Genomic DNA, 57,671 nt, shown 5'->3' with positions numbered 1-57,671 from the left:
TCGCGCAGCGCGACGGCGAGGTCTTCCAGGTACGTGCCCACGCCTTCCCGCCCGCCGGACTGCTCGGCATCGCCACGGCGGCCACCTGTTTCGGGGTTCTGCTCGGCAGGCTCAGGGGTAGAGGCCGGCCCGGAAGACGAACGAGACGAGTTGCGCTCGATCACGTGCGCCGACCTTCGTCATGGCCCGCACCGCATGCGTCTTCACGGTGAACGGCGACACGGACATCTGGGCCGCGATCTCGTCGTTGCCGAGACCGCTCGCGACGAGAACGACCACGTCCCGCTCCCTGGGTGTCAGAGCGTCGAAGCGTCGCAGCAGTTCCTGGTCGATCAACGGGGGCGGACTGTCGGTCATGTGACCGATGAGCGCGGCCGTCGCGGCGGCCGACAGCGCACCGCCACCGCCAACGACCTCGGTGATTCCGGCGACGAGTTCAGCGGGGCTCACGGTCTTGCTCAGGAAACCGTTGGCGCCCGCGCGAAGGGCGGCGAGAACGATGTCGTCCTGGTCAAAAGTGGTCAGCACGATCACCCGCATCTTTTCGGGTGGGTGCTCTTTGCGGATCCGGCGGGTGGCTTCGACACCGTCGATGCCGGGCATCCGGATGTCCATCAGGACCAGGTCGATGGGGTGGTCCCGGAGGAAGGGGACGACCTGGAGTCCATCGGAGAGATCACCCGCAACAACGAGACTTGGGTCGAGCCGCAGCATCGCTTTGATGCCGGCCCTTATCTCGTCCTGGTCGTCGACGATCAGAATCCGCGTCATCAGACGACGGCTCCCAGGGGGCTGAACTCCGCATGGACCCGGAATCGCCCGTCGTCACGGTCGATCGTCAGCCGCCCGCTGGAGGACTCGACGCGTTCGCGCATCCCCACGAGTCCGAGTCCGCTGCCCGAGCCGGAGCCGCGCAGTGAGTGACCGACGCGGTTCTCCACGGTGACGCAGATCCTGCCGTCGCGCTCGCGCACATCCACCGTTGCCGCCCCCTCTCCATGCCGGTAGGCATTCGTGAGTGCTTCCTGAACGATTCGGTAGACCGTCACGCCGACGCTGGGCTCCACGAAACCGGCGGGGATGTCGATGGAGGGATGGACGTCGAGGCCGATGCTCTCGAAAGAGGCGATAAGGCCTTCCAGGCCGCTGAGCGCCGGGGTCGGCCGGAGCGCCTCGTCGTCGGAGATGTCGTCTCCGAGGCGGAGGAGCGCCAGGATCCGTTGCGTTTCGACGACGACGGTGCGGGCGCTGGACCTGGCTGAGACGAGGGCCTGCCGGGAGGACTCGGCATCTTCGGGCAGCCCGATCTCCGCGGCACCGAGATGCAGGCTCAGCATCGCGACCTGGTGGCCGATGACGTCGTGGAGGTCCCGGGCGATGCGGAGTCGTTCCTCGGTCACCCGTCGGGTGGCTTCGATCTCGCGGGTGGCGATGGCGCTTTCGGCCCGTTCCTCCAGGGTGCGCCAGTGCTCTCGATGGATGCGCAGCGCCGCCCCGGTCGCACCTCCTGCTATGGCTGAGAAGAGTGCGGCAGCTCCCACGATCGCGCCGCCACGGAATCCTCCCAGCGTCATGAACGCCCCCAGGAAGAACGCCGCCACGATGCCGGTTCCGGCCAGCGGCTGCTTCCCCCTGAGGGTGACCGAGAACAGCACGAGCACCGCCGTCATCCACACCGACAGGGGGTCGTGGCCCACCGCTGTGACGGCGAAGGACGCCGCGCTCGTCACGACCAGTCCTGCCCACGGCCTCCACCATGAGAGGGCGACACCGCCACCGGCGAGGAGCACGGAGAGGGCCGTCGGCCAATCCGACCCTCGCAGGATCACTGCCACGATCTGGCCGGTGACCACCAGCGCGGCCACCGAATAGGCGACGAGGTGTAGCGCCTCGGGGCGGCGGACCCACAGGGGTGCCACGGGCCCGTCCTGATTGTTCTGCGCCTTGGCCATGGTCTGATTCTCGTCCACGTGTGCTGCGGCCGTGTACTTCGAATGATGTAGACGGCGAGCCCGGTCCGGGCGATGGGGACGGCAGAACTCATTCGATTCGAAGTGGATGGCAGAACTACTTCGTTCGAAGTACACGGCCCCTCCCGAGGCCGCTGAGACTGCTCATCGAGGCGACCGTCTCACACCATCACGATCACAAAACGGGACACCCGATGACTCAGACCACCGTGACTTCGAGCACGACCACGACCACGACGACGTCCTCCGGGCTCCGATCGCTCTACCTGATCCGAGTCGCCTTCTCCCTGATCTGGGTGGCACTCGTCGTCACGACCTCCGCCTCGCTCATGTCGACGGACAAGCCCACAGTGATCGCGGCCGTGCTGCTCGTCATCTACCCCCTGTGGGACGTCATCGCCACGCTCCTCGAGCGTCGCACGGCCGGCACCGGCTCCACGGACCGCTTCGGTACCACCAACATGGCTCTCGGCCTCGCCACCACCGCCGGGATGATCATCGCCGTCTTCTCCACCATTGGGACGGCCCTGCTCGTGTTCGGCATCTGGGCCCTCCTTTCCGGAGCGATCCAGCTCGTCGTGGCGATCCGGCGCCGACGCACCGTCGGTGCCCAGTGGCCCATGGTCATCAGCGGCGGACTGTCCGTCCTCGCCGGTGCCTCCTTCGCTGCCATGTCCGCCTCGGCGACGAGCAGCCTGTCCACCGTCGCCGGATACTCAGCCTTCGGTGCCTTCTGGTTCCTTGTCTCCGTCATCGCCCTGAGCATCCGCAGCCGACGTGAAAAGCGTTGACCACCGCCGTCGGAGCCACCGCCTCTCCCGGAGGCGCGGCGTCTTGCGCAAACTCGGCGTCGAGCAGATCGACCTGCTGATCCTGCACCGGCCCGCGCCGGACCGCTTCGAGAAGACCATGGCCGCGTACAAGGCTCTCAAGGCGCTGCTTGCCAACGGTGATCAGTGGTCGTACGCGATCAGGGATCGGGTGACCGGGGCGCTGGTCCTGCGGTTGTGCCAGATCGCCGCGGTCATCGCGAGGATGCGCTGGGCGACCCGGATGGCGACGCCCTCGAAGGTCCGGCCGCCGTGTTGTTCCAGGTCGAGCTGGCCTTTGAGGGTGTCGTTGACCGATTCGATGAGTTGGCGGACCTTCTTGAGCATGGGTTCGCCATAGCGGGCCTTCTCCCGCTTGCGGGACGGCCGCAGTAGCTCGATGCCTTGCCCGGTGAGGTCCTTCTCGAACGCCTTGCCCGCGAAGCCCTTGTCCGAGATGAGCAGGATGCCCTCGCGTTCGGCGACCAGGCCGGCGTCGGTCTCCAGCATCGAGGCCAGGACTTCGCGTTCGCCGATCTTCGGGTTGGCCAGCGCCCACACGATGGGCATTGCCAGTCGGGGTGCAGACCGGATAGAGGCGCAGGCCCCAGAAGAACCGCGAGTGGGAGGCGCAGTAGCCGTACCCGGCCCACCCGGCGAGGTCCGAACGTTGGACCGTCGGGCGGGACATCCCGCACGGCCGGTCGGCTCCACCGCCGCCGGGTTCTGAAACGACTCGAACCATCGCGCCACATCCACCACCCTAAGAGCGCGGCGAACCGGCACGGGTAACGCTCACGTTTTTTCACTTCGAACGTACGTCCGCACAGCGCGCGCGTACAACACCATTTCCCGGCGTGTCACGCCACCTGGCCGCTGTGCAACGCCGAGTACGCCCCTCCCCGGCGCAGGAGTTCGTCGTGGGTGCCGATCTCGCGGATGCGGCCGTCGTCCATGACGACGATGCGGTCCGCACCGCGGACGGTGGACAGGCGGTGTGCCACGACGAAGGTCGTACGGCCGTGCAGCAGGCGGGCCAGGGCCTGTTGGACCAGGGCCTCCGAGCGGGTGTCGAGTGCGGAGGTCGCCTCGTCGAGTACGAGGACCTTCGGGTCGCGGATCAACGCGCGGGCGATGGCGAGGCGTTGGCGCTGTCCGCCGGAGAGCCGGGCGCCTCGTTCGCCGACCAGGGTGTCGAAGCCCTGCGGCAGGCGGTCGACGAACTCCAGCGCGTTGGCGTCGCGCAAGGCCGCGCGGACCGTTGCCTCGTCGGCGTCGTCCATGCCGTAGGCGACGTTCTCGCGGATGGTGCCGTCGAACAGGATCGACTCCTGGGGGACGACCGACACGAAGCGGCGGTAGGTGCGCAGGTCGAGGGTGTTCATGTCGGTGCCGTCGAGGAGGAGTCGGCCCGATGTCGGGCGGATGAAGCCGATGACGAGGTTGAGGACGGTGGACTTGCCGGCCCCCGACGCGCCGACCAGGGCGATGGTCTCGCCGGGTGCGACGGAGAGGGTGAAGTCCTGTACCGCGGCTCGGTCGTTGTCCTCGTAGCTGTGGCCGACGTTCTGGAAGGTGACGGCTCCGCGCAGTGCGGTGAGTTCCGACTTGCCCTCGTTGTCCTCCAGTTCGGGCGCCTGCAGCACCTCGCCGACCGAACGGACCGATTCGAGGCCCTTGGTGATGACCGGGGCCAGGCCCGTCAGGGTGGTCGTCGAGTTGGTGAGGGTCGTCAGGAAGGCGCTGAGCATGACGACGTCGCCGGGGGTGACGCCCCAGACGCCGTAGTAGGAGACCAGGGCCGCGCCGGCGAGGACCAGTACGCCGACGACGTTGAGGGCCACCCAGGCCAGCGAGCCGAAGCGGCCGTTGAGCAGGTCCAGGCGCATACCGGAGGTCAGGAGGCGGCGCAGGGTGCCGTCCATGCGACGCAGCGCCTTGCCCTCCAGACCGTGGGCGCGGGTGACGGGGATGAGGCGGGTCATCTCGGTGACACGGGAGGAGAGGGTCTCCACCTCGTGACGGAAGTCCTCGTTGTGGGTGCGCAGCCGGGCCCTGAGGCGGGAGACGAGCAGGGCGGCGACCGGTACGACGACGAGGAAGACGGGGACGAACTCCGGTGTGCGCACGGCGATGATGACGAGGCCGCCGATGAGCACGGTGGCGGCGCCGAGTCCCTGCTCGGCGGTCTGCTGCACCATCTGCTCCACCGTCTCGACGTCGCGTACGACCTTGGCCTGGAGCACGCCCGCGCTGACCCGTGAGTGGTATCCGATGGACAGTTGCTGCATGCGGGTGCACAGCGCGGAGCGCAGGGTGGTGCCCATGCGGCGCACGCTGCCGTACAGGAGGCGGACGTACAGCACGTGCAGGGGGTAGTTGACCAGCAGGATGGCCAGGATGATGCCGGTGCTCAGCCAGAGTCTGCCGACCGGCTGGTGCTGGACGACGATGTCGATGATGGACGCGGTGATCAGCGGCAGCAGCCAGATGGGGCTGTGTTTGACGGTGAAGACGAGGACCGCGAGGGCCAGTTGGCGGCGGTCGGTGCGCAGCAGGTAGGCGAGCGTGCGGACGGGGTGCTCGTCGCGGTAGCGGTGGTCGAGCGGTTGTGGCGGTGACGCCATCGACGGTGGTCCTTCCCGGTGTCCCCAATGGTCTCTGCATCATAGGCAAGCGCTTTCTTCCCGCTCCGGCGCAGAACAGTCGAACCGCTTGCGCCTCGGGTGGGTGAGCGTGCGACGATCACCGCGGACGCTTCTCGGGAAAGGCGGCGACATGCGCATCGGACTGCTCGGAACCGGCCCTTGGGCTCAGATGGTCCACGCTCCCGCGATCGCCGGGCACAAGGAGCTGGACTTCGTGGGCGTCTGGGGGCGTCGCCCGGAGGCGGCCGCGGCCCTCGCCGAAGCGCACGGGACGCGCGCGTACGACGACGTGGACGCCCTGCTCGCGGATGTCGACGCGGTTGCCGTGGCCCTGCCCCCTTCCGTGCAGGCCGAGTTGGCGGTGCGCGCGGCCGAGGCGGGCTGTCATCTGCTCCTTGACAAGCCGATCGCGACGACCGTGGCCGAGGGGCGTGCCGTCGTGGAGGCGGCCGAGCGGGCCGGCGTCGCCTCCGTCGTGTTCTTCACCACGCGCTTCCAGACCGAGCCGGCGGCCTGGATCGCCGAACAGGCCGCCGTTCCGGGCTGGTTCACGGCTCGGGCGGAGTGGTTCGGGGCCGTGTTCACCAGCGACAGCCCGTTCGCGGCGTCACCCTGGCGGCAGGAGAAGGGGGGCCTGTGGGACGTGGGCCCGCACGCCCTGTCCGTACTGGTGCCGGTGCTCGGGGACGTCAAGCAGGTGGCGGCCGCCGCGCGCGGCCCGAAGGACACCGTGCACCTGGTCCTGGAACACGCCGGCGGCGGGTCGAGCACCCTGACGCTCACCCTGGGCGCCCCGCCCGCTGCCGCGGGGGCCACCGTCGAGCTGCGCGGCGAGGCCGGCGTACACCTGCTGCCCCGCAGCTCCGAAGGGGCGGAACCGGCCTATGTTCGAGCCGTCGACGCGCTGCTCTTCGCCGCGCGCACCGGCCGCCCGCACCCGTGCGACGCGGCGTTCGCGCTGCGGGTGACCGAGGTGCTCGCGGTGGCCGAGGCCCGGCTGGCCGGTGACGTGCAGGCTGTGACCGGCTAACCGTCCGCTTCGTCGTCGAAGGGCTCGTCGCTCCACCGGAACCAGGCCCGGTCCCCGTCGATGTGCAGCAGGAACTCGGCGACGGGGCCGTCCGGCGAGGCCAGTGAGACCTGGCGGCGGATCTCGTCGTAGACCGTCTCCCACTGCGCCCAGTGGCCCTCGTCGTCCCGTTCGGCGAGGGCCAGTTCACGGGCGAAGAGTTCCTCGACGGCGCCGAATCCGGGGCCGGGGGCGAAGTGCCCCGCGAGCCAGGGGAAGTCGGCTTCGTCGATCAGGATCTCCCCGACCGGCTCCGCCCCGCTGGACACCTTCCAGACCTCACCGTCGAACCCCACTCCGGCCCTCCGTCGGCTCTCGTCGTTCGCTGCGTCCAGCAGCATCCCATCCGGACCCGGTCACCGCCTCTCCTGCTCCCCCTCCGCGTCGATGTGGGGCAGGATCCGGTCCAGCCAGGACGGGGTCCACCAGGCGTGCCGCCCCAGCAACGTCATGACCGCCGGCACCAGCAGCAGTCGTACGACCGTGGCGTCGATGAGGACACTGACGGCCAAGCCGAGTCCCAGCATCTTGACCACGATGTTGTCGCTGACGATGAACGCGGCGAACACGCTCACCATGATCAGCGCGGCGCAGGTGATGACGCGTGCGGTGATCTCCAGGGCGTGGGCGACGGAGGCTTTCGCGTCGCCGGTGCGCAGCCAGGCCTCGTGGACGCGGGAGAGCAGGAAGATCTCGTAGTCCATGCTGAGTCCGAAGATGATCGCGAACATCATCATCGGTACATAGCTCTCGATCGGGACCTTGCCCTCGACACCGAGTGCGGGCCCGCCCCAGCCCCACTGGAAGACGGCGACGACGACGCCGTAGGAGGCCGCGATCGACAGGACGTTGAGGACGGCCGCCTTCACGGCGACGAGCAGGCCGCGGAAGACGGCCAGGATGATCAGGAAGGCCAGGGCGACGACGACGGCGATGATGAGGGGCAGCCGGCTCGCGACGATGTCGCGGAAGTCGATCTGCGCGGCGGTGGTTCCGGTGACGTAGCCGTCGGCGGCCGTGCCGGAGACCGCGTCGGGGAGGGTCCGGTCCACCAGGCGGTTGGTGAGGTCGGTGGTGTCCGCGCTCTGCGGGGACTGCTTCGAGTAGACGGTGGCGACCAGGACGTCGCCGTCCTTGGTGGGGGTCAGCGGGGTGACGGTGGACGCGCCGGCGACGGCGTTCAGGGTCTTCTGCGCCTGCGAGGCGAGGCCCGAGCGCTGGGAAGACGGTACGGCGGTCTGGTCGATGACGACGGTGAGGGGACCGTTGGACCCGGGGCCGAAGGCGTCCGTCATCAGGTCGTAGGCGCGCCGGTCCGTGAAGGAGGTGGGGTCGGCTCCGTCGCCGATGTGGCCGAGCTGGATGGAGAAGACCGGGATCGCGAGGACGACCACCGCCGTGACGCCCGCCGCGAGGAACTGCCACGGCCGGCGTTCGACGCGTTGCGCGTAGCGGTGCCACGTTCCCTGCACCGGCTCGCCCTGCGCGGTGTCGGTCTCGGCGACCGGGCGGCGCACCCGGTAGCGGTCGATGCGGGTGCCGATGAGGCCCAGCAAGGCCGGTACGAGGGTCAGCGCGCCGGCGACCGCCGAGACGACCGTCACCGCGGCCGCGATCCCGAGTTTGGCGATGAAGCTCACGCCGGAGACCGACAGGCCGGCCAGGGCGATGATCACCGTGCAGCCGGAGACGAGCACGGCCCGCCCGCTGGTCGCCGTGGCCTGTCCCGCGGCCCGCGCCGGATCCATGCCGTCCATCAGGTTCTGCCGGTGACGGGTGATCAGGAACAGGGCGTAGTCGATGCCGACGCCGAGGCCGATCATCGTGGCGAGGGTCGGGGACACCGTGGCGAAGGTGAACGCGGCCGCGAGCAGACCGAGGCAGGCCAGGCCGCCCACCACGCTGATCAGCGCGGTCAGCAGGGGGATGCCGGCCGCGATGACGCTGCCGAAGCCGACCAGGAGCACGACGATGGCGACGGCGAAGCCGATCAGCTCGCTCACCCGGTCGTCGGCCTCCGGCCGGGCCAGTTCGCCCAGCGGGCCGCCGTACTCGACGTCGGCGCCGGCCGCGCGCAGCGGCTGCACGGAGTGGTCCACGCCGTCCAGGTAGGCGTCCCCGAGTGTCGAGGGCTGCACGTCGAAGCGGACGGTGATGTAGGCCGTCTTGCCGTCGGTGGAGAGGGGGCCGACGTTCTGCTGCGACTGTCCGGACGACTGCTGCTGGGATCCGGAGGGGGCGCTGAGCGGGTTCTGGACGGACAGGACGTGCGGCAGCTTCTGGAGGTCGCCGACGGTCGTCGACATCTGCGAGTTCAGCGACGTCAGCGCCTTGTCCTTGTCGTGCAGGACGATCTGGCTGCTGTAGCCGCCGGCCGCCGGATCGTGCTTCTTCAGCACGTCCAGGCCCTCCTGGGACTGCGTGCCGGACAGCGAGAAGTCGTCCGAGTACTCGCCGCCGAAGGAATGGTTGAGGACCTGGAGGGCGGCCAGCGCCACCAGCCAGGCCACGATGACGACGACGAAATGCCGAGCGCACCACTCCCCCAGCCGCCGCAGCCTCCCCCTGGCTGCCCTGTCCTCGCCCCCGGTGCCTGCACGAGCGGGTGATGACACAGCGTTCACCGCCAGAAGAGACGTCAGATACCCCCATTGAACGACGCGCCGATCATCCCGTCATTTCGAGCCAGTGCGCGCTTCCGGATGCACGGTGGGCCAGGGCGTTGAATGGTGATAACGGGCCCGTTGTCAGCACCGGGACCGCAGCAGCAATCCCCGGACCCGAGGAGCGAGATCATGCCGACGTCACAGCCCGACGCGTCCCGGCCGTCCGAGGACCGCACCACCCCGGACAGCCTGCTCCACGCCCGCACCGGCACCGAGGTGTCCCCCGAGGACCTGGTCCTTGCGTCCGGCAAGGACATCACTCCGAAGAGCCTCGACTGGGCCAAGCGGAAGCTGGCGGCGGAGGGCCCCTCCGCCCTCGACAAGCTGCTGCCTTAAGGCCCGTCCAGGCAGAGGACCTGGACCCGCTGGACCAGGTTGTTGGCGAACCCGCCGCGGTTCCAGGGCTGGTCCAGCGGCTGGGTGCCGCCCTCGGCGTCGGTGGCCCGCGCGCTCAGCGCATGGTCGCCGAGTGTCGCCGTCCAGTCGAAGCGCCACCGGCGCCAGGCCCACCGGTGCCCGTCGTCGGGCTCCAGTTCGGCCTCCTGCCAGCTGTCGCCCCCGTCGGTGCTCACCTCGGCCCTCGTCACCGGTGCCCGCCCCGACCAGGCGCGGCCTTCCAGGGTCACCGGGCCCGGCCGCACCACGCGTGCCCGCGACATGAAGTCCGGGAAGCCGGGCGGGACCAGCAGGGCGCGGGGTGCGATCCGGGTGACCGGCTCGCCCTCGTCGCCGGGGTGCTGCCGCAGCCGGTACGCCACGGCCTGCTGGAAACCGGTGAACGGCTCGTCGGTGACGCTGACCTCGCGCAGCCACTTCACGTGCGCCATGCCGTACCAGCCGGGCACGACCAGCCGCAGGGGGTGTCCGTGCTGCGGTGGCAGCGGCGCCCCGTTCATGGCGTACGCCACCACGACCTCGGGCTCGGTCCCGGCGGCCACGTCCACGGGGAGAGCGCGCTGGTAGTCCTGCTCGACCCCGCGTTCCACTCCGTGGTCGGCGCCCGTGAAAACGACATCAGCGGCCCCCGCGTCGACTCCGGCCTCGGCGAGCAGCAGCCGCAGGGGTACGCCCGTCCACTCGGCGGTGCCGACCGCTTCGACGAGCCAGGGCTGGCTGACCGGCCGGGGTGTGAGCAGGGCCCGTCCATTGCCCGCGCACTCCAGGGTGACGCGGGTGGTGACCTGGGGAAACGCTCGCAGGTCGGCCAGGTCGAGGTGGAGGGGACGGCGGACCAGGCCGGTGATGTCGAGCTGCCAGGGGGCGCCTTCGGGGACGTAGGGGATGTCGTAGTGCGTCAGGACGTAGTGCAGGCCCGGTGGAGTGAGGTCGTGGCGGAGTGCTTCGAGCGGCAGACCGTGGTTGCGGGTGGCGAGCGCGAGTTCGTCCGGGCTGATGCCCTCCTCGGGGCCGGCCAGCCGGGCGGGTGCGCTCACGTCCTCGAGTCGACGACCCATGCATCGCATTATCGCCCTGTACGGCCACTCGCGCGCCCGTGGGGACAACTCCCGTTGATCATCCGGGAGTTCGCTCGCCCGCCCGCCACGTTTCCGCCGACTTCTCCCGGGTCGACCGTTACCGGTTCACCCTTTCGGTGGAGGCCGTCGAACTGACAGACTCGTGCAGGTGCGCGACTTCGACATGCTCGTCATCGGATCCGGCCCTGGCGGGCAGAAGGCCGCCATCGCCGCGGCCAAGCTCGGCCGCCGGGTCGCCGTCATCGACCGCCCCGACATGGTCGGCGGGGTCTCCATCCACACCGGCACCATCCCCTCCAAGACCCTGCGTGAGGCGGTGCTGTACCTCACCGGTCTCACCCAGCGCGATCTGTACGGCCAGAGCTACCGGCTCAAGGACGACATCACCGTCGCCGATCTGACCGCCCGCACCCAGCACGTGGTCGGCCGCGAAGTCGACGTCATCCGCAACCAGTTGTCCCGCAACCATGTGGCGCTGTTCGCCGGTACGGGACGCTTCGTCGACGACCACACCATCGCGTTGCGCGAAGTCAACGGCAACGAAAGGCTGTTGAGCGCCGACAACATCATCATCGCCACCGGCACCCGTCCCGCCCGGCCCGACACCGTCGAGTTCGACGGGCGGACCATCATGGACTCGGACAACGTGCTGAATCTGGAGCGGGTTCCGCGCTCCATGGTCATCGTGGGGGCCGGGGTGATCGGCATGGAGTACGCCTCCATGTTCGCCGCCCTCGGCAGCAAGATCACGGTGGTGGAGCGGCGGGCCGGGATGCTCGACATGTGCGATGTCGAGGTCATCGAGTCGCTCAAGTACCACCTGCGCGACCTTGCCGTCACCTTCCGCTTCGGTGAGACCGTCGCCGCGGTCGAGCGGCATTCCCGGGGCACCCTCACGCTGCTGGAGAGCGGCAAGAAGATCCCCGCCGACGCGGTGATGTACTCGGCGGGCCGGCAGGGCCTCACCGACGAACTCGACCTCGACAAGGCCGGGTTGACGGCGGATCCACGCGGCCGGATCACGGTCGACGAGCACTACCGCACCGAGGTGCCGCACATCTATGCCGTCGGCGACGTCATCGGGTTCCCCGCGCTGGCGGCGACCTCGATGGAGCAGGGCCGGTCGGCGGCGTACCACGCCTTCGAGGAACCCGTCGGACAGATGCACAACCTCCAGCCGATCGGCATCTACACCATCCCGGAGATCAGCTTCGTCGGGCGGACCGAGGACCAACTCACCGACGAGTGCGTGCCGTTCGAGGTGGGCATCTCCCGCTACCGGGAGCTGGCCCGGGGGCAGATCATCGGCGACTCGCACGGCATGCTCAAGCTGCTGGTCTCCCCCGAGGACCGCACGCTGCTCGGCGTGCACTGCTTCGGTACCGGGGCGACCGAGCTCATTCACATCGGGCAGTCCGTGATGGGGTGCGGCGGTACGGTCGACTACCTTGTCGACGCGGTGTTCAACTATCCGACGCTGGCCGAGTCCTACAAGGTGGCCGCGCTGGACGCCACCAACAAACTGCGTCAGATCGACCGGATCGGGGACTGATCGAAGACCCGGCTCAGCGGGGGTAGTTGGGCGCGGGCCCGCGCCCAACTACCCCCGCTGAGCGTCGCCTTCCTCGGCCACGGGCTCGGTGGTGCCCTGCGAGTCGCGGAGCAGCAGCCGGGCCGGGACCGCCGGCATCCACCAGTACTTGGCGAGAGATGGCGAGAAGAAGGCCACGGGGATCGAGCTCGCGACGACCAGGACCAGCAGGAGGCCGCGGCGGACCGCCTCCTTCAGCACTGCGGGAGTGGCGTGCGCAGCGGCCAGTTCGGGCCGCGCGACCAGGCGCAGGTGCATCCCGCACACGAGGGCGCCGGCCAGGGTGAGCGCCCCCGCGCAGATGGCGGTCGCCGTGGCCGTGTCGCCGTACTCGCTGATCAGCCGGGTTGGGAAGGGCAGGGCGGCGACGAGCGCCAGGAGCGGGAAGTACAGGTAGAGCAGCCAGCGGTCGATCGCGGCGATCGACCGGAACAGGGCGTGCTGCACCACCCAGAGCGAACCGATGACGGCGAAGCCGAGCAGATAGGCGCCGATGGCCGGCAGCGCCTCCCCGACAGCGTGGGCGACTTCGGAGTCGGGCAGCCCCTCCGGGATGGTGATCTCCAACGCGCCGAGGACGCCAGAGGTACCACGTGCGGCCGAGGCCCGGGGGTACGCCAGGTGATCAAGTTGTGCGCGTGCCCGGAGCCACCGGATTGCGCGAGCGACGACGCGAGGCGAACGCCGGGCCCGTGCGCTTCGCCTCCGAGTGAAGCCTGAGCGGAAGCTGCAATTCGCTTCCTTCAATGCTTACTTCACCTCTTGACGTAAGTGGTCCATACCTTTAGGTTCACGGGTCAGCCAAGCATCACGGGACCTCCATCACGTTCATGAAGTGAACGCAGCCTCGGTTTTTCACCCCCCACGAAAGGCCCCTGCGCCCATGCCCAGACCTCTGTCCGCAGCTGTCTCGCTCACCGCGCTCTCCCTGGCAACAGGCCTGCTCACGGCGCCCCCCGCACAGGCCGCCACCGGCACCGTCACGGGCCTCGCCGGCAAGTGCCTGGACGTCGCCGGCGCCAACTCCGCCGACGGCACGGCCGTTCAGCTCTACGACTGCAACGGCACCGCCGCCCAACAGTGGACCGTCGGCAGTGACGGAACCATCCGCGCCCTCGGCAAGTGCCTTGACATCACCGGCAATTCGACCGCCGACGGCGCCACCACGCAGTTGTGGACCTGTACCGGCGGCGCCAACCAGAAGTGGACGGTCTCCGCCGCCCGCGACATCGTCAACCCGCAGGCCAACAAGTGCCTGGACGTCACCGGAAACAGCTCCGCCAACGCCACGCGCATACAGATATGGACGTGCAGCGGTGGCGCCAACCAGAAGTGGACCGCGCCCGCCGCCGGCGACGGCACCACCCCCTCCGCGCCGATGGCCGTGGCGCCGTACCTCTACAACGGCTGGGGCAGCCCGCCGAACCCCACCACGGTCACCAACGCCACCGGCGTCAAGTACTTCACCCTCGCCTTCGTGCTCAGCAACGGCTACTGCAACCCGCAGTGGGACGGCGGCCGGGCGCTGACCGGCGGCGTCGACCAGCAGACGATCAACACCGTGCGGGCAGGCGGCGGTGACGTCGTCCCGTCCTTCGGCGGCTACAGCGGCAACAAGCTGGAGAGCTCCTGCTCCAGCGCGAGCGAACTCGCCGCCGCGTACCAGAAGGTCATCAACGCCTACGGGCTCAAGGCGATCGACATCGATCTGGAGGCCGACGCCTACAGCAGCGGCACCGTGCAGCAGCGGACCGTCGACGCGCTCAAGACCGTCAAGGCGAACAACCCCGGCCTGAAGGTGTACGTCACCATCGGCACCGGCCAGAGCGGTCCCGACACCAGCCTGATCAACCGGGCGGCGTCCTCCGGTCTGACCGTGGACGCCTGGACCATCATGCCGTTCGACTTCGGCGGCGCCGGCCAGAACATGGGCAACCTCACCGTGCAGGCGGCCGAGGGCCTCAAGACCGCGCTGAAGAACGCGTACGGCTACAGCGACGACCAGGCCTACCGGGACATGGGCATCTCGTCGATGAACGGCATCACCGACGTCAACGAGACCGTCACGGTGGGCGACTTCCGGACGATGCTCGCCTACGCCCAGCAACACCACCTGGCCCGGCTGACCTTCTGGTCCGTCAACCGCGACCGCCCGTGCACCGGCGGTCCCGCCGACAGCTGCTCCGGCGTCAGCCAGTCCGACTGGGACTACACCCGCGTCTTCGCCGGCTACACCGGCTGATCCGGCCCCCAACACCAGCCACCCCCACCACCGGCCGCCCCGTTCCGCGGTTCGGCCGAGCCGCTCGGCAAGGAGAACCTGTGCTCACCCTCTTGCGCCCCGTCCTCAAGCGACGCCGCAGATCCACCGCCGCGGCCCTGGTCACCGTGGCCGCCGCCTCCCTGCTCACGGCCGTACCCGCGCCGGCGAGCGCCGCGGCCGCCGCGCTGCCCACCGACTTCGCGACCGTCATGAACGCCGCGAGCGGCAGGTGCCTGGACGCCAAGGCGGCCGCCACCGCCAACGGCACCGTCGTGCAGCAGTACAGCTGCAACAACTCCACGGCCCAGCAGTGGAGTTTCACCGCCACCAGCGACGGCTACGTCCGCATCAACAACCGCAACAACACCGCGCAGGTCGTGGATGTCGCCGACGTGTCCACCGCCGACAACGCGCCCGTCCATCTGTGGGCCTACGGCGGCGGCACCAACCAGCAGTGGCTGCCGGTCGACGAGGGCGGCGGCGCCTACCACTTCGTCAACCGCAACAGCGGCAAGTGCCTGGACGACCCCGCCGCCTCGACCGCGGACAGCGTGCAGTACGTGCAGTACACCTGCAACGGCAGTGCGGCCCAGCGCTTCCAGGTGGTACCCGTGACCCAGTCGTCGGCCAATCCCGACCTCGGCTCGAACGTCGTGATCTTCGACCCGTCCATGTCGTCGTCGACGATCCAGACCAGGCTCAACACGATCTTCCAGCAGCAGGAGACCAACCAGTTCGGCTCCCAGCGCTACGCCGTCCTGTTCAAGCCGGGCTCCTACAGCGCGGATGTCAACGTCGGCTTCTACACCCAGGTCGCCGGTCTCGGTCTGACCCCGGACGCCGTCACGATCAACGGCGCGGTGCACGCCGAGGCCGACTGGTTCCAGGGAAACGCGACGCAGAACTTCTGGCGCGGCGCCGAGAACCTGTCGGTCAACCCGACCAGTGGCGGCGACCGTTGGGCGGTCTCACAGGCTGCGGCGTACCGCCGGATGCATCTGCGGGGCAACCTCGCCCTGGACGACGGCGGCTGGTCCAGCGGCGGTCTCCTCGCCGACAGCAAGGTCGACGGACAGGTCAACTCCGGCAGCCAGCAGCAGTGGCTGACCCGCAACTCCCAGCTCGGCAGCTGGACCGGCTCCAACTGGAACATGGTCTTCGTCGGCAGCCAGGGCGTCCCGGCCACCAGCTTCCCCAGCCCGCCGTACACCACGGTCGCGCAGACCCCGGTCAGCCGTGAGAAGCCGTCCCTGTACGTCGACGGCAGCGGCGCCTACCAGGTGTTCGTGCCGTCGCTGAGGTCCAACTCCACCGGCACCAGCTGGGCGAGCGGATCCCCCTCCGGCACCTCGCTGTCCCTGGACACCTTCTACGTCGTGAAGCCGGGCGCGACGGCCGCGCAGATCAACACCGCGCTGGCCGCCGGGAAGAACCTCCTGGTCACCCCGGGCGTCTACCACCTGGACCAGACCCTGCAGGTGAACCGTGCCGACACCGTCGTCCTGGGCCTCGGCCTCGCCACGTTCATCCCGGACAACGGGATCACCGCGATGAAGGTGGCCGACGTCGACGGCGTGAAGGTCGCGGGCGTCCTCTTCGACGCGGGCACCACCAACTCGCCCACCCTGATGGAGGTCGGCCCGACAGGCTCGTCCGCCACCCACGCCACCGACCCGACCTCCCTGCACGACGTGTACTTCCGCGTAGGCGGCGCGGGCGTCGGCAAGGCGACCACCAGCCTCGTCGTCAACAGCGACAACGTCATCGCCGACCACACCTGGATCTGGCGCGCCGACCACGGCAGCGGCGTCGGCTGGACCAGCAACACCGCGGACACCGGCCTCATCGTCAACGGCGACAACGTCACCGCGTACGGCCTGTTCGTCGAGCACTACCAGAAGTACCAGACCATCTGGAACGGCAACGGCGGCCGGACGTACTTCTACCAGAACGAGATGCCCTACGACCCGCCGAACCAGGCGTCGTGGATGAACGGCTCCACGCAGGGCTACGCCGCCTACAAGGTGGCCGACTCCGTCACCAGCCACCAGGCCTACGGCCTGGGCAGCTACTGCTACTTCAACGTCAACCCGGCCGTGGCCGCCGAACGGGCCATCGAGGCACCCAACAACGCCAACGTGCGCTTCACCAGCATGCTGACGGTCTCCCTCGGCGGCACGGGCACCATCCGGCATGTCGTCAACAGCACCGGAGGCCCGTCCAACTCGACCACCAACGTGGCCAATCTGACGAACTACCCCTAACGCGTCCGCACCACCGGGACGCGAGCTCCTCAGTCGGCCGCTCCTCCGCTCAGGGGGAGCGGCCGACCACCCCCAACCCCCAACCCCCAAGGAGCGTCATTCGTCATGCCCATCTCCCACCCCAGAAGACCCCACCGCATAGGCCGGCTCACGGCCTTCGCCGTTCTCTCGGCCGTACTCACCGCGCTGTTCACCGTCACTCCCGCCCAGGCCGCCGACGGTGCGATCACCGGGCTCGCCGGCAAATGCGTCGACGTCGCGGGTGCAAACAGCGCCAACGGCACCGCCGTACAGCTCTACGACTGCAACGGGACAGGCGCCCAGATCTGGTCCAACCCGGGTGACGGCACCCTGCGTGCGCTCGGCAAGTGCCTCGACGTGGTCGACCGCGGCACCGCGGACGGCGCGGCGGTCCAGCTGTGGGACTGCTCCGGCGGCAGCAATCAGCAGTGGGTGGTCAGCGGCGCGAACGACATCGTCAATCCGGCCGCGAACAAGTGCCTGGACGTCCGGGACAACAACAGCGCCAACGGCACCCGGCTGCAGATCTGGACCTGCTCCGGAGGTGCGAACCAGAAGTGGAGCGCGCCCGCGAGCGGTAGCGGCGGCACCCCGTCCGGATTCGTGGTGAGCGAGGCGCAGTTCAACCAGATGTTCCCGAGCCGGAATTCGTTCTACACCTACAGCGGCCTGACCGCCGCGCTGAGCGCCTACCCCGGCTTCGCGAACACCGGCAGCGACACCGTGAAGAAGCAGGAGGCCGCCGCCTTCCTCGCCAACGTCAACCACGAGACCGGCGGGCTGGTCCACATCGTCGAGCAGAACACCGCCAACTATCCGACGTACTGCGACTGGAGCCAGTCCTACGGCTGCCCGGCCGGCCAGGCCGCCTACTACGGGCGCGGACCCATCCAGCTGTCCTGGAACTTCAACTACAAGGCCGCAGGCGACGCGCTCGGCCTCGACCTCCTCAACAACCCCTGGCTGGTGCAGAACGACGCGTCCGTCGCCTGGAAGACCGGCCTGTGGTACTGGAACACCCAGACCGGCCCCGGCACCATGACCCCGCACAACGCCATGGTCAACCAAGCCGGCTTCGGCCAGACCATCCGCAGCATCAACGGCTCCCTGGAATGCGACGGCAAGAACCCCGCACAGGTGCAGAGCCGCGTCGACGCCTACAACCGGTTCACCTCGATCCTCGGCGTCTCGCCGGGCGGCAACCTCTACTGCTGACCGCGGCCGCACAGCTCGACAAGGAGTCCCGATGCGCAAGCTGAGATCCCTCGCCAACGTCCTGCTCGGCACACTCGGGGCGATGACACTCGTCGTCGCGATCCCGGCGACCGCCCACGCGAACGTCCTGACCCTGCTGCCGCAGAACGCCGACGGCCTGGAGCAGACCTTCTCCCCCGCCTACGACTACGACGGTGACGGCTGCTACGCCACCGCCGCCATCGGCGCCGACGGCACCCTCAACCCCGGTCTGAAGCTCGGCGGCGACGTCAACGGTCACTGCCACGATCCCGCCCAGCTGAACAACGCGAACACCTACTCGCGCGAGAAGTGCAACAACGGCTGGTGCGCGGTCATGTACGCCAGTTACTTCGAAAAGGACCAGATCACCCTCGGCCCGGCGGCCCTCGGCCACACCCACGACTGGGAACACGTCATTGTGTGGATCACCAACAACGAGATCCAGTACGTGTCGGTGTCCCAGCACAGCAGCTACCAGGTGGCCGCCCGCTCGGCGATCCGCTTCGACGGCACCCACCCGAAGATCGTCTACCACAAGGACGGCGTCTCCAGTCACTGCTTCCGCTTCGCCAACAGCAATGACGAGCCGGCGGAGAACGCCACGGGCAACTGGTTCTACCCGCGCCTCGTCGGCTGGAACGGCTACCCGGCCGGATTCCGCGACACGTTGATCGGCGCCGACTTCGGCTCGGCGACCCTCAAGATCGACGACGGCGACTTCCAGTACAACCTCGCCTATTCCATGCCGTCCGGCATCCCGTTCGACCCGTACGCCTGACGGCGTCGCGAGACCAGGGCCCCGCAGGTTCCCTTCTGCGGGGCCCTTTCGCCGACCCCTTCTTGAACTACCAACGGGTAGGGCTATCATCACTCGCACACACGGGGTGACCGTCCGCCAACGCAGCGGTTGTACGGCATCCACCACGCCTTTCGCCGGCCGCTGACCCGAGGCCATCCCTCTCCGGGTCCGAGGCGGGTCCCCTCACCCCCCTACGTCGCCGGGGCAGTTGAACCGCGCGTCGTGCACGACCGAAAGCAGCACAACCATGAGCAACAGCAGGGGCAGAGGGCTACAGGCCAACGCCCTCGGCACGTTCGACACCGTCGTGATGGCCGTCGCGGGCAGTGCACCCGCGTACTCGCTGGCCGCGACCACCGCGGTCCTGGTCGGCACGGTGGGCCTGGCCAGTCCGGCGGCCCTGCTGTACTGCGCGATACCGATGCTCGGCATCGCGCTCGCGTTCAGCTATCTCGGCCGGATCGACGTGAACGCGGGCGCCAGTTACTCGTGGGTGGGCCGGACGCTCCACCCCTTCCTGGGCTTCATCAGCGGCTGGGCGCTGGTGATTTCGGCGACCATCTTCATGGTGGCCGGTTCGCTGCCGGCGGGGTCGATGACGCTCGCCCTCTTCGACGAGGACCTCGCCGACAACACCGCGCTGTCCACGCTGGTCGGCGCCGCGTGGTTCCTGGTCATGCTGCTGGTGGTGCTGGGCGGCGCCCGGCTCACCGTCCGCGCCCAGTTGGTCATGTCCGGCGTCGAACTCACCGTGCTGGCCCTCTTCATGGTGCTCGCCGTCTTCCACACGGACAACGCCCGCACATTCGACTGGTCCTGGCTCGGCTTCAGCCACTTCGACGGGGTGAGCGGCTTCGCGTCGGGTGCGCTCATCGCGGCGTTCTACTACTGGGGTTGGGACGTCACCAGCAACCTCAGCGAGGAGACCCGCAACAGCCGTCGTACGACGGGACTGGCCGGCCTGATCGGAGTCGGCATCGTCTTTCTGCTCTTCGAGGTGTTCACCGTCGCGGTGAACGTCATCCTCTCCGCGCGCCAGATCGAGGACAACGACGCCAACGTGCTGGGCGTGCTCGGCGAGGAGATCTGGCCGGGCTGGGGCGGCAAGCTGCTGATCGTGTCCGTGATGCTGTCCACGATCGCCACGCTGGAGACCACCCTCATCCAGGTCACGCGCTCCCTGTTCGCGATGGGCCGCGACCGTACGATGCCGGCCGCGCTGGGCCGGGTGCACCGCACCTGGAACACGCCGTGGGTCGCGATCGCGGTCGTCGGTGTGGTGGCGCTGGTGATGTTCATCGCCTCCAACGCCCTGGGCACGGTGGGCGACATCCTCTCGGACGCGATCTCGGCGATCGGCCTGCAGATCGCCGTCTACTACGGACTCGCGGGCCTCGCGGTGGTCGTCGCCTACCGCAAGGTCCTGCTGAAGTCCCCGGCGAACTTCCTGCTCGGCGGGGTGTGGCCGCTGTTCGGCTCGGCGTTCATGTTCTGGATATTCGTCGAGTCGCTGGGCGAGCTGAGCCGGGCCGCGATCGCGATCGGCATCGGCGGCCTGGCCGTCGGCCTGATCCCCATGTTCTGGTACTGGAGACAGGGCAGCGACTACTACCGGCCGGCGAAGCTGGACGCCAGCCGCACCATCCGGACGGACTACGTCCCCGCCGGACACGCGGCCGCCAGGGCCCGTGTCCACGAGGGTCTCCCGACCGACTTCTGAGGGAGCACCCGATGGCGCGAGACCGTTTCACCCCCGACTTCGACCCCGACTGCGGGGACGCGCCCCTCACCTCCGCCCGGCAGGACATCGTCATCGGCCGCTGGCAGGGGCTGCGCGAACTGCTGCGCGCCACCGGCCCCGACTGGGACGCACGCGGCCACCGCGTCCGCCTCCTCGCCCAGGCCTGCGCGGACAGTTCGACGGCGGAGTCATGGCTGGCCACCGAGCCGCGCAACGCCGACGCACAGGTCCTGCGAGCCGCGACGGAGACGGCACGCGTGTTCAACCTGGCCATCTCGGCGGGACGGGGTGTGCCGATCGACCAGACCCGTATCGAGGCCGCGGTGCTGGCGTGTCTGCGGGCGGCGGAGGCGTATCCGGAGGATCCGACGCCGTGGATCTCCCTGATCTCCGTGTCGCGGCTGTACACCTCCGGGGTGCGCAGGCAGGAACTGGCGCGCTGGTGGGACGAGTTGCACCAGCGCGACCCGTACAGCGTGGAGGGCCACCTGCAGGTGCTCCACTACTACTCCTCCCGCTGGCACGGCACCCACGGCCTCATGTACGACTTCGCCCGCGACGCGGCCGGTGTGGCACCATCCGGCTGCGCACTGCCGGTGCTCGTGCAGTACGCCCGCGTCGAGGAGTACCGCTTCGCCCTGGACGCCGCGAAGGGACAGCACGCCGCCGTCGGCATCAGCCGGCACTGGGCCCACGACGGGGCCGTCAGCGACGTACGGCGCACCTGGGAGCGCTGGATCGTGGGCCGCGCCGACGACTCGGTGGCGCCCTGGGAGCTCCGCGACCTCAACTACCTCACCCACGCGGCCTGTCTGGCGGACGAACCGGAGATCGCCGAGTCCCTGCTGCGCATGCTCGGACGCCGCGCCACGCGAACTCCCTGGTCGTACACGGGAGATCCCGAGAAGCAGATCGTGAAGTGGCGCAAGGAGGCACGGCTGCGAATGTGAGAGGGCTCCGGGGGTTGCCTGGGGCGCGGGTTGGACCTTGCCGCAGTCGAGCGGATCGGGCTGGACGTAGCAGGGCGTTGCGGTACTGAGTGCCGGCCTCAGGGTGCGGTGGTCGGGCCGTCCGGGCGGGTGCGGCGCTGGTCGACCATCTCGTGGCTCAGGTCCTCGGTCTCCCGTTCGGGCAGCCGCTCGAAGCCATCCTCCGTGATGACCGACACGATGGGGAAGATACGGCGGCCGATGTCGGGGCCGCCGGTCGCGGAGTCGTCGTCCGCCGCGTCGTACAGGGCCTGGAGTGCGGCCAGGGCGGCCTCGCGCCTGGTCATGCCCGTGCGGAACAGCTTCTTCAACGCGCCCCGGGCGTACGGGGAGCCGGAGCCCTCGGCGTGGAAGTCCGACTTCTCGTACGTGCCGCCCGTGACGTCGAAGCTGAAGATGCGGCCCTGCCGGCCCTCGGGGGCCTTGGTGTCGTAGCCGGCGAGCAGGGGGACGACGGCGAGACCCTGCATGGCCTGGCCGAGGTTCTGGCGGAGCATCCCGGCCAGCCGGGTCGCCTTCGCCCCGAGGGTCATCGGGATGCCCTCGATCTTCTCGAAGTGGGTCAGCTCCATCTGGTAGAGCTTCACCATGTCGAGGGCGAGCCCGACGGTGCCGGCGAAGGCGACCGCGGTGTAGTCGTCCGCCGGGTGCACCTTCTCCAGGTCGCGCTGCGCGATGAGGTTGCCCATCGTGGCCCTGCGGTCCCCGGCGATCATCACGCCGTCGCGGTAGGCGAGGGCCAGCACCGTGGTGCCGTGCGGGAACTCGTCGGGGTCGGCCCGGACGCCGTCCGGGAAGGGGCGGCGCATGGGCAGCAGCTCGGGCCGGTGTGCCGTCAGGAACTCGGTGAAGGACGAGCTTCCGGGGGTGAAGAACTCCTCACCTAAACGGCCGTCCGTCTCGTGCTGTCCCATGCCACTCCCCCTCAACTGCCGTCTCTGGCCGGTGGACCGATAAACGACTACTACCTGCCTCGGGCGGACCGGAAACGCCCGTGCGACTCACAGGGCCTTGCGGCGGATGAGCACCCCGAGCACGAGGAGGCCGGGAACCAGGGGCAGCCACACTGTCAGGAGCCGGTAGCCGAGGACCACGGAGGCGGCCGTGGCGGCCGGGGCTCCGGCGGCGGTGAGGGCGACGGCGAGCGCGGCGTCGAGGGAGCCGAGGCCGCCGGGGGTGGGCAGGAGGACGGCGGCGCTGCTGGCGGCGAGGTAGAGCAGCGCCACCCGGGCCGGGGACAGCGGAACTCCGACGGCCTGGGTGACGGCGATCAGCACGAACGAGTGCAGTGCGGCGAAGGCCAGCGACCCGCCCCACAGGGCAGCCGCCCGGGGCGGTCTGGCATGGACGGCGCGGATGTCGGCGTACACCGCCGACAGGGCGCGCCGGCACCTGGACGACAGCGGGCCGGCGACCAGCACGCCCACGACCACGGCCACCCCGAGCACGACGGCCACGACCCCCGCAGAGACCTGCGGGACTCTCAGGACACCGGGACAGGTCAGGGCGAGCGCGGCGATCAGCGCGCCGCGCACGACCGCGCCGGCGGTGCCCTTGACCGCGAGCGCGGACGCCGAGCGACCGGCGGGCAGTCCGCAGCGCATGAGGAACCGGAGATTGACGGCACCCGCGCCGAGCCCGGCCGGCAGGACGTGGTTGGCGGCGGACGCGGCGAACTGCGCCGCCACGAGTCGCCCTCCGGGCAGTCGCCGTAGCACCGCGCCCTGCTGGGCGAGGGCCGCGCACATCCAGGTCGCCGCGGCGGCCGTCGCGCCCACCAGCAGCCAGCCCTGGTCGGCGACCGCGAGCCGGTCGACGGCCGCGACCACCACGGGCCAGTGGTGGTGGGCCAGGTAGGCGGCGCAGACCAGGACGGCGCAGGCGAGGGCCGTATGCCAGTAGACCCGGCTGCGGGGCGGCGTGGCGAGCGTGGTGTGCGCATTGTTGGCCATCGTCCACCTCTGCCCCTACGGGTCCTGGGGCGTCTGACGTCCTGCAGCCGAGGGGGCCGAAGGCGGGAGTTGTGAGTCGGGCAGCACAGCCAAACTAACCCGCTCCGAGCATGGTCGCCCGGCGCGGTACACCCGGACGAGGTCCTGCCGGATCACTTCGGACGCGGTTTCAGGCAGGAAGGTGATCCTCCGCCCACACGATCAGCGCCGCGAGGGGGATGAGGAAGGCGTTGCCGTGCGGAGTGAGTGCGTAGTGGCGGGCGGTGGGGACGACGAGGTCGGCCGTGGTCAGTTGCCGGAGGCGGTCGGTGAGCACGTGGTCGGTGATGCCGGGGACACGCTCGCGGATCCGGTCGAAGTCGGCCGGGCCTTTGGCCAGGGCCTCGATGATCAGGCCGTTCCAGCCACGGTCCAGCAGGGCGAAGGCCCGAGCGGCTGCCGGCAGGGGCTCCGGCTGAGCGTGTCGCGGGGTGGTCATGGTGACTGTCCCTTCTCGGTACGGCGCGAGGCATGTGCGCTGCCTCGCGCCGTACGTGGTGGTGGCCTCAGCCCATGTGGACGGGCGCCGCGCCTTCGGTGTGCTGCTGCTTACGCGCGTTGACGGCCAGGAAGGTGACGACCACCGCGGCCAGGAACATGGCGCCGCCGGCGACGAAGGCCGTGGTGTAGCCGTCCGTCAGTGCTTCCTGCGCCTTGGCCACCATGGGGAAGTCCTCGGTGGCCAGGCTCCGGTAGAGGGTGGCGGCCGCCTGGGGCAGCTTGTCGTCGGCCGCGGAGGTGGCGAGCGTCGACAGGACGGCGAGGCCGAGCGCGCCGCCGATCTGCTGGGTGGTGTTCAACAGCGCCGAGGCCATGCCCGTGTCGTGGTGGTCGACACCGCTCACCGCGCCGAGCGTCAGCGGAACGAAGCTCATGCCGAGGCCGAGAGCGGTGACGAACATCGCGGGCAACAGGTGCGCTGCATATGAGGAGTCGGTCTCCAGGGTGGAGAACCAGAACATGCCGCAGGCCCCGACGAGCAGGCCGGGTCCGGTGATCAGCCGGGGCGGGAAATGGGTGACGAGCTTGGAGCTGATGCCCGCCGCGGCGGCCATTCCGACGCTGAAGGGCAGATAGGCGAACCCGGTCCTGACGGCGCTGTATCCGAGGATGAGCTGCATGTACAACGTCAGGAAGTAGAACGTGGCGAACATGCCCGCGCCGACCAGCAGCATCGTGACGTAACTGCCGGAGCGGTTACGGTCCTTGAGCAGCCGCAACGGCATCATCGGCTCGTCGGCACGCGACTGGACGACCAGGAACACCGCCAGCAGTATGGCGGCCGTCGCGAAGGAGGCCAGCGTCAGTCCGTTCGTCCAGCCGTGTTCGCCGCCGCGGGTGATGGCGTAGACGAGGGCGATCAGGCCGCCGGTGCCAGTGATCGCGCCGGGGACGTCCAGGCGGCCGGGGTGCCGTTCGGCCTCGACGAGGGTCCTGGTGCCGGCGAGGACGGTCACGCCGATGGGGATGTTGACGAAGAACACCCAGCGCCAGTCGAGGGCGTCGGTGAGGGTGCCGCCGAGCAGCAGGCCGGCCGTGGCGCCGACGCCGGCCATCGCGGCGTAGACGCCCATGGCCGTGTTGCGTGCCTTGCCCGCCGGGAAGGTGGTGGTGATCAGGGCCAGCGCGCTGGGCGCGGCGAGTGCGGCGCCGACGCCCTGCAGGATGCGGGCGCCGATCAACAGCCCTTCGTTCGGGGCGAGTCCGCCCAGCAGGGAGGCCAGGGTGAAGACGAGGATGCCGACCTGGAACATCCGCCGCCGGCCGAAGAGGTCACCGGCCTTGCCGCCGAGCAGCATCAGCCCGCCGAAGGCCAGCGCGTAGGAGTTGACGATCCACGCCAGGTTCGCGTCGGAGACGCCGAGGTCGGTCTGGATGGCGGGCAGCGCGATGTTGGTGATGGTGTTGTCGAGGACCACCATCAACTGGGCCGCGGCGATCACGAAGAGCGCGACGCCGAGATGCCGGCCGCCCGGGGAGACCCCGGGCGAGGCTGCGCCCCGCGCGGGGGTGGTGATCGTACTTTCGGCAGACAAGGGAGAACTCCTAAGGATGGCAAGGAGGAGTGAAAGGGAATTCCAGCGAGAGAGAAAGGAACTCGGAATGTCAAATGGAGTTCCGCCGGCCAATGCGAGCGGGATGGACACTAACACCCAACTGCCGCTTGCCGCACACCCCATTTACCGCTTGACAGGGCTACCAAATTTCTGATCTCAGCGGTCACAGGATGGAATTCTCCGAGACCATAAGTCCCGCGCAAATGTCAAATAGAGAATCCCATTCTGGCGGGAATCCGGGACTGCCCCGCAGCGGTAAGTGAATCGAGCGGCTCTACGATCTTCACATGAGTGACTGGAGCCCGGCAGCCGAGGAGCTGCGGACCGCCCGACTGTCGCTGCGGCGTCCGGACGAAGCCGATGTGGATGCGATCTTCGAGATCCACCGGGATCCCGCGACCTGTCTGCACAATCCTTCCGACGCGCTGACCCGACGCGAGGAGGCGGAGGAGCTCTGGCAGCGCTGGAACGACCAGTGGCAGCTGTGCGGATACGGGTACTGGGTCGTCCGGCTCCACGGCTCCGACCAGCCGCTGGGCTTCTGCGGCATCAAACCCATGGACCTGCGGGAGATGCGGATCCTCAACCTGTTCTACCGCTTCGCCACCTCGGCATGGGGTCAGGGATTCGCCGGCGAGGCAGCCGCCGAGGTCGCGGCCTGGGTGTCCGGTCATGGTCCCGATCTCCCCCTGATCGCCCGGGTCAGACCGTCCAACATCGCTTCGCAGCGCGTGGCGGTGCGGGCCGCTCTGGCCCGGGCGGAGCACCTCGACGGACCCGGATACGACGGCTTCGACTGGATCTACGCGGCAGGGCTCCCCGGCTGAACTGCGTCTCCGTGCCGCCCGGTCAGTCGTGCGGGAACGAGTGGTGTTCGTGGGCGACCAGCCAGTGGCCTCGCTCCTTGCGCAGGCCGAGGGTCAGGCGTAGGCGCAGGGTGGGGCGTTGGTGGAGTTCCTCGGGGGTTCCGCAGCGCAGCAGGGCGTGGGCGTAGGCGACGTCGGGGCCGGCGGTGACGTGGAGGGAGACGATGTCGAAGTGGGCGCCCTGCGCCTGCCAGGCGAGGAACGGCGGCCAGGTCGCGCGGTAGGCGGCGAGTCCGCGGATTCCGTCGTGGGGCGGGGTCACGTCGAACATGACGATGTCCTCGGCGTGGTGGGCGAGTACGGCGTCGAGGTCACCGTGGTGGACTGCCTGGGCCCACTTCGTGATCAGGGTGCGGATCTCCGCGTGGTCGTCGGGCATGGTGTCCGCGCCCTCCTTCCCTTTCCACTCGACTCCCCCGTCGAGCCGGAAATCATCGCCCGCCGCTCGGGTGACACACTCTGTTCTGTGCCGCTGACCTTCGACGACCTCCTCACCCGCGCCACCGCCCTCACCCATTCCGGCCGGCGAGCCGTCCTCGGCATCGCCGGCAGTCCCGGGGCGGGAAAGACGACACTCGCCGAGGCGCTGGTGCGCGAACTGAACGGGACCGGGGACCCGTGGGTCGCGCACGTCCCCATGGACGGCTTCCATCTGGCCGACGTCGAACTCGACCGGCTCGGCCTGCGCGACCGCAAGGGCGCGCCCGAGACCTTCGACGCGGCGGGCTACGCGGCGCTGCTGCGCCGGCTGCGCGAGGACGACCCCGACGGCCCGGACGACATCGTGTACGCGCCCGGCTTCGAGCGGGTCCTGGAGCAGCCGATCGCGGGCGCCGTTCCGGTGCCGTCGACGGCCCGTCTGGTCGTCACCGAGGGCAACTACCTTCTCCTGCCCACGGGTTCATGGCCCCGCGTCCGGTCCCACCTCGACGAGGTGTGGTTCTGCGAGCAGCCCGAGGACGAACGCGTCCGTCGACTGATCGCCCGCCACGAGGAGTTCGGCAAGGACCACGACACGGCCGTGGCCTGGGTCCTGGGCACGGACCAGCGCAACGCGAAGCTCGTGGCGGCGACCCGGGAGCGGGCGGACCTGGTGGTACCCAAGACGGTCCTGCCCGCTCCTCTCCGCTGAACTGCCGCTTATCTCAGAGGAGTTCGAGAGTCGGTTCCCCGTGCCCGTCGCCCGCCGCGTCTCCGATCACGGCGGCGAAGGCCTCGGTGCGGACGACCAGGCCCGCCTCCGTCAGCTCGAAAGCCGGCGTGAACTCCCCGCCGGGTCCGTACCGTACGGCGAAGACGCTCAGGCCCTCCGGAGCGCCCGGCGCCGGCTCCGCCTCCAATGCCGAGGAGGCGACCAGGTGACGCCAGCCCTCGTCGGGGTTGCCGTAGCCGCGCGGGTCCGCGGCGAGGGCGAAGGCCGCCGGCTCCTGCGTCGTGTCCGAGCGGGAGTCGAAGAACTCCGGGCCCTCCCCCTGCGGGTGGGTCAGCCGCAGTTCGCCCGCGGACGTCACCTCGGCGTCGGTGGTCCGGCGCACCCGGTCGCCGTCGTCCGCGGCGTACGGCAGACCGGCGAGCAAGTACGGGGTTCCGTCGAGGTGTTCGGCGACGACCGTCATCCACAGGCTCGTGCCGTCGGTGACGTACAGGGACCGGACGTGACGCAGGACATGGTCGCGGCCGACGACCGGCTTGGTGACCAGCTTGGCCGTCAGTGCGTCGGTGCGCAGGTCGCGTACGCGTACCTCGCCCATGGGGCGGCACAGCAGGAAGCCGTCGAGCACCGGACCGAAGCCGTGCTGGCGGTTCACGGCCGCGGGCAGGTAGTACGTGCCCCCGGCTTCCAGGAGCGACGGTGTCATCCGGCTGTCGAAGGCCACCGACACCGTGCCCGCGCGCAGTTGGTGCCGGACCGCCGTGGCCGACGGGGTGCGGTGCCAGGGGGTCGTGTCCTGGATCTGCCAGACCAGCATCCAGGCGAAGTGCCCGTCGACGCCGCCGTCCGGCTTGGCCGCATGCCGGCTCCAGCGGGTGTCGCCGCGGTAGCGGCCGATGTCCGCACGGATGCGGGCGCCGAAGTAGCGCAGCCCGAGAACCGACTCGAAGCCGGAGTGCTGTTCGCTGTAGCGGGGGCCGCCGTTGTCGAAGCCGCCGTTGGTGAGGCGCGCGTCGATGTAGCGGGCCAGCGCCTCCCCGTCCTGCGCGAAGACGTCCTCGCCGCTGACGCGGTGGGCCTGGGCGAGGAAGGAGAGGGAGATCGGACCGTAGTTGTTGTCGTACGCGCCGCCGTGCTCGGGCGGCAGCAGTGCGCCCCGGTCGCGTACCCGGTGGGCGCGGATCTCGTCGCCGTACAGAGTGAGCGCGCGCCGGCGCACCGACTCTCCTTCTTCCGAAGGGAGATGGCGAGCCAGCATGAGGCCACCGACAACGCAGCCGATGGCCTGGTTGCCGGCCTCCTGCGGGTTGAAGAAGGTGGCTTCGGTGAGCCAGTGCCAGTAGCCGTGCGCCAACTCGACCAGCCCGGTGCGCTGTTCGTCGTCGACGAGTCCGTCCGCCGCGTCGAGGATGTTGACCGCCTGGAGCAGCGCCCACACCGTGCTCGGCCAGTCGCCGATGGGATGGGCGCCCGCCTCCAGGACGTAACGGGCGTACGGGAGACCGGAGTTGCGCACCTTCAGGTTCGGGTAGCCGGGGTTGTCCTCGGTGTAGACGCGCTCCTGGAGATGGAAGGCGAGGCTGCGCCGTACCGCCTCCGGCAGCCGCGGGTCCTTGCCGCGCTGCCAGGCGAAGGCCAGCAGCGACGTGATCCCGAGCGAGGTGTCCCCGATGTCGTCGTAGCAGTCGGGGTGTTCGAGGTTTCCCTCCGGCTCGATGCGTCGCAGGGCCTGCTCGACGACGTCGGCGAGGACCGCGTCGTAGGCCTCCGGGGTGTCGGGGAGGTCGTGCAGCGGGCCGCGCTGGTGGAGGAGGTGCACGGGTGGATCAGCCCTTCATGCCGGGGTGGCCGTGGCGTGGGTCGTCGGGGTCAGAAGACAGGTGCGGGGCGGCGGGCGCGCAGGGCGACGCTCAGTGTCTGCGGGCCCTGTCCACCGATATAGACGCGGTTCCCGGTCGTCGCATCGGTGCCGCCCACCACGGTGTAGTCCTGCCCCGGGTCGTACCGTAGTACGTCGCTCCCGTCCGGCCCGGCGAGCGGTTCGCCCGCCTCGACGTCGACCTCGACCTGGATCTCGTCGTCACCGACCCGGTAGGTCATCGGACCGGTCGTCAGACACCAGCGTCCGTCGCCGATCGGCACGGCGCCCTCCGGCACACCGCCCGGCCGGAAGGTCAGTTCGAGGGCCCAGGGCACCCGCGGGCCGCTGATGTCGATCCGCAGGTCGGCACCGTCCTCCCGCAGGTCCACCTCGACGCGGGTCGTGTGTGAGACCTCGTCCCTAGGCCGGTCCGGGAAGGCCATCGAGGCCGAGAAGCGTCCGTCGTCCACCAGCCGGTAGACGCCGTCGTCCCGCCTCTCGTCCTTCGGGAGCGGCTGGTAGTAGGCGGCCGTGAGGGTTTGGGTGAGCCGGTACCGGTTGTCGGCGAGCTGTCGCATGTCGGCGGCGCGGAACGGGCCCAGGTCGAAGAACCCCCGCGAGAGCCGGACCGCGTCGAGGACGGCATCGCCGGCGAACAGACGCAGGAAGGTGGGGTTGCAGGCGAGGCCCGAGCGGATGCGCCGGTGCTCGGGCACGTCGGAGCCGCCGTACACCACCGTGTGCGCGGTGACCGAGGCGCGTGCGCCGAGGCGTGCGGTGGTGAGGTACCGGTCGCGCGGAAGTGCCTCCGCGGCCGGGGCCGGCAGGGCGCGGCACAGGTCCGGGGTGAGGAGGGTCTCGGCGAGCAGGTCGGGGTCGTCGATGCCGTCGGCGGCCGCCTGCCGCGCCACCCGGGCGAAGTCACCCCGGCCAGTGCGGATCGCGAGCAGCCGGTAGTGCGGCAGGTAGGGCGCCAGCGGGAACGGGTGGTTTTGGTCCTGTCGTCGCGAGTGGACGGTCTCCACCGTGCCGTCCGGCCTGATGAGGTCCAGGGTCGTGGCGAGATTGCGTTCGACGGTGTACAGCAGGTCGGCGCGGCCGAGGACCTCGGCCAGCAGGAGCAGCGACGGGTTGGACACGTGGGCCGCGTAGTTGGCGCTGCGTTCCGAGTACAGGCCCTCCGCGTCGATGTCGACGCCCTCGGCGAGCCACTCCTCGATGCGGTCGAGCAGCCGGTCGTCGAGGAACGACCGGTGCAGCCGGGCCAGCGCCGCGCACAGCTCCCAGCGGTGGTTCGGGGTGTGCACCCCACCGGTCAGGAGACTGCCAAAGCCGGCGCCGGCGATCTCGGCGAGCGCGGCCGTGACGTCGTACAGTTCCGGCCCCGCGCCGGCGGCGAGAACGTGCGCGTCGCACACGTCGTTGACGGTGAACGCGGAGTCCGGGGGTGACTGCACGTTGTCGCCGCCGGCGAAGAGGCCGCTGGTGGTCTGCACGGCCCGCAGGGCGCGGACGTGGGTCATCGCGGCGGCGATGGCCTGCTTGCTGCCGTGCAGTGCCGAGTCCGGGGAACGGTATGCCGCGACCAGGGTCTTCGCCCGGCGCGCCAGACCACGGTGCGGCACACCGGCGGGTTCCTCGTGGGGGCCGGCCGCCAGCGGAGCGGCCAGCCGGTCGGCGGCGCGGGCCGCCGCACGGACGAACTCGTGGTCGAGCGGGGTGGGCAAGGTCAGTCCTTCAGTCCGGCATTGATGTCGGCGCTCATGACGTAACGCTGGAAGACCAGGAAGATGATGATCAGCGGGATCATGGAGATGACCGATGCGCCGAGCAGGACCGACCAGTTGATGTTCTGCGCGCCGACGATGCTCTGGATGCCGATCTGCACGGTGAACTTGTTGGGGTCGTTGAGCATCAGAAGCGGCCAGATGTAGTCGTTCCACCGCCACTGGAAGGACAGGATGGCGAGGGTCAGCATGATGGGCCGGGAGAGCGGCACCATGATCCGCAGGAAGATCGACAGTTCGCGGGCGCCGTCGATGCGTGCGGCTTCCACGAGTTCGTCGGGAACCGTCAGGAAGAACTGGCGGAACATGAAGCATCCGGTCGCGGTGAGCACGGCCGGGAGGATGATGCCGGCGAACGAGTTGTAGAGGCCGAGGTTGCGGACCACCAGGAACTCCGGGGCGAGCATGACCTCGGACGGCAGCATCGTGGTGGCCAGGATGCAGATGAAGAAGACCTTGAGCCACTTGTTGTCGTACTTGGCCAGCGCGTACCCGGTGCAGCAGCTGATTCCCACCGTGAGGATCGTCGTGATCACGCACACGGTGGCCGTGTTGATGAAGTACTGGGAGAAGTTGGCACTGCGCCACGCCGTCAGGTAACCCGACAGGGTGGGGTTGTGCGGAACCACCGTCAGCGGATAGGAGAACAGGTCGCTGGCCGGCTTGAGGGAGCTGAGGATGAACCACAGCACCGGCAGGCCGTACAGGCACGCCATGATCCACAGCAGTGTCGTCGCGGGCACTGCCCGCCGGAGCCCACCGCTGGCCGCACCGCGGGGCCGCTTCTTGGAAACGGCCCGTCCGGTACCGGCGTCGACCGGGCGTGGCATGTCTGTGGTTGTCATCGGTTCTCCACCCGCCGGTTGACGATCAGCTGGATGATCGCGACGGCCATCAGGATGAGCATGAGCACGAATGACGCGGCGCTCGCGTAGCCGATCTGGCCCCGTTTGAAGCCGGTCTCATAGATGTACTGGACAAGCAGGTTGTTCGAGGTGCCGGGTCCGCCGTTGTTGAGGGCGACGAACACCGGGTATTCCTTCATCGCGTTGATCGTGTTGAGCAGGATGACGATGAACGAGGTGGGTGCGATGCTCGGCAGCGTGATGCTGATGAACTGGCGCCATGGGCCGGCGCCGTCGAGCGAGGCCGCCTCGTAGTACGACACCGGTACGTTCTTGATCGCCGCGATGAACAGCAGCATCGTGAAGCCCGTCCAGGCCCAGGATGCCGCGAACACCACCACCAGCAGCGACAGGTCCGCGTTCGACTGCCACGGAACGGCACTTCCGCCGAACTTCTCGATGACGTAGTTGACCAGTCCGAAGTTCTCACCGAACAGCCACCGCCACAGGACACCCACGACGATGGGCGACAGAAGCCAGGGGATGAAGAAGAGGACGCGGGCGACCGACGCGCCCTTGGCGTGCTTGTTCACCACCAGGTTGGCGGCGAGCAGCGAGAGCGCGAAGTTCAGCGGCACGAAGAGCACCGCGTACAGCAGCGTCCGGCTCAGCGCGTCGTAGAAGGTGGAGTCCCCGAACAGGTTGTCGTAGTTGTCCAGTCCGATGAACTGGAACGCCCCCACACCCGTGTAGTTCGTGAAGGAGTAGACGAGCCCGATCACCGCCGGCCAGACGAAGAACAGCGCGAAGAGCACGACATTGGCCGCGATGAGGACGAGCGGCGCAAGGGTGTACTTACTGCGTCTCCTGGGCGGGCTCGCGGACACGGCGGACACGTCCGAGGCGCGTTTTGTCATCTTCCTGACTCCGTGCTGGTGGATTGGGTTCCGGTGGGCTGACGCCGTGAGCCCGGCATCACGTGAGGGCCCGAGGCCGGGCGGCGGTGTCTTGATCCCGCCGCCCGGGCCTGCCGGCCTACGCTCAGCCGCCGACCTGCTGGTTGTAGCCGTCCACGATGTTCTGCAGGGCCTTGTCGGCCGACTGCTGGCCGTTGATCGCCTTGCCGAGCTCCGTCTTGGTCGGGTCCTCGGTGAGGCTCTTGCCCTTCAGCACCCAGTTCGTCTGCGCGCCGTTGAAGTATCCGGAGATCGGGGCGTAGAGCGGGATCTCCTCGTTGTAGAGCTTGAACGCCGCCTGCGCCGCCTCGGACTCGAAGGGGTACTTGGGGCTCAGACCGCTCTCGACGGGCAGGAACCCGGACGCCGCACACAGCTCGGTGTAGTGGTCCGGCTCGTACACCCAGGACATGAACTTCTGCGCGGCGGTGGCCGCGTCGCCGTTGTTGTTGAAGCCCACCATCAGGCCGCCGCTGTTGACGTCGCTGGCCTGGACCGGCTCGGCGGGAGTCGGGACGCTCGCCCAGTCGAACTTCTTGATGCTCTCCGAGAAGGCGGCGACCTGCCACACGCCGGACCAGTAGGCGACCACGTCACCGCTCTGGAACATGGCGGCCGGGTCGGCGCCACTGGTCCACACCGACTTCGGCATGGTCTTGTCGTCGTTCAGTCCGACGAAGTAGTTCACGGCCTTCTTGGTCGCGGCGTCCGCCGAGAACTTGCCGGAGGAGTCCGCGTGGACGTACTGCCCGCCCATCTCGTACACCATGGCGCGCAGCCGCGACGGCGACTGGTCGAACGTCAGGGAGTACTTGGCGCCGGTCTTCTCGCGGACCTTGTTCGCCGCGGCGATGAACTCGGTCCAGGTCCAGGTCTTCTCGGGCGAGGTCGGGACGGAGACGCCGGCCTTCTTGAACAGCGTCTCGTTGATGAACAGACCGGACGCGGTGACGTCCGAGGGGATGGCCAGCACCTTCCCGGAGGAGTCCTTGGCGAGGAAGTTGGAGTTGATCTTGTTGGTCTTGTTGCCGGCGATGGAGCTGAGGTCGATCAGCTTGCTCGACCAGATCGGGTCCAGCGCCGGCACGGCCGCCACGTCGGGCAGGGAGTTGGCCTGTGCGGCATTGTGCAGCTTCGTCGTGTAGCCGTCGTAGGGGATGTTGACGAGCTTGACGGCGACGCCGGTTTCCTTCTTGTACTGCGCCACCATCTTCTTCCAGCCCGCGTCCTGCCCCGGAACCGTGGAGATCCAGAACGTCAGCGACTTGGATGTCCCACCCGAGTCCGATCCCCCTCCGCAGGCGGAGAGCAGCAGGGCACCTGCCGAGGCAACGGCAGCGAGGGGTACCAGGCGGCGTATGCCGCCGCGGCCGAGTCGGCGAGAGCGCCGCACACCCACATTGGTCATCTTCGATCCCTTGTTTCTTGGTACGGGACGGAGCACGGCGCCGACCGAGGCGGCACAGGTGCATTTTGCAGGAAGGTTTGCTTTCCGAGGGCGCGGCCTCGCCCGGCCGCGTCATCCTGACGGGTGGTGGTCCCCGGCCGTCGTTTCGGCCGCCGCCGCGACGGGCAAGCCCCCGTCCGGCCACCGTGCGCACCGGCACGGTGGGACACCTCCCCAAGTCGGGTTCCCGCCGACTTAGAAAGCGCTTGTCCGGACATTGGCAGAAGCGGACGGAGTCCGTCAATGCTTGCCCGGGAAGGCTCCGGTTACGGTTTGAGGTCGCCGGTCACGGTTTGAATTCCACGGGCCACGGCGAGGCGGGCGGCGCCTGCGACGGTGCCGGACTCGCCGACCTCGCTGCTGACGACGTCGGTGGGCCAGCTCAGGCGGGCGAGTTCCGCCCGGACGCCGGGCAGCAGCTGAGGATTGGCGCCGATACCGCCGCCGAGGACGATCAGGCCGGGGTCCAGGACCGCGGTGATCGCGGCGGCGAGACGGCCCACCTCACGCGCGTGGCCCTCGACGAAAGCGCACGCTGTGATGTGCCCGCCGGCGGCGAGGGCGAACAGCCCGGCCGCGTCCCGGGGTAGCGGGCCGTCCCGCTCGGACCAGGCGGCGGTGGCGCGCCGGACGAGGGAGCCCGCACCGGCGTACTCCTCCATGCCCTCCAGGACGGACTCCTGCCCCTGCGCCCACGGGTAGGGCAGCCGCGCGATCTCGCCGGCCGCGCCGCCCGCGCCGCGCAGGACCCGGCCCCCGACGACGATGCCCAGGCCGATGCCATAGCCGACCTGGAGGTAGCCGAAGGTGTGGCGGCCGCGGGCGGCGCCCTCGTGGAGTTCGGCGAGAGCGGCGCAGTTGACGTTGTTCTCGATGTGCACGTGCGCCCCGGACGGCAGGTCGAGGGCGTCGAACGCGGTGGCGATGGCCCCGGTGGCGGGGCGTGGCCCGTGGCCGTTCGCCTCCCGCACGACGTCCGGTACTGCGACCACGACGGCCCGTACGGATCCCGGCGCCAGCTCGTCCAGCACGGCGCGGACGGTGTCGGCGGGCGGGGTGGCGTCGTCCGTGGTGCGGGCGGCGAGAAGGGTGCCGTCGAGGGCGTTGCCGCGTACCGCGGTGTGGGTGGAGCCGAGGTCGACGGCGAGGACGCTGCCGGCGGCGGGGCCGAGCCGGTAGACGGCGGCCGAGCGGCCGGTCGTGCCGTGGGCGGTGCCGGACCGGGCGGCGAGGTCGGCGGCCTCCAGTTCGGCGACGGCGGAGGACACCGTCGGCTTGGACAGGCCGGCCAGACTCGCCAGCTGCGGCCGGGTCGCGCTGCCGGCCTGGGCCAGTACGGCGAAGACCGCGCCGGCACTCTCGCTCAGTGGCGGGCCCTGAGCCCTGTCACGTTCCACAGCACTCCCACAGATCGTCGGCACCACGAGCCGGTGCATTGTGTCGCCGGTGTTACGAATGATTGGATGTCCTGACAGCGCGTGGAACGGATGCGCGCCGACCTCCGGATGACTTCCCGGGGACCGGATGTGGAACAACCCTTGACGCACCCTACTTCGTTAGTTAGCTTCCTAACGAACTCACGGTACTCGCCTGCCGTGCTCCGCTCAGAAGCCCGTCCCGGGGCTTCCCTACTTCTTCATCTCCTGTTGGCCCAGACACGGTTCGCCCACCGTCGCGGCTCATCGCAACGACGAAAGAGGCTCCGTGCAGGACGTTCCCCCCTCGTGCTCTCTCGTGGTCGGTATCGACGTGGGCGGCACCAAGACGCATCTCCGCGCCTTCGCGGGCGAGGAATCCGTCGCCGACCATGTCCGCCCGAGCAGCGGCTGGCGGCCGCACGACCCCGTGGCCGCCGCCGACTGGCTGACCGCGTTGGTCCATGACGCCCTGCCGTCCGGCGCCCGCCCGTCCACGCTCGCCGTGGGCGGGCACGCCTGTGAGACACCTCGCCAGTGCGCGGAGATTCGCGCCGCACTCCAAGAACGCCTCGGTGTGCCCGCGCTTGTCGTGGGCGACGCCGAACTGCTCGTTCCCGCCGCCGGATTGGACAAGGGGGTCGGCCTGGTCGCCGGCACCGGATCCGTCGCGGTGGGCCGCACGGGCGAGGGCAGCCCCGTTCAGGTCGGCGGCTGGGGTGCCGTACTCGGCGACGAGGGCGGTTCCGCCGGTCTCGTCCGCGAGGCGGTCCGGGCCGCGTGGGCGGCACATGACCGCGGGGAGGAACCGGACGCGCTCGCGCACGGCCTGGTCGCCGCGTTCGGCGTGGCCGAAGTACCGGCGCTCGGCGCGGCGTTGGAGAGCGCCACGAACGTCTCCGCCGAATGGGGCCAACACGCGCCGGTCGTCTTCGCGGCCGCCGAGGCCGGTTCGGCTCCGGCCCGCGAGGTGATCGCCGAGGGCGGTCGCGCACTGGCCGCGCTCGTCGTACGGCTCGCCGACCGCGGGGTCGCCGTGGACGACGTGGTGATCGCGGGCAGCACGGTCCTCGCGCAGCCCGCCCTTTTCGACGCGTTCACCTCGGCCCTCGCCGAGTCCGTCCCCGGTGCACGTCCGCAGCCCCTGCGGGTGCCGCCGGTCGACGGGGCCGTGGCGCTGGCCCGTTCACTCGTATGACACTTCCCGGTCACTGAGCCCATCCCGACGCGACATTACTCAGCCGTAGATCTTCACTCGTACGACTCGCCCTCACCACAGGGCACATGCGACTGACACGCCCCATGTGCCGGACGAGATCCGGTCGTTCGTACGATCTCCTCCTCCCGGCCGCACGGCCGAAGAACTCAAGAGAGGCACACGCATGCCGTCAACCGCCGGGCACCACGCCACCTCGTCGGCCGGTCGACTCGCCGTGAACAGGCGAGGTTTCCTGAGGACTTCCCTGGGCGCCTCGGCCGGCGTCCTGGCCGCCCCGACCCTGGCGAGCCTGCTGGCCGCCACCGACGCGAAGGCCGCCACGACGCTCGCCGCGTTCGTCGACGACTACAAGACCAACGTCGTCGCGAACCTCACGCCCGAGACCAACGCGGTGGTCCGCATCCTCGGCGGGATGGCCGAGGTGTGGAAGACGGGCGGCGCCTGGAACACCGGCACGCCGCTGCTGCCCGAGGTGCTGCGCGCCAACATGCGCTACTGCGCCCGCATCACCGGCGCGCGCACCGAGGCGCAGGCGAAGGAGGCGTTCCTCTACGACCGCCAGCACCAGAGTTACGCGATGATCGCCGGCCTGGGTCCGCTGGCCGACCTGTACAAGTCGGGCGCCAAGGCGGTCACTTCGATCACGACCGCCCCGGACACCACCCCCGCGACCACGATCAGCGACGCCGTCCCGGCCGACGCTCCGGCGGGATCCGCGCTCGGCGCGGGCTCGTACACCTCCGACCTCGGCCAGGTGGCCAAGCTGGTCGACACCGTGCGCGGCCCGTACGCCTCCGGCAACCCCGGCAAGTTCGCCTTCCAGTACCCGCGTCCGTGGCGCATGAACGAGGACAGCGAGGTCGTCCCCACCGGCGCCACCGACGCGCTCGGCTACCCGGTGTACGACTCCGAGGTGGTCGTGGCCACGCAGCTGCTGCGGCAGCGCAGCACGAACCCGGCCGAGGACGGCGGCTTCCCCAGCGGCCACACCAACGCCTTCCACCTGGCGAGCCTGGCCTTCGCGTACGCGGTTCCGGAGCGCTTCCAGGAGCTGGTGACGCGCGCCCTGGAGCTCAGCCACACCCGGATCATGTCGGGCATGCACTCCCCCGTCGACGTCCTCGGCGGCCGCGTCATGGCCACCGCCCTGGCCGCCGCGACCCTCGCCGACCCGGCCAACGCCGACCTCAAGGCCGCGGCCCGCGCCCAGGCGCTCGCCTACTTCCAGGCGCAGACCGGTACGACGGCGGACACACTGTACGCCTACGCGCACGCGGCGGGCACCGACACCGACGCCTACGCCGACCGGTCAGCCAACGCTCGCGCGGTCAAGCCGAAGCTCACGTACATCCTGACCCGCAGCGGTCGCGACGAGGCCCTGACCGTGCCCAAGGGCGCGGAGGTGCTGCTGGAGACGCGTCAGCCCTACCTCTCCGCCGAGCAGCGGCGCGCGGTGCTGCGCACGACCGCGCTGCCCTCCGGGTACGTCCTGCTGGACGGTTTCGAGCAGTGGGGGCGGCTCAACCTCTTCGCCGCCGCCGACGGTTACGGCGCCTTCGAGTCCGACGTGACCGTCACGCTCGACAAGGCCGCGGGCGGCTTCGGTGCGGCCGACGCCTGGCGCAACGACATCGACGGCAAGGGCGGCCTGACCAAGCAGGGCACCGGGACGCTCACGCTGGCCGGCCACAACAAGTACACGGGCGGCACCGTGGTGGAGGACGGCGTGCTGGTCGCCGGTTCGTCCCACGCGCTCGGCCACGGCGATGTGCGGGTGCTGGGCGGAACGCTGTCGGTGACCGAGCCGGTGCAACTGCACGGCACGTACGCCCAGGAGTCGGGCACGCTGGCGCTCACGCTGAGCGCGAGCCGCCGCAAGGCGGTCGTCACGGTGACCCGGCGGGTCGCCCTGAGCAAGGGCAGTGTCCTGTCGCTGACGCTCGACACCGAGCACCCGCCGGCCGCGGGCAGCACCCTCGCCGTCATCGACGCTCCGGTGCTGCGCGGCCAGTTCGACCGCATCGAGCTGAACTCCGACAAGCTGCGCGCCGTACCCGTCTACACGACGGACGGTCTGTCGGTACGACTCGTGAAGCGGTAACGCCCTGCGTGGCGGGAGCTGATGCGACAGTGGGGCCATGACGCGGCCCCTGATCACTCCCGCCACACCGCAGTCGGCGTCACCGCAGGGCGGATGATGGCGCGCGACCTGCAATCAGTCCTGGATCCGGGCGATCCCGAGGTTCTCGACGGCGGTGGACATCCCGGGCGACGGGGGTCCACCGCGGGAATCCCACGCCTGCGCGCCGCGCTGGGCCGACACCGGCGCCTGCTGGTGCCACTCATGGTCGCCCTGCTGCTCGCCCAGATGACCGTCGCCATGGTCACCACCGCCGTGCGGCAGACCCCGACCATCGACGAGCCCGTGTACGTGGGCACGGCGACCGTCTATCTGCGTGAGCACAGCCTGCGCTACAACCCCGAGCACCCGCCGCTGGGCAAGCTGATCATCGAGTCCGGGGTGGCCCTCGCCGACCCGCACTTCGACGCGTCCTACACCGGCGACCAGGGACAGATGGGGCGGCATCTGCTCTTCGCGTCCGGCAACGATCCATGGCGGCTGATGCTTCTGGCCCGCCTCCCGGTGATCGCGCTGACGCTGCTGTTCGGGCTGGTCGCGTTCGCCTTCGCCCGTGAACTCGCCGGTACGGCGGGCGGGTTGGCGGCGCTCGCCCTGTACACCTTCTCCCCCGACCTCGTCGCGCACGGCTCGCTGGCCACCCTCGACGTTCCGGCGGCCGGCTTCCTCCTGACGTCGGTGTGGCTGCTGTGGCGGGCGCGCCGTCGACCGCGCCTGTACGTGCCGCTCGCCGGGGTGGCGCTGGGGGCGGCCGTCGCGACGAAGATGAGCATGCTGCCTGCCGTTCCGGTGCTGCTGCTTGTGGCCGTCGTGTCGGTGTGGAGCGCGCTCCACCCGTCCGGTTGGCGGGCCCGTCGCCGGGCTCTGGCGCTCGGTGCGGTGGGGGCGCTGGTCATGGCGTTGGCCGCCATCGCCGTCGTATGGGCCGCGTATCTGGCGGTCGATCCACGGCTGCGCTGGAATCCGCAGCAGCCCGTGCCCGCCGTCCACGGACTGCGGGGGCACCTCATCGACCTGCTGCCGTTCCCGCAGGCGTACGGGGACGGGATGCGGATCCAGTTCGGCTTCGAGAACTATCCGTGGCAGGGCTTCCTGTTCGGGCGGCTCTACACCGGCTCGCTCTGGTACTACCTGCCGGCCGCACTGCTGGTGAAGACCCCGCTGGGCATGCTCGTCCTGTGGGCGGCGGGCGCCGTCGCGGTCCTGACGGTACGGCGACTGCGACCGACGGCGCTGTACGTGGTTCTCCCCGCCGCCGTGCTGCTGGCCTCGGCCATGCACGGGGCACGGGACTTCGGCACCCGGTACGCCCTCTTCCTGCCGATGTTCCTCGCGGTGGCGGCGGCCTGCGTCCTGACCCTGCGGTGGCGGTGGGCGCCGGTCGCGATCGGGGCGCTGGTGCTGTTCGTCGCGGTCAGCTCGCTGCGGACGTACCCCTACTATCTGCCGTACTCCAACGAGGCGTTCGGCGGTCCGGCCAAGACGCATCTGCGGCTGCACGACTCCAACGTGGACTGGGGCCAGGACCTGGGCAGGCTCGCCGACCGGCTGCGGGAGCGGTACCCGGGCGAGAAGATCTGGCTGGTCTACAAGGGCAGCGGTGTGCCGTCGTACTACGGCATCGAGGCGACCGATCCGCGCGAGGTGCCCGTCCGTGACGTTCGGGGACTGCTGGTCGTGTCGGACACGTCGATCGCCAAGGCGACCGGCCGACTGGCCGTATTGATCGACAGCAGTCGTCCGATCGACGAAGTCGGTCATTCGATCACGATCTTTCGCAGGTGACGGACACACCCTGGTCCGTACCGACGGTGAGCTATGTTGAATCTCTGTGGGAGACAAAGGAGGCGCACCGGTGCCATCGCCGCAGCAGGCACGCGCACAGGCATCGCAGCAGGCACGCGCCCAGGCATCCGCGATCACCTCGGGGAAGACGGTTCCGGAGGCGGAGGCCTCCCCCACTTCCCAGCTCAGGAACCTCTTCGACCGGCCCCCGCTGTCTCCGGGACAGCGCCGCATCGCCCAGTATCTGATCGAGCACATCACCGAGGCGGCGTTCCTGTCGATCACCGACCTCGCCGAGCGCGTCGGCGTGAGCCAGCCCTCGGTGACACGCTTCGCCGCGGCGGTGGGCTTCAGCGGCTACCCCGCGCTGCGGGAGAAGCTCCAGTCGATCGCCCTTGGCACCCTCGCGGGCGGCCCGGCGGCGGCCGAGGAGAACCGGGGCAACGAACTCCAGGCGGCCATCGACGCGGAGATCGACAACCTGGAGAACCTACGGCGGGACTTCGCCGATCCCGACCAGGTGATCGACATCGGCCGCAAACTGTCGGCGTCGACCCCCCTGACCGTCCTCGGGCTGCGGATCTCCGGCTCGCTCGCCGAGTACTTCGCGTACGCCGCGCGCCGGATCCATCCGGACGTGCGGCTGGTGACGCAGGGCGGCAGCGTGGCCAACGACGCGCTGCTCCAGTCCCGCGCGGCCGGCGGCACCTGGGTGCTGGCGTTCTCGATGCCCCGGCACGCCCAGGAGACGCTCACCGCCGTACGGGTCGCGCGCGGCGCCGGGCTGCGCATCGCGCTGATCACGGACCTCGCGCTGGGGCCGCTGGCCGACGAGGCCGACGTCACCTTCGCCACCGGCACCGGCTCCCGGCTGGTCTTCGACTCCTACGCCGCGCCCGGTCTGATGGCCGCCGCGCTGCTCCAGGCCATGACCGACGCCGATCCGGAGCGCACCCAGGGCCGCCTTGAGGAGTACGAGCACGTGGTCGACCAGCTCCAGTTCTTCCTCAAGGACTGAGCACCCAAAGCCGCACGTCCCTAAAAAGGGGATCATTCGTGCCAATTTGCGCATGAATGTTTTCATGCGTCTTGCAAAGCGGACGGCATATATAAATACTGCTCACGGATCACACCAGCCCCGCACCGCCGATCCCTACCCGCGTCGGCGCGCGGGGCGTTCCGTCGGGCATCGCCAGCGCGAGCGCCCGGGGCGGCCCCGGTCATCCCCGGACCGGGGCCGCCCACCACGTCGGACACCCCGCACGACGCCGCACACCCGGAAGCGATGACCATGCCTCTGACAACCACGCGCATCAGCCCCGACTGGCCCTGTCAGGTCAAGACCCCCGGCACCTACGACTGGGAGCGCTCGGCGGCCAAGTGGCTGCGCGGCCTCGTGCCGGCCCGCTACGCCAGCTACCCGGCGCTGATCCGCCACCCCGTGCTGCTCGCCCGGCACGCGCAGATCCAGGTCCAGCATGAGGTCCGGGTGGCCCGCACCGCCCTGCAGACGGCGCGGGCCGATCTGCCCGGACTCGGTGTGCCGCCGTCGGCGATCGAGCACACGATCAAGCTGTACGCGGCGGAGGTCATGCAGCTTCAGCACATCGCGCGCAGCGTCCGGGCGGTCACGCAGGCCCTGGTGGACCAGAACAACGGACGCTGAGCGACGAGCGACGAGGGTCGGACGTGGCCCCGCCCGGTTCAGTCGTCGCCGCGGTGGCGCCAGTACCAGAGCAGGCCGACAACGAGGGCCAGCAGGAAGATGACGGGCAGGACAAGACCCGGGATGCGGGAACCGGTCATCGTGCATGGCCTTCGCTTCGGAACGCGGGCGGGACGCCTGTCCGCCCGGTCCCCATGGTGACGCGCGGCCATGCGTCTTGACCAGCACTTTCCTCATGCGTTGCCCTGCGTTCGAGCCGCGCGTGTCAGCCGTTGTCCTGCGTGGTGCGCGATTCCAGTGCGAGGCGGGTGTCGTCGCCGTAGACGCCGTCCTCGTCGCCCCTGATGCCGTACCAGAGTTGGAAACGCGCCACCGCCTCGGTGAGGGTGGCGTCGTAGGTTCCGCTGGTGGAGCCGTTGTCGTAGACGTTCGGGATGCGCAGCAGGCGTTGCTGGAGGTCGGTCACATCGGGGCCGCTGTCGCCTTCGCGGAGGGTGCCGGCGCCGTCCGGGTCGGTCGCGCCGGTGGGGGCGGGCGCGGCGGGTGCGGTCGTGGCCGCTTCGGCGGCCCGCGACGCCGTGTCGTCGTTCCTGCCGGGCAGGAGGAGGGCGCAGCCGAAGCCGACCAGGGTCGCCGCGGTCACGGCGACCACGGCGGCGGCGCGGCGCAGTCCGGGGCCGAAGCCGAAACGGCCACCGCGGCCGGGCATTGGATACCCGTCATCGTGGGCGGGTACGGGCGGGAATTCCTGGGTCTCGTCCTCGGAACCGGCCCAGTTGCTCGGGGCCGACACCCGCACCGACTCGTAAGCGCTGTCCGGTGGTGGATCATTGAACAGTTCCGCGAGGGCGTCCGTGCGTCGAGGGCGCAGGACGCGGACGGGTTCCAGGGCCGGGCCGCGCTGCGGCCGACGGTGTTCGGGCGGTGTCGTCACACTGCACTCCTTCTGTCCCGTGCGCACGGGTCTCCCTCATCCCCTGCCGAGTGATACGCGCCGGCCGCCCCGCGAGTTCAGCAGACGACACGACGGTCACCGCGATCGCCGAGCCGACCGGCCACCGGCTGTTCACGAACATGGCGCGGGCCACGCACCGCAGACCGGCTGGGCCGCGTCGATCAGCATGGCCGACCGGCGCATCACGTACTACGAGACGGGCAACGGCGAGAACCTGCGCGGCTGGCACACCGGTTCCGGAATGCTCTACTGGTGGGGCGACACGTTCGGCAACGGGCAGTACAGCGACGCATTCTGGCCCACCGTCGACCCGTACCGGCTGCCCGGCACCACGGCCTCGCGTCTGGTGCTCGCGGACGCGGCGGGCGGCGACTGGGGTGCCTCGAAGCCGGACGTCAACTGGGTGGGCGGGGCCACGGACGGGCAGCGGGCCGCGATCGGCCAGTACCTCAAGGGGCTCGGGTCGACGCTGCTCGCGAAGAAGTCCTGGTTCTGCCTGGACGACACGGTCGTCTGTCTCGGCGCCGGCATCAAGTGCACCGACGGCACGGCCGTGGAGTCGACGATCGAGAACCGCAACCTCGGCCCCACCGGCAGCCACTCCGTACCTGACGATGTACGTCGACCACGGCACGAACCCGACGAACGGCACCTACGCCTATCTGCTCATGCCGGGCGCCACCGCCGCGCAGACCCAGGCGCGGGCCACCGCCACGAGCTGGCTGACCGTCCTCGCCAACACCGACAACCAGCAGGGCGTCGCCGTACCCTCGCTGGGCTTCACCGGAGTCAACTTCTGGTTCGGCGGGACGGTCGGGGATCTGGTCGCGAGCGATCCGTGCTGCGTGATGATCAGCGAGAAGAGCGACGGTACGGCCGTCATCTGTGTCAGCGATCCGATGCGGACGCGGACGAGCCTGACGCTGACCTGGAACCGGGCGGTGTCCGCGGTGGCGTCCAAACCCTCGACGGTAACCTCGGCCACGACAGGCTCCTCACTGACGCTCACCTTCGGCGATCTCAGCACGACGGCCGGCGTCACCCAGAAGATCACCGTCACGCTGGGATGAGCGACTCCGGGGCCGTCACCCCTCCGTGCTCGGTGCCGGCCCCGGCAACTCCTTCCGCACCTCCGCCTCCACATCGGCCCGTGAACGCCCTTCGCCGCTCGCGTACTCCGTGACAGCGGCCTGCACGTCCCGGTCCAGATCCCGCCAGGCCCGCCACGCCGTCTCGTACATCCCTTTCTGTGCCTCGTTCCATGGCTCGTGCGTCGGGGACCCGTAGGTGTCCCGCAGCTCCAGGACTCGCGCGTGCGCCTGGTCGGCCGCGCGCTGCTTCTCGACCAGCTCTCGAAAGGTGTGTGCCACGGGCAAGGACCCTAGGTACGGCGACGGTGTGTACCGGTCCCGACCTGCCGCGACGCGCCCTCATCCACCCATGTGCCGGGTCACGGTCCCGCCGCCCACAGCTCCTCCGCCCCGATGCCCTCCAGGCCGCGGGGTCGACGCCGAGCGCGCGGGCGGCGGCGAGGTAGGGGTCGGCGGCGGGCTTGGTGCGGGGTGTTTCGCCGTCGGCGACGGTCGTACGGAAACGGTCGGCGCCCAGCACCTTGAGGACCGCGTCCATCACGGCACGCGGGGAGGCCGAGACCAGGGCCGCCGGGATGTCCAACTCCTCCAGCAGGTCCAGGAGTTGGACGGCGCCCGGCATCGGGGCCGCCTCGCGTGAGACAGCGGTGAGGAAGCGGGCCTCCAGGTCCGCGGCGAGCGACCTGGGGTCCCGACCGGTCCTGCGGTGCAGGTGGGCGGCGGTGTCGTCGAGGGAGCCGCGCGGTGCGTCTTGTTGAAGGCCTCCATGGTGGAGTTGGCGCCGAGTGTCCAGGTCCAGTAGTCGATGGTGACCGGCTTGCCGTCGGAGGCAGCGTCCGTCGAGCCGTCGCCGCCGCATGCGGTGGCGAGCATGCCCAGGGCGGCGACGGCGGCGATGGATGCGGATCAAAACGATCGCTCAACGCTCATTCGGCGAGCGCTTTCCTTCAGGTGGTGGGGGCCTGGCCGCCGCAGGACGAGCGGATCCGCAGCTCGGGGAGCAGTTCGATGTGCTGACGGGGGGCCGGCTCCTCGCCGCTCCGGTGCTCCGCGATGCGCTGCAGCAGGAGCTTCGCGGCCAGTTCCCCCACCGCGCGGGTGGGCGGGGCGACGGCGCTGAGCGGTACGTCCGCGAGGCCGGCGACCTCGTCGTCGTAGGCGATGAGCGCCAGGTCGTCCGGGACCCGGATGCCACGCGCCTGGAGCCGGGGCACGAGCACGATCGCGTCCTCGTCGCTGTGCACGAGGGCCGCGGTGACGCCGCGCTTGCGCACCGCCTCGACCAGGTAATCGACGCTGGTGTCGTAGTCGCCGTATTCGCGGACGGCGGGTGCCCCCGGGGCGACGTCGAGGCCCAGGGAACGTACGGCCTCCTCGAAGCCCGTGATGATCTGGGTGGCGTGCGGGCCTTCCTGGAGCACGGCGGTGACCTTGCGGTGGCCGAGCGCGGCGAAGTGGCCGACGGCGACCGCGGCCCCGTGCGCCCGGTCGGTGCGTACGCGGTCGAGTCCCGCGGCCGGGTTTCCGGGCGGCGCCGAGCGTTCGACCAGAACGGTCGGCACGTCGCACTCGACGAGCCACTTCTCCTGGCCGTCGACGGGTACGCCGCCGAACCAGCTGGGCGCGACGAGCAGCCCGTGGGCGCCGCCGGCGACGAGGTGTTCCGCCTGCACGGCGTCCTCGGTGTCGACGTAGCCCGACACCCCGAGCACGAGGCGGCCGCCCTGCGCCCCGACCGCTTCGCGGGCGCCGCGGACGATGTCGGCGAAGATGTTCTTCGTGGCCGGTACGACCATTCCGATCACCACGCCCTCGGCGCTCTCCTGCCGCTCCCGCACCTCGACGGCCGCGTCACCGGGCCACACCACCGCGCCGTGCAGCCGGTGCACGCGCCCCTGGGCGGCCAGCGCCTCCACGTCGCGCCGCAGGGTGACCGCCGACACCCCCAGTTCGGCGGCGAGTTCGGAGACCCGAAGGCTGCCGCGCTCGCGGACGAGTTCGAGCACGCGTTCATGGCGCTGGTCGACGTGCAGTCGCATGGGCTCCCCCTGAGGCAAGGCCGGACGAACGAAGTACGGGCGGACGCTCAGCGTGATCCCGAGTCGCTGACTCTACGCCCACAATCGTATCGATCATTTTCGATCGATACGATCGAGTGCACTCAGTACCCCCGTCCGGGCGCACTGAGTGCCATCGTTTTCGTTCGAGTGTTACGTTCCCGTCCATGAGCTCCACCGTGAAACCGCCCATGCGGGACGCCCTGGTCGCGGCGGCCTTCCAGCTGTTCCTGGAGCGGGGCTACGAACAGACCACCGTGGACGACATCGTGGCGCTCGCGGGGGTCGGGCGGCGGTCGTTCTTCCGCTACTTCCCCTCCAAGGAGGACGTGGTCTTCCCCGACCACGAGCGATGCCTGGCCGACATGACGGCCTTCCTCGCCGAGAGCGACGAGGCCGACGAGCCGGTGCAGCGGGTCTGCGACGCGGCCCGGCTCGTCCTGCGGATGTATGCCGAGAACCCGACGTTCTCCGTGCAGCGCTACCGCCTCACCAAGAAGGTGCCGGGGCTGCGCGCGTACGAGCTCTCGGTCGTCTGGCGCTACGAGCGTGCCCTCGCCGAGTATCTGCGCGGGCGTTTCGCCGGCCGGCGGGACGGGACCCTGCAGGCCGACGTGATCGCGGCCGCCGTGGTCGCCGCGCACAACAACGCGCTGCGCTCCTGGCTGCGTTCGGACGGACAGGGCGACGCGGGCACCGGGGTGGACCACGCGCTCGGGTATGTGCAGTCCGCCTTCGGCACAGCTCCCACCGTCGCCCCCGTCGCCGCGCCACCGGAGTCGCCCGAGGACGTGGTCGTCATCGTGTCCCGGCGCGGGGCGCCCCTGTGGCGGGTCGTCCAGGAGATCGAGTCCACGCTCGGACGCGACTGACCCGCTTTCCGCACAGCCGATCCACCTGCACGACTGCTGCACATCTTCGGGGTACCGAGTGCCTTTACGCGTGACACTCAGTGCCATACGCTGTGGTTGTGCACGGTGGCACGGCGACCGGGCACGTGCGTGCACGGGTGAGCCGCGCACGCGGGATTCCGGCCCGAGCGCAGGGAGTTGACCAGCGTGTATCACCACTCAGGGATCGCCGCTCATCCGGTAACCGGCTCCGCGGCGGGCGTACTCGATCACAAGAGCCCGGACACGGACGTCGTCCTCTTCCAGCGCTGCACCTGGTGTGGCACCGCGATGTACCACCGGCTGCTGTGCCCGGTCTGCCAGGGCAGCGACCTGAGGACCGAGCGCAGCGAGGGCGTGGGCACGGTGCGCCACGCCACGGTGGTGCACCGCAACACGCCCGCCGCCCGCAATGTGTCGCTGATCGAGATGGCCGAGGGTTTCGTCGTGCGGGGCCGGGTGATGGGTCCGCTCATCGGCATCCACAGCGGGGACCGCGTGCGGCTGTCCACGGCCAAGGACCCCGTCCGGGGCGAGCCGGTCTTCCAACTGCTCGACGAGCCGTACCGCGCCTGGAGTTGACCGTCAGCCGACCCGCGGGTCCGGTCCTCGGCCGTTACGGGAGCGTGGTCGGGGTCAGGGCCTGTTCGGCCCAGATGGTCTTGCCGGTCGGGCTGTACCGGGTTCCCCAGCTGGTGGTGAGCTGGGCGACCAGGAGGAGTCCGCGGCCGCCTTCGTCGTAGATCCGGGCGCGGCGCAGGTGGGGTGAGGTGGAGTTGCCGTCGGAGACCTCGCAGATGAGTGTGCGGTCGTAGATGAGGCGTAGTTGGATCGGTTCGGCGCCGTAGCGGATCGCGTTGGTGACGAGTTCGCTGACGACGAGTTCGGTGACGAAGCCGGCCTCCTCCAGTCCCCACGCGTCCAGTTGGGCGGTGGCGAGTCTGCGGGCCTCGGAGACGATCTCGACATCGGCGGGCAGGTCCCAGGCCTGGACGTGGTCGGCGTCGAGGGCTCTGGTGCGGGCCAGGACCAGGGCGACGTCGTCGCTGGGGTGCGCGGGCAGCAGGGCGGCCAGGACCTGGTCGCAGCGGGCTTCCAGGGTGCCGTGCGAGTCGGCCAGCGCCCGGTGCAACCGGACGGTCCCGAGGTCCGGGTCGTGGTCGGTCGTCTCGATCAAGCCGTCCGTGAAGAGGGCGACCAGGCTGTCCGGCGGGACGGTGAGCTCGGTCGTCTCGAAGGGCAGGCCGCCCACGCCGAGCACCGGGCCGACGCTGATGTCCACGGTCCGTGTGGTGCCGTCCGGCAGGACGAGGACGGGCGGGGGGTGGCCGGCGCTGGCGACGGTGAGCGTGCAGGACACGGGGTCGTAGACGGCGTACAGGCAGGTCGCGCCGGTCTCGCTCGCGCCACCGCGATCCCCGTTGTCGTTCTCGTCGTCCGCGCCGAGCCGGAGCACGAGGTCGTCGAGGTGGGCGAGGAGTTCGTCGGACGGCAGGTCGACGTCGGCCAGCGTCTGTACGGCCGTACGCAGTCTGCCCATGGCCGCCGAGGCGCGGATGCCGTGCCCGACCACGTCGCCGACCACCAGGGCGACCCGTGCGCCCGAGAGCGGGATGATGTCGAACCAGTCGCCGCCGATGCCGGCCCGTGAGTCGGTGGGCAGGTAGCGGCAGGCGACGTCGACCGCAGCCTGCCGGGTCGGTCCGCGGGGCAGGAGGCTCTCCTGGAGGGCGAGTGCGGTGGTGCGTTCGCGGGTGTAGCGGCGGGCGTTGTCGACACTGAGGGCGGCGCGGCCGGCGAGTTCCTTGGCCAGGGTGAAGTCGTCCTGGTTGAAGGGGTCGGGCCGGACGCGCACCAGTACCGCGACGCCGAGCGTGGTGCCGCGGGCGATCAGCGGGACCGCCATGAGCGAGGTGACGACATGGCCGCGCATCTTCTCGGCCCGCGCGGGCACGCTCGCGATCCACCGGTCGAAGTCCGGGTCCCCGCTTTCGCTGAGCACGGTCCGCCCGGTGCTCAGCGCGCGGGCGGGCGGCGAGTACGGCGGATACATGTCGGTGGCGCCCAGGCCGACCACGGCCCCGGGGGTCCCGTCCGCCAGGGACACGTGCGCGAGGCGGCGCAGAACGACGTCCTCGTCCTTGCCGCCCTCCTGAGGCTCCTCGCCGTGCATCACCTCCTCCAGCAGGTCCACGCTGGCGAAGTCGGCGAAGCGCGGCACGACCAGTTCGGCGAGTTCCTGTGCCGTGCGGTCCAGGTCCAGGCTTCTGCCGATGGAGACGGCCGCCTCGTCCAGCACCGCCAGGCGCTGCCGCGCCCAGTGCTGCTCACTGCTGTCGAAGCCGGCCATACCGACCGCGTACACCTCACCGGCCTCGTCCCGGATGGGCCACAGCTCCAGGTTCCAGGCGTGCTCGCGGATCCCGGAGGGCGCGCGGGTGAAGCTCTCGTAGTGCACCGGCTTGCCCGCCTCGGCGACATCGCGCAGCGCCTGGATGGTGCCCAGCTGGTCCACGTCCTCGGGGACGCCGTACGGGAAGACCTGGCCGCGCAGGACCTCCTCGCCCACCCCCATCACCTGGCAGGCGATGTCGTTCAGCCGGAGATAGCGGCTCGTGGCGTCGAAGACCGACATCGAGAAGGACGCCTGGCGAAACGCGCGCTCCACCAGCGCCCGCTCGTCGTCCGCGCGCGCAGGCTCCATGGATTCAAGTGTGCGCCCGCGTCCGGATGCCAACAAGCGAGGGCGGGGGGCGCTGCTCCCCCACTCGCCCCGGGGCATGCCTGGGTCTCGCACGACGCCAAGCCGGAATCAACTGACGGCTTCTACCCGGCCGGCGCTCTCCGCGCGCCCGCCTCGGGGAACCGGTAGACGAAGGTCGGATAGCCCTCGCCCGTCTCCTTCCTCCAGGCTCGTACGAGCGTCTCCCCGTATCCTGCGCGAACCTGGGCGAAGGTCGTGACGCAGAGCGCGTGAACGTATGTCTCGTCGGTGCGGCGGGTCAGAGCCAGGAGGGAGCGCAGTGCGGCGACCGCCTCGGCGGAGCGGCCTCCTGACAGGTGGGCCCGCGCCAGCGCCTTGAGCGAGTCGGCCAGGCCGGATCTGGCAGCGGCGAGGCCTGTTGCGTGCTGGTCGGCTTCGGCGCCTTCCGTCACCTCCTCCATGATGGACTCCGACTCCTCGAAGCAGGCGACGGCCGCCGCGTAGTCGCCGCTACGGCGGACGGCGCGGCCCAGGATTCGCAGCCGACGGGCTGTCAGGACGTGGTAGGTCGACCAGTCGGACTCGGCCAGGCGCCGGGTGAGGGCCACCGCCTCGCGGGCCGCGGTGATGGCGCCGTCGATGTCACCGTCGCTGCGTCGGGTCAGGCTCAAGTTGGACAGGACGCGGGCGAGTTCGGGCTCGTACGCCTCGGGGTCGCGGTCCGCGGCACGACGGTAGGCGGCCACAGCGCGCTCAGTCTCCCTTTTAGCCGCGCGAAGGTCGCCCGTGTCCTCGTGGCAGTCGGCCAGCCGCTCAAGATGTTCGGCGAGGAACGCGTCGTAGACCTCAGGCTGCTCGGGGGCGAGAGCGGCGGCCAGGTCCGTCAGCTCCCGGCGGACGCCCAACTCCTCGACGTGCTCGTCCAGTTCGCCGAGTACGTCGGCCAGACAGGCGAGCGTCACGGTCAGCCACCACTCCCCCGTCTGCCGGTCGCGGCCGGTCAGGTTGTGGGCCTCGCCGACGGCCTCCTCAGCGACCGTGCGCGCCGCGGGCAAGTCGCCGGTGGCCTCGTGGCAGCGGGCAAGGTCCACGAAGAGCCGGACACGCAGGGGCCGCACGGCATCGGGCAAGACCCACAGTATGGGGTCGGCCACCTCCCGCGCCTCCCGGCCGGTCTTCAGGGCTTCCTCGTATCGGCCCAAGTCCTGCAACCCGGAGGTGAGTTCGACCAGCACACGCGCCTGCAGCAGAAGCGTGCGTCCCGACTCCCGCAGCGACACGACCCGCAGCAGCCCGGCGCACTCCTCGTAAACGGCCACGGACTCCTCCCCGCGCCCGAGGTTGGCCAACACCAGCGCGTACGTGCGCAGCGCGCCGGGCAGATTGCCCAATCGCCGTTCGCGGCGCGTCGGAACGAGAACGCGGTACGCCTCCACGCACTCCGCCGCCGACGCCAACGCCTCGTCGAGCCGCCTCAGTTCGAACTGCGCTTGGGCGCGTAGGTGCAGCACCGACGCTCGTTGCGCCGGCGACCACTGGGCGCCCGGTACGGCCAGCGACGCCTCCAACGCCGTGCACGCCTGCTCGTAGCGGCCGACGAGCACGAGCGCGTTGGCGTGCTGGGTCAGGGCGCGGGCCAGCAGGTCCCGGTGGTGCGGACGCGGGTCGTCCGTCTCGACCAGCGTCCGGTAGACGGCGACCGCCTCTTCGGCCCAGGCCAGTCGGTGTTTCGGTGAAGGGGGCCGAAACAGCACCCAGTTGGGGGTGAGGCAACGCATCAGTGCGGCGCCCAGCAGCGGTCCGCCCAGCCGTGGGGCCAGCCGGGCCGCGGCTCGCGGCAATGGCAGGAGTGTGCGCACCAGCCCCATCGACGCCCCCCTCATGAGCCGTTGAACAGAGGACGACCGAGCGCCCGCAGTGGTTGCGCACCCTCCTCATCGGCTTCACAGGCAACCCACAGTCATCCCTTCTCATCTTCTGGGGAGCGAGAGGCCCCCGGGACGGTCGGGGCGTCCGCGCCGGACGGTGGAGGAGAGACGTGTTGTTACTTGCCCGGCGAATAGGGGTGACCGCTGCGGCGGTCTTCGTGTTGGTGGGGGGTTCGCCGGGGTGGGCGCAGGCGCGCTCGGCGGCGGAGCCCGGAGTGGGGGCGGCCTCGGGCGTCACCGACCCGGTGCTGCCGCCCGACTGGCGGATCACCGGTGAGGGTCGGCAGCGGCAGCTGATCTGGCGGTCGGCCGAGCCCGTGCCCATGGGGGACTCGCGGGTCGAGTTCTACGACGGCGACCGTCTCCTCGGCCTGCCGAAGGCGGGCGCGGACGGGCGGACGTTCCGGCTCGAACTCGGCGCCGTGGGCCTGGAGTCGGGGAGCGATCTCCAAGTGCGGTCGTCGGGGCGGCGGTTGGACGCGGCCGGTGTCGCCGAGCAGCGGCGCGAGCTTCGTTCCCCGGCGGCGGTGAGTCCGCCGGCCGCGCTGCCGGCCAACTCCGTCGACCCGGGCAAGCCCGGCTCGTACCGGACAGTCACCGGCGAGTACAGCCTCAAGTCCGTACAGCTGCCCGGGTTTCCGAATCCCGTGGAGATGCAAGCCGTGGTGGTCGCACCGACCGGGGCCACGGGCAGCCGGCCGCTCGCGCTGTTCCTGCACGGCCGCCACTACACCTGCTACACCGCCACCGGCGACATCACCGGCGACTGGCCCTGCCCGGCCGGGACGAAACCGGTGCCCAGCCACCGGGGTTATCTGCGCGACCAGCAACTCCTGGCCTCCCAGGGCTATGTGACGGTGTCGATCTCGGCCAACGGCATCAACGGCCAGGACTGGGCCGCCGAGGACGGTGGCGCGCAGGCCCGTTCGTCGCTGGTGCGGCAGCATCTCGCCCGCTGGGCCGACTGGGCGGATCATCCGGCCACGGCACCCGCGGTCGTACGGAACGCGCCGAAGGCCGACCTGTCCCGCGTGCTGCTCGTCGGGCACTCCCGGGGCGGCGAGGGCGTGAACCGGGCCGCCATGGACAGCCTCTACCCGCCGCCCGCCGATCAGGACGGCTACCGCGGCCCGGTGCGCTGGCACATCCGCGGGACCGTCCTCATCGGTCCGACGATCTTCGGCCAGAACCCGGTCCCCGATGTCCCGTCGGTGACGATCCTGCCGGGCTGCGACGGCGATGTCTCCGATCTCCAGGGCGAGTTGTACGTCGACGGCACCCGCCGGGTCAGCCGGGGCGAGGCCCTGCACAGCGCCGTCTATGTGGTCGGCGCCAACCACAACTTCTTCAACAGCGAGTGGACTCCGGGGCAGGCCGAGGCGCCCGCCGACGACGACTTCTGGGACAACGAGGATCAGCCCGACCCGGTGTGCACGCCGGGCACCGCGACCCGGCTGACCGCCGACCAGCAGCACCAGGCCGGCTCGACGTACATCGCGGCGGCGGCCCGGCTGTTCGTAGCGCGTGACGATCGGGTACGTCCGCTGCTCGACGGCTCGGGCAGGCGGGCGCCCTCGGCGGATCCCGCGCGCGTCCTGACCCACGCGGTGGGCGCGAAGCGCGGCGCCGGGTTCCTGCCGGACAGCAAGGTGACCGTGACCGGCGGCCGGCTGTGCTCGGCGGTGGATCCCGACCCGGCCGTGGCCTGTCTGCCGTCCGACACCCCCGGAGGCTCGCCGCACTTCGCGATGTGGGACACGGACCGGGAGGCAGGCCGCCACGCGGTGGCGCTGCGCTGGTCCGAGCCCGGCTCCGCGGTACGGGTGCGCCCCGCTCAACCCCTGTCCCTGGGCGGGGCGAAGGGGCTGACGCTACGGGTCATCGTGCCGCCCAACACCACCGGGACCCAGCTCGACGTCTCCGTCACCGACACCTCCGGGCGCCGGGCGAACCTGGGCCGGATCCGGGTCGACGGACTGCCGGGGTCCGAGCGGACCACCTCCTACTGGGCGCGCGAGGTGCGGGTGCCGCTCGCCGCAGCCGCACAGGCCGGTCTCGACCTGCGGCACGTCAAGTCGCTGGAACTGACGCCGCGTTCGAGGTCCGGGCAGGCCTGGCTGATGGACGCCTGGGGCTGGCGTCCCGGCACGCCCGCCGTGCACGAGGCCGCGCTGCCCCGCGTCGACATCGGACGCACGACCGTCGAGGAGGGCGACACGGGCGTCAAGACCTACCAGGTGTCCGTGCGGGTCTCCGGTCAAGGCGGCGGGCAGGTACGGCTGTTCGTCCTCGACCCGGACACCGGCGCCGCCAAGGACCGACTGGTGACCGTGCGACCCGGGGGTGACGCCATCGACGTACCGGTCGAGGTGGCGGGAAACACGCGCTTCTCCTACGACGTCTCGCACGACGTCCTCGTGAAGGCGGTCCGGGGTGCCGTCGTCGGCTCGCACCGCGGCGGCGTGACCGTGGAGAACGACGACCCGATGCCCACGATCAGCGTGACACCGGTCGCGGACCGGGTCGCCGAAGGGGAGACCCTGAAGTGGCGGGTGTCCCTGTCGTCGGTCGCCGACTCGGGCGTGGGCGCGCTGTTCGCCGTGCAGCCGGTCACCGGCGGGGCGGAACTGTCCACCAAGGACGTCGACCCCCAGTGGCTCCTGGACTACACCGGCGAGTCGCCGGACCCGGAGCGCCCGCTCTCCGGCCTGGAGTACCTCTACCTGTGGGTGGACATCCCTGCGGGGCAGACCGACACGGAGGTGGCCTTGCCCACGGTCAAGGACCAGGTGACCGAGCAGGAGGAGTCCGTCCGCTTCCAGTTGACCGACGACAACGGTGAACCGCAGGACGACGGACCGGAGTTGACGGGCACGGTGCTCGACACGCCCTGACTTCCCCGGCACTCACCCACACAGTGTCGACACTATCGCGAATGTCGAACGTTCCACCTCTTGACCTCGCCATAGTGTCGACACTAGGAAGGGAGGGCGAGCCGCGCCGCGGTCTCGTACGACTGCCTCTACGAGGAGGTCCACGTGACCGGCAGGCTCTCCGGCAAAGTCGCACTCGTCACCGGCGCGGGCGCCGGGATCGGCCAGGGATGCGCCCTGCTCTTCGCCGAGCAGGGCGCGACCGTCGTCGGCTGCGACATCGACCCGGCCGCGGCCGGGCGGACGCGCAAGCTGGCCGCGGACAGGGGGCTGGAACTCGAGGTACTCGCCCCCTTCGACATGACGCGCCCCGCCGACGCCCGGCGCTTCGCGGACGAGGCGTACGCACGGCACGGACGCGTCGACGTTCTCGTGACCGCCGGCGCCATCGCCCCGCACATGGCGAGTGCGGCGGACATGGACTTCGAGGAGCAGTGGACGCCGACGATGCGGGGCGAGGTCGACGTCGTCTTCCTGCCCGTGCAGGCCGCCTGGCCGCACCTGGTGGCGTCCGGCGGCGGCTCCATCATCAACTTCGCCTCGGTGAACGCCTTCCGGGGCAGCGGAACCTTCGGGATGGTCGCGCACTGCGCGGGCAAGTCGGCCGTGCTCGGACTGACCCGTCAACTCGCCGCGGAGGGCGGTGCGTCGGGCATCCGCGCCAACACCATCTCGCCCGGCATGGTCCGCACGCCCGCCACCGAGTCGGCCGGGGCCCACGAGGGCGCGGCCCGCGAGGCGCTGCTCGCCCGTATCCCGCTGGGCCGGGTCGGCACACCCGAGGACATCGCGTGGTGCGCGGTCTATCTGGCGTCGGAGGAGTCGGCGTGGGTGACGGGCGGCAACTTCCCCGTGGACGGCGGGGTGCTGGCCAAGTGAGCACCCGGGTCGGGCGGATCAGGACTCCGTGCGTCGCTTCCGGGGCGGTTTGGCGGAGCGTGCCGCGTCCTGCTCCAGTTGCTCCTCCACCGCGCGCAGCGCCCGCACCGTCGCCCCGGCGATCAGGGCCGACGCCAGCTCCCCGTCCCGCTCCTCGCAGGCCTGGAGCAGCCGTTCCTGGTCGTCGATGCTGTAGGCCAGGCGGCCGGCGCGAGTCAGGCTCAGGTGGCGCAACATCAGGGTGCGCAGAGCCAGCGAGTCCAGGATCTGTTTCAGGGTGGCGTTGCCGACGATCTCGGTCATCCGCTCCTGGAGCAGTACATGGCTCCAGAAGTACGCGTCCACGTCATCGTCGTCGGCGAGCTTGCGCATCTTCTCGACCCGGGTGCGCAGTTCGGTCAGTTCCTCGTCGGTGGCGCGGTCGACCAGCAGGCCCGCGAGCATCGACAGGAGCTGTCGGCGCACCTGGTAGATGTCGCGGATGTCCTGGAGGGAGGGCGCGGCGACACGGGGCCGGCGCCGGGCCTTCATCTCGACCAGGCCCTCCTGTTCGAGGAGCATCAGCGCCTCGCGCACGGGCGTGCGGCTGGTGTCGAAGCGGCGTGACAACTCGACGCTGTTGAGGTCCTGCCCCGGTTCCAGACGCCCTTCGATGATGCCCGCGCCGACCCATTCGGCGATCTGCGCGACCAACGGTTCACGCCGGTCCCGCAGGCGCAGGAGGCGCTCCAGCACGAGGTGCGTGTCCTGATCGGTCATGCGGCGATTCTCCCTGCCTGGTCCGGGCTCACAGCCCGTTCAACGGTGTCGACACTATCTCATCCCGGGACAGTCCTTCATGGGCGTCCCGGCCCACCTGTCGACAGACAGTCCCGTCTGCCGACGTACCACCACACCCCTATCAGGAGGATCCATGAACGCAGACCGCACAGCTCCGGCCCTCAGCAGACGAGCCGTGGTCGGCGGTGCCGCTCTCGCCGCCCTGACCGCCACCGGTGCCGCTCAGGGCACGGCGCATGCCGCGTCGGCCGCGCCCCATGGGCAGGAGCCGTGGGAGCCGGTTCCGGTGCCCGAGCAAGTGCCGGTGACCGAGTACCAGGTTCCCGTGTCCGGCGGCGGCAGCCTGTGGTGCTGGGACACCGGCGGCACCGGCGAGCCGGTCGTGCTGCTGCACCCGGGGTCCGGCAGCGGCGAGAGCTGGCCCTACCAGCAGCCGGTGCTGGCGGGCGCGGGCTTCCGGGTCATCGGCTACTCACGGCGGGGCGCGTTCGGCTCGGTGGCCGGCACCAGGGCGGAGGCCGACACGGCCACCGGAGACCTCAACACCCTCGCCGACCATCTGGGCCTGGACACCTTCCATCTGTCCGGCTCGGCGGCGGGCGGCCCGGTGGCGATCGACTACGCCCTGTCGTACCCGGACCGGCTGCGCAGCCTGACCGTCTCCGGCAGCATCATGGGCATCCAGGACGCCGAGTACCTGGAGCTGACGGAGGCGCTGCAGCCGG

Annotated in this window: 46 protein-coding genes and 3 pseudogenes (1 of these 49 only partly in view); 23 read left to right on the top strand and 26 right to left on the bottom strand. The window is 70.2% G+C overall.

The window, feature by feature from the left end; all coding sequences use genetic code 11:
* Positions 1 to 111: 111 nt before the first annotated feature.
* Together AC5DRG_RS48215 and AC5DRG_RS48210 are read right to left on the bottom strand one after the other, a co-directional pair.
* Entirely contained in the window at positions 112 to 771 is a 660-nt protein-coding gene (locus AC5DRG_RS48215; protein WP_491806656.1) for a response regulator transcription factor, read from the bottom strand.
* Complete coding sequence (locus tag AC5DRG_RS48210; RefSeq protein WP_491806655.1) at positions 771 to 1,952, bottom strand: sensor histidine kinase; 1,182 nt, start codon at positions 1,950 to 1,952, stop codon at positions 771 to 773. The genes AC5DRG_RS48215 and AC5DRG_RS48210 overlap by 1 nt, the downstream gene beginning before the upstream one ends.
* Positions 1,953 to 2,164: 212 nt before the next feature.
* Here AC5DRG_RS48210 and AC5DRG_RS48205 point away from each other — a divergent pair, with 212 nt between their 5' ends.
* Positions 2,165 to 2,761 carry a DUF308 domain-containing protein gene (locus tag AC5DRG_RS48205; RefSeq protein WP_491806654.1) on the top strand — a complete coding sequence of 199 codons (597 nt, stop codon included), beginning with the start codon at positions 2,165 to 2,167 and terminating at the stop codon, positions 2,759 to 2,761.
* 162 nt (positions 2,762 to 2,923) lie between these two features.
* Here AC5DRG_RS48205 and AC5DRG_RS48200 read toward each other — a convergent pair.
* Positions 2,924 to 3,479, bottom strand: a pseudogene (locus tag AC5DRG_RS48200) (transposase); the annotation flags it as partial.
* Between the two features lie 160 nt (positions 3,480 to 3,639).
* Positions 3,640 to 5,406 (bottom strand): ABC transporter ATP-binding protein, encoded by a 1,767-nt coding sequence (locus tag AC5DRG_RS48195; RefSeq protein WP_491806653.1) that lies wholly within the window; start codon positions 5,404 to 5,406, stop codon positions 3,640 to 3,642.
* A 151-nt stretch (positions 5,407 to 5,557) separates the two neighbouring features.
* Here AC5DRG_RS48195 and AC5DRG_RS48190 point away from each other — a divergent pair, with 151 nt between their 5' ends.
* Positions 5,558 to 6,457 (top strand): Gfo/Idh/MocA family protein, encoded by a 900-nt coding sequence (locus tag AC5DRG_RS48190; RefSeq protein ID WP_491806652.1) that lies wholly within the window; start codon positions 5,558 to 5,560, stop codon positions 6,455 to 6,457.
* Here AC5DRG_RS48190 and AC5DRG_RS48185 read toward each other — a convergent pair.
* Entirely contained in the window at positions 6,454 to 6,792 is a 339-nt protein-coding gene (locus tag AC5DRG_RS48185; protein WP_491813362.1) for a hypothetical protein, read from the bottom strand. The two genes, AC5DRG_RS48190 and AC5DRG_RS48185, sit on opposite strands and share 4 nt — an antisense overlap.
* Before the next feature lie 60 nt (positions 6,793 to 6,852).
* Positions 6,853 to 9,111 (bottom strand): MMPL family transporter, encoded by a 2,259-nt coding sequence (locus AC5DRG_RS48180; protein WP_491806651.1) that lies wholly within the window; start codon positions 9,109 to 9,111, stop codon positions 6,853 to 6,855.
* Positions 9,112 to 9,291: 180 nt separating this feature from the next.
* Here AC5DRG_RS48180 and AC5DRG_RS48175 point away from each other — a divergent pair, with 180 nt between their 5' ends.
* Complete coding sequence (locus AC5DRG_RS48175) at positions 9,292 to 9,498, top strand: hypothetical protein (RefSeq protein ID WP_491806650.1); 207 nt, start codon at positions 9,292 to 9,294, stop codon at positions 9,496 to 9,498.
* Here AC5DRG_RS48175 and AC5DRG_RS48170 read toward each other — a convergent pair.
* Entirely contained in the window at positions 9,495 to 10,616 is a 1,122-nt protein-coding gene (locus tag AC5DRG_RS48170; protein WP_491806649.1) for a sulfite oxidase, read from the bottom strand. The genes AC5DRG_RS48175 and AC5DRG_RS48170 overlap by 4 nt on opposite strands.
* A 169-nt stretch (positions 10,617 to 10,785) precedes the next feature.
* On the opposite strand from AC5DRG_RS48170, the gene sthA reads away from it, so the two are divergent.
* Positions 10,786 to 12,189, top strand: coding sequence for a Si-specific NAD(P)(+) transhydrogenase (gene sthA, locus AC5DRG_RS48165; RefSeq protein ID WP_491806648.1), 1,404 nt, complete (start codon positions 10,786 to 10,788; stop codon positions 12,187 to 12,189).
* A gap of 48 nt (positions 12,190 to 12,237) precedes the next feature.
* On the opposite strand, the gene AC5DRG_RS48160 is transcribed toward sthA, so the two are convergent.
* Positions 12,238 to 12,795 carry a TMEM175 family protein gene (locus tag AC5DRG_RS48160; protein ID WP_491806647.1) on the bottom strand — a complete coding sequence of 186 codons (558 nt, stop codon included), beginning with the start codon at positions 12,793 to 12,795 and terminating at the stop codon, positions 12,238 to 12,240.
* Between the two features lie 316 nt (positions 12,796 to 13,111).
* On the opposite strand from AC5DRG_RS48160, the gene AC5DRG_RS48155 reads away from it, so the two are divergent.
* The 6 genes from AC5DRG_RS48155 to AC5DRG_RS48130 all read left to right on the top strand — a co-directional run bounded on the left by AC5DRG_RS48155 (position 13,112) and on the right by AC5DRG_RS48130 (position 21,502).
* Complete coding sequence (locus tag AC5DRG_RS48155) at positions 13,112 to 14,470, top strand: ricin-type beta-trefoil lectin domain protein (protein WP_491806646.1); 1,359 nt, start codon at positions 13,112 to 13,114, stop codon at positions 14,468 to 14,470.
* Positions 14,471 to 14,550: 80 nt separating this feature from the next.
* Positions 14,551 to 16,755, top strand: coding sequence for a pectate lyase-like domain-containing protein (locus tag AC5DRG_RS48150; RefSeq protein WP_491806645.1), 2,205 nt, complete (start codon positions 14,551 to 14,553; stop codon positions 16,753 to 16,755).
* A gap of 105 nt (positions 16,756 to 16,860) precedes the next feature.
* Complete coding sequence (locus tag AC5DRG_RS48145; protein WP_491806644.1) at positions 16,861 to 17,991, top strand: glycoside hydrolase family 19 protein; 1,131 nt, start codon at positions 16,861 to 16,863, stop codon at positions 17,989 to 17,991.
* A gap of 31 nt (positions 17,992 to 18,022) precedes the next feature.
* Positions 18,023 to 18,790: an NPP1 family protein gene (locus AC5DRG_RS48140; RefSeq protein WP_491806643.1), complete on the top strand. Its 768-nt coding sequence runs from the start codon at positions 18,023 to 18,025 to the stop codon at positions 18,788 to 18,790.
* A 268-nt stretch (positions 18,791 to 19,058) separates the two neighbouring features.
* Positions 19,059 to 20,531 carry an APC family permease gene (locus AC5DRG_RS48135; protein WP_491806642.1) on the top strand — a complete coding sequence of 491 codons (1,473 nt, stop codon included), beginning with the start codon at positions 19,059 to 19,061 and terminating at the stop codon, positions 20,529 to 20,531.
* Between the two features lie 11 nt (positions 20,532 to 20,542).
* Positions 20,543 to 21,502, top strand: a complete 960-nt coding sequence (locus tag AC5DRG_RS48130) for a hypothetical protein (RefSeq protein WP_491806641.1) — start codon at positions 20,543 to 20,545, stop codon at positions 21,500 to 21,502.
* 98 nt (positions 21,503 to 21,600) lie between these two features.
* Here the strand turns inward: AC5DRG_RS48130 and prcB are convergent, their stop codons facing one another.
* The 4 genes from prcB to AC5DRG_RS48110 form a co-directional block, all read right to left on the bottom strand.
* Positions 21,601 to 22,455, bottom strand: coding sequence for a proteasome subunit beta (gene prcB, locus AC5DRG_RS48125; RefSeq protein ID WP_491806640.1), 855 nt, complete (start codon positions 22,453 to 22,455; stop codon positions 21,601 to 21,603).
* Positions 22,456 to 22,542: 87 nt separating this feature from the next.
* A complete protein-coding gene (locus tag AC5DRG_RS48120; protein ID WP_491806639.1) occupies positions 22,543 to 23,493 on the bottom strand; it encodes a lysylphosphatidylglycerol synthase domain-containing protein in 951 nt (316 codons plus the stop codon).
* Between the two features lie 169 nt (positions 23,494 to 23,662).
* Positions 23,663 to 23,971, bottom strand: a complete 309-nt coding sequence (locus tag AC5DRG_RS48115; protein ID WP_491806638.1) for a winged helix-turn-helix transcriptional regulator — start codon at positions 23,969 to 23,971, stop codon at positions 23,663 to 23,665.
* Positions 23,972 to 24,038: 67 nt separating this feature from the next.
* On the bottom strand, positions 24,039 to 25,568 hold the full coding sequence (locus tag AC5DRG_RS48110) for an MFS transporter (protein ID WP_491806637.1): 1,530 nt from the start codon (positions 25,566 to 25,568) through the stop codon (positions 24,039 to 24,041).
* 308 nt (positions 25,569 to 25,876) lie between these two features.
* Between AC5DRG_RS48110 and AC5DRG_RS48105 the strand changes: the two genes are divergently transcribed.
* Complete coding sequence (locus AC5DRG_RS48105; protein ID WP_491806636.1) at positions 25,877 to 26,416, top strand: GNAT family N-acetyltransferase; 540 nt, start codon at positions 25,877 to 25,879, stop codon at positions 26,414 to 26,416.
* Between the two features lie 22 nt (positions 26,417 to 26,438).
* Here AC5DRG_RS48105 and AC5DRG_RS48100 read toward each other — a convergent pair whose 3' ends face one another.
* A complete protein-coding gene (locus AC5DRG_RS48100; RefSeq protein ID WP_491806635.1) occupies positions 26,439 to 26,834 on the bottom strand; it encodes a YybH family protein in 396 nt (131 codons plus the stop codon).
* An 87-nt stretch (positions 26,835 to 26,921) separates the two neighbouring features.
* On the opposite strand from AC5DRG_RS48100, the gene AC5DRG_RS48095 reads away from it, so the two are divergent.
* Complete coding sequence (locus AC5DRG_RS48095) at positions 26,922 to 27,587, top strand: nucleoside/nucleotide kinase family protein (protein ID WP_491806634.1); 666 nt, start codon at positions 26,922 to 26,924, stop codon at positions 27,585 to 27,587.
* A 13-nt stretch (positions 27,588 to 27,600) separates the two neighbouring features.
* On the opposite strand, the gene AC5DRG_RS48090 is transcribed toward AC5DRG_RS48095, so the two are convergent.
* The 6 genes from AC5DRG_RS48090 to AC5DRG_RS48065 form a co-directional block, all read right to left on the bottom strand.
* Entirely contained in the window at positions 27,601 to 29,427 is a 1,827-nt protein-coding gene (locus AC5DRG_RS48090) for a hypothetical protein (RefSeq protein WP_491806633.1), read from the bottom strand.
* A gap of 50 nt (positions 29,428 to 29,477) precedes the next feature.
* Positions 29,478 to 31,196, bottom strand: a complete 1,719-nt coding sequence (locus AC5DRG_RS48085; RefSeq protein WP_491806632.1) for a hypothetical protein — start codon at positions 31,194 to 31,196, stop codon at positions 29,478 to 29,480.
* A 2-nt stretch (positions 31,197 to 31,198) separates the two neighbouring features.
* Positions 31,199 to 32,101, bottom strand: coding sequence for a carbohydrate ABC transporter permease (locus tag AC5DRG_RS48080; protein ID WP_491806631.1), 903 nt, complete (start codon positions 32,099 to 32,101; stop codon positions 31,199 to 31,201).
* On the bottom strand, positions 32,098 to 33,018 hold the full coding sequence (locus AC5DRG_RS48075; protein WP_491806630.1) for a carbohydrate ABC transporter permease: 921 nt from the start codon (positions 33,016 to 33,018) through the stop codon (positions 32,098 to 32,100). Before AC5DRG_RS48075 ends, AC5DRG_RS48080 begins: the two co-directional genes overlap by 4 nt.
* Before the next feature lie 124 nt (positions 33,019 to 33,142).
* Entirely contained in the window at positions 33,143 to 34,465 is a 1,323-nt protein-coding gene (locus AC5DRG_RS48070) for an extracellular solute-binding protein (RefSeq protein ID WP_491806629.1), read from the bottom strand.
* A 305-nt stretch (positions 34,466 to 34,770) separates the two neighbouring features.
* Positions 34,771 to 35,901 carry an ROK family protein gene (locus AC5DRG_RS48065; RefSeq protein WP_491806628.1) on the bottom strand — a complete coding sequence of 377 codons (1,131 nt, stop codon included), beginning with the start codon at positions 35,899 to 35,901 and terminating at the stop codon, positions 34,771 to 34,773.
* 307 nt (positions 35,902 to 36,208) lie between these two features.
* Between AC5DRG_RS48065 and AC5DRG_RS48060 the strand changes: the two genes are divergently transcribed.
* The 5 genes from AC5DRG_RS48060 (at position 36,209) to AC5DRG_RS48040 (ending at position 42,729) form a co-directional block, all read left to right on the top strand.
* Positions 36,209 to 37,117 (top strand): N-acetylglucosamine kinase, encoded by a 909-nt coding sequence (locus AC5DRG_RS48060; protein ID WP_491806627.1) that lies wholly within the window; start codon positions 36,209 to 36,211, stop codon positions 37,115 to 37,117.
* A gap of 184 nt (positions 37,118 to 37,301) precedes the next feature.
* Entirely contained in the window at positions 37,302 to 39,239 is a 1,938-nt protein-coding gene (locus tag AC5DRG_RS48055; protein ID WP_491806626.1) for a phosphatase PAP2 family protein, read from the top strand.
* Positions 39,240 to 39,332: 93 nt separating this feature from the next.
* Complete coding sequence (locus AC5DRG_RS48050) at positions 39,333 to 41,063, top strand: phospholipid carrier-dependent glycosyltransferase (protein WP_491813361.1); 1,731 nt, start codon at positions 39,333 to 39,335, stop codon at positions 41,061 to 41,063.
* Between the two features lie 46 nt (positions 41,064 to 41,109).
* Positions 41,110 to 42,081, top strand: a complete 972-nt coding sequence (locus tag AC5DRG_RS48045) for a MurR/RpiR family transcriptional regulator (protein WP_491806625.1) — start codon at positions 41,110 to 41,112, stop codon at positions 42,079 to 42,081.
* 267 nt (positions 42,082 to 42,348) lie between these two features.
* Positions 42,349 to 42,729: a hypothetical protein gene (locus AC5DRG_RS48040; protein WP_491806624.1), complete on the top strand. Its 381-nt coding sequence runs from the start codon at positions 42,349 to 42,351 to the stop codon at positions 42,727 to 42,729.
* Positions 42,730 to 42,994: 265 nt separating this feature from the next.
* Here the strand turns inward: AC5DRG_RS48040 and AC5DRG_RS48035 are convergent, their stop codons facing one another.
* A complete protein-coding gene (locus AC5DRG_RS48035; RefSeq protein ID WP_491806623.1) occupies positions 42,995 to 43,663 on the bottom strand; it encodes a peptidoglycan-binding domain-containing protein in 669 nt (222 codons plus the stop codon).
* Positions 43,664 to 43,728: 65 nt separating this feature from the next.
* On the opposite strand from AC5DRG_RS48035, the pseudogene AC5DRG_RS48030 reads away from it, so the two are divergent.
* Positions 43,729 to 44,754: pseudogene (locus AC5DRG_RS48030) on the top strand (polysaccharide lyase family 8 super-sandwich domain-containing protein); the annotation flags it as partial.
* A gap of 15 nt (positions 44,755 to 44,769) precedes the next feature.
* On the opposite strand, the gene AC5DRG_RS48025 reads toward AC5DRG_RS48030, so the two are convergent.
* The 3 genes and pseudogenes from AC5DRG_RS48025 to AC5DRG_RS48015 all read right to left on the bottom strand — a co-directional run bounded on the left by AC5DRG_RS48025 (position 44,770) and on the right by AC5DRG_RS48015 (position 46,814).
* Positions 44,770 to 45,054 carry a hypothetical protein gene (locus tag AC5DRG_RS48025; RefSeq protein ID WP_491806622.1) on the bottom strand — a complete coding sequence of 95 codons (285 nt, stop codon included), beginning with the start codon at positions 45,052 to 45,054 and terminating at the stop codon, positions 44,770 to 44,772.
* 187 nt (positions 45,055 to 45,241) lie between these two features.
* Positions 45,242 to 45,634: pseudogene (locus tag AC5DRG_RS48020) on the bottom strand (haloacid dehalogenase-like hydrolase); the annotation flags it as partial.
* Between the two features lie 88 nt (positions 45,635 to 45,722).
* Entirely contained in the window at positions 45,723 to 46,814 is a 1,092-nt protein-coding gene (locus tag AC5DRG_RS48015) for a substrate-binding domain-containing protein (protein WP_491806621.1), read from the bottom strand.
* A gap of 209 nt (positions 46,815 to 47,023) precedes the next feature.
* Between AC5DRG_RS48015 and AC5DRG_RS48010 the strand changes: the two genes are divergently transcribed.
* Both AC5DRG_RS48010 and AC5DRG_RS48005 read left to right on the top strand, forming a co-directional pair.
* Positions 47,024 to 47,704 (top strand): TetR family transcriptional regulator, encoded by a 681-nt coding sequence (locus tag AC5DRG_RS48010; protein ID WP_491813360.1) that lies wholly within the window; start codon positions 47,024 to 47,026, stop codon positions 47,702 to 47,704.
* A gap of 186 nt (positions 47,705 to 47,890) precedes the next feature.
* Positions 47,891 to 48,304 (top strand): Zn-ribbon domain-containing OB-fold protein, encoded by a 414-nt coding sequence (locus AC5DRG_RS48005; protein WP_491806620.1) that lies wholly within the window; start codon positions 47,891 to 47,893, stop codon positions 48,302 to 48,304.
* Between the two features lie 34 nt (positions 48,305 to 48,338).
* On the opposite strand, the gene AC5DRG_RS48000 is transcribed toward AC5DRG_RS48005, so the two are convergent.
* Positions 48,339 to 50,426, bottom strand: a complete 2,088-nt coding sequence (locus tag AC5DRG_RS48000) for an ATP-binding SpoIIE family protein phosphatase (RefSeq protein ID WP_491806619.1) — start codon at positions 50,424 to 50,426, stop codon at positions 48,339 to 48,341.
* 122 nt (positions 50,427 to 50,548) lie between these two features.
* Complete coding sequence (locus AC5DRG_RS47995; protein WP_491806618.1) at positions 50,549 to 52,294, bottom strand: tetratricopeptide repeat protein; 1,746 nt, start codon at positions 52,292 to 52,294, stop codon at positions 50,549 to 50,551.
* 173 nt (positions 52,295 to 52,467) lie between these two features.
* Between AC5DRG_RS47995 and AC5DRG_RS47990 the strand changes: the two genes are divergently transcribed.
* Complete coding sequence (locus tag AC5DRG_RS47990) at positions 52,468 to 55,248, top strand: alpha/beta hydrolase family protein (RefSeq protein WP_491813359.1); 2,781 nt, start codon at positions 52,468 to 52,470, stop codon at positions 55,246 to 55,248.
* A 144-nt stretch (positions 55,249 to 55,392) separates the two neighbouring features.
* A complete protein-coding gene (locus AC5DRG_RS47985) occupies positions 55,393 to 56,166 on the top strand; it encodes an SDR family NAD(P)-dependent oxidoreductase (RefSeq protein ID WP_491806617.1) in 774 nt (257 codons plus the stop codon).
* Positions 56,167 to 56,184: 18 nt separating this feature from the next.
* Here AC5DRG_RS47985 and AC5DRG_RS47980 read toward each other — a convergent pair whose 3' ends face one another.
* Complete coding sequence (locus tag AC5DRG_RS47980) at positions 56,185 to 56,925, bottom strand: GntR family transcriptional regulator (RefSeq protein WP_491806616.1); 741 nt, start codon at positions 56,923 to 56,925, stop codon at positions 56,185 to 56,187.
* 154 nt (positions 56,926 to 57,079) lie between these two features.
* Between AC5DRG_RS47980 and AC5DRG_RS47975 the strand changes: the two genes are divergently transcribed.
* A protein-coding gene (locus AC5DRG_RS47975; protein ID WP_491806615.1) for an alpha/beta fold hydrolase crosses the window boundary here: on the top strand, positions 57,080 to 57,671 show its 5' portion. The gene runs 371 nt beyond the window's last position; 592 of the gene's 963 nt are visible here — the first part of the coding sequence; its start codon is at positions 57,080 to 57,082; its stop codon lies off the right edge, out of view.

The sequence above is a fragment of the Streptomyces sp. JLBG701 genome, assembly GCF_058544905.1.
This window is presented reverse-complemented; position numbering and strand designations above follow the sequence as displayed.

Excerpts from the sequence above, each read along its gene's own strand:
- AC5DRG_RS48190 (WP_491806652.1), top strand. The coding sequence starts at position 5,558 with ATGCGCATCGGACTGCTCGGAACCGGCCCTTGGGCTCAGATGGTCCAC.
- AC5DRG_RS48010 (WP_491813360.1), top strand. The coding sequence starts at position 47,024 with ATGCGGGACGCCCTGGTCGCGGCGGCCTTCCAGCTGTTCCTGGAGCGG.
- AC5DRG_RS48080 (WP_491806631.1), bottom strand. The coding sequence starts at position 32,101 with ATGACAACCACAGACATGCCACGCCCGGTCGACGCCGGTACCGGACGG.
- AC5DRG_RS48050 (WP_491813361.1), top strand. The coding sequence starts at position 39,333 with ATGATGGCGCGCGACCTGCAATCAGTCCTGGATCCGGGCGATCCCGAG.
- AC5DRG_RS48055 (WP_491806626.1), top strand. The coding sequence starts at position 37,302 with ATGCCGTCAACCGCCGGGCACCACGCCACCTCGTCGGCCGGTCGACTC.
- AC5DRG_RS48195 (WP_491806653.1), bottom strand. The coding sequence starts at position 5,406 with ATGGCGTCACCGCCACAACCGCTCGACCACCGCTACCGCGACGAGCAC.
- AC5DRG_RS48155 (WP_491806646.1), top strand. The coding sequence starts at position 13,112 with ATGCCCAGACCTCTGTCCGCAGCTGTCTCGCTCACCGCGCTCTCCCTG.
- AC5DRG_RS48000 (WP_491806619.1), bottom strand. The coding sequence starts at position 50,426 with ATGGAGCCTGCGCGCGCGGACGACGAGCGGGCGCTGGTGGAGCGCGCG.
- AC5DRG_RS48100 (WP_491806635.1), bottom strand. The coding sequence starts at position 26,834 with ATGCCCGACGACCACGCGGAGATCCGCACCCTGATCACGAAGTGGGCC.
- AC5DRG_RS48120 (WP_491806639.1), bottom strand. The coding sequence starts at position 23,493 with ATGGCCAACAATGCGCACACCACGCTCGCCACGCCGCCCCGCAGCCGG.
- AC5DRG_RS48115 (WP_491806638.1), bottom strand. The coding sequence starts at position 23,971 with ATGACCACCCCGCGACACGCTCAGCCGGAGCCCCTGCCGGCAGCCGCT.
- AC5DRG_RS48145 (WP_491806644.1), top strand. The coding sequence starts at position 16,861 with ATGCCCATCTCCCACCCCAGAAGACCCCACCGCATAGGCCGGCTCACG.
- AC5DRG_RS48140 (WP_491806643.1), top strand. The coding sequence starts at position 18,023 with ATGCGCAAGCTGAGATCCCTCGCCAACGTCCTGCTCGGCACACTCGGG.
- prcB (WP_491806640.1), bottom strand. The coding sequence starts at position 22,455 with ATGGGACAGCACGAGACGGACGGCCGTTTAGGTGAGGAGTTCTTCACC.
- AC5DRG_RS48070 (WP_491806629.1), bottom strand. The coding sequence starts at position 34,465 with ATGACCAATGTGGGTGTGCGGCGCTCTCGCCGACTCGGCCGCGGCGGC.
- AC5DRG_RS48215 (WP_491806656.1), bottom strand. The coding sequence starts at position 771 with ATGACGCGGATTCTGATCGTCGACGACCAGGACGAGATAAGGGCCGGC.
- AC5DRG_RS48075 (WP_491806630.1), bottom strand. The coding sequence starts at position 33,018 with ATGACAAAACGCGCCTCGGACGTGTCCGCCGTGTCCGCGAGCCCGCCC.
- AC5DRG_RS48040 (WP_491806624.1), top strand. The coding sequence starts at position 42,349 with ATGACCATGCCTCTGACAACCACGCGCATCAGCCCCGACTGGCCCTGT.
- AC5DRG_RS48175 (WP_491806650.1), top strand. The coding sequence starts at position 9,292 with ATGCCGACGTCACAGCCCGACGCGTCCCGGCCGTCCGAGGACCGCACC.
- AC5DRG_RS47980 (WP_491806616.1), bottom strand. The coding sequence starts at position 56,925 with ATGACCGATCAGGACACGCACCTCGTGCTGGAGCGCCTCCTGCGCCTG.
- AC5DRG_RS48170 (WP_491806649.1), bottom strand. The coding sequence starts at position 10,616 with ATGGGTCGTCGACTCGAGGACGTGAGCGCACCCGCCCGGCTGGCCGGC.
- AC5DRG_RS48210 (WP_491806655.1), bottom strand. The coding sequence starts at position 1,952 with ATGGCCAAGGCGCAGAACAATCAGGACGGGCCCGTGGCACCCCTGTGG.
- AC5DRG_RS48015 (WP_491806621.1), bottom strand. The coding sequence starts at position 46,814 with ATGCGACTGCACGTCGACCAGCGCCATGAACGCGTGCTCGAACTCGTC.
- AC5DRG_RS48205 (WP_491806654.1), top strand. The coding sequence starts at position 2,165 with ATGACTCAGACCACCGTGACTTCGAGCACGACCACGACCACGACGACG.
- AC5DRG_RS47995 (WP_491806618.1), bottom strand. The coding sequence starts at position 52,294 with ATGGGGCTGGTGCGCACACTCCTGCCATTGCCGCGAGCCGCGGCCCGG.
- AC5DRG_RS48130 (WP_491806641.1), top strand. The coding sequence starts at position 20,543 with ATGGCGCGAGACCGTTTCACCCCCGACTTCGACCCCGACTGCGGGGAC.
- AC5DRG_RS48135 (WP_491806642.1), top strand. The coding sequence starts at position 19,059 with ATGAGCAACAGCAGGGGCAGAGGGCTACAGGCCAACGCCCTCGGCACG.
- AC5DRG_RS48105 (WP_491806636.1), top strand. The coding sequence starts at position 25,877 with ATGAGTGACTGGAGCCCGGCAGCCGAGGAGCTGCGGACCGCCCGACTG.